A 57,671-nucleotide genomic window follows, 5' to 3' on the forward strand; every position below is an offset into this window, starting at 1 on the left:
GAAGCGAGGGATATGAAGCGTTGCTAAGAAAGGGAGATTTCCAGAACTGGGGATTAGGAGAGAATAAGCGCTAGTGATAATGCGCCGAAGATTTGGCAACCGGGGAACATTCTCGCTCCAGGGTATGTACCAAGTCGCGAAAAGTCTCGGCGTTTTGCTCGTTCATGCTCATCAATACCCGGTGAGCTTCCAGCACCTTTTCCCGCGCAGCACACTCGTCGGGGCTATTACATACCAAAGGCGTGGTGGGTACACTCATATCGTGGACCGTATCGCTGATTTCAACCAACGAATCAAAGCCCATAGCGTCCAATAGATGGCGGATACCTTTACCCGCAGAGAATACCAGCGGCTTATCACAGCCCCGCTCCAAAGCGCGAATGGCAATCTTCGCCATCAGGCCGAGGGTCGTACTATCAACACCTTCTGCACCACCGAGATCAAATGCCACTCCGGCAAAATCACCCCGTGCAAACATGTTGTCGATAAAGCTATCAAATGAGGTACAAAGGTTGAGACGAACATCACCTACTAACTTGATGACGTAGATGCCCTGGTGGGCCCCAACCATAATTTGCCCGGACTGCATAACAACCCCTGGCTCACCCGAATACACTTTTTGATAGAAGTGCAGGCGGATGGCAAAAGTTCACTGGTAGAGAACACAATAGCATTTGACGTTTTTGGCGCCTAGTGCAATTTTGTGCATAAAGTGGGCGGAGCTTACTCCTGACTATGCAGACTGACAAGTGCGATAAAGCACAAAATTCGACTTCATAGTCGAAGACTATCGATAGAAGTTTTAGGCATTACTGGCGGCCTAAAGTGAGAATCGTAATATCGTCCGGAAGGGCACCAAAAGTATCCATTTTTAGAGACTGACAGAGCCTGTCGAGTTCTCCCCCACTCTCTGAAATAGCCTGCAAAAGCTGGGCCTCTTTATCGAGCAGATCGCCCTGTAATAATTCAAGTACACCGTCTGAACAAGCGACCAGGCGCCAAGCGGGCGGCAGCTCAGCACGCATCACTTGCCAATCACCCCGTTCAAAAATACCCAGGGGACGCCCTTTTCCCGGCAACCAGTCTGCACCCGCCTCACTAACCAGGGCCGGCATAGGTATTTGCCCGGCGACGGCATAGTGCAATTGCCGGGCACTACTATCCACAACCCCGACAAACATACTGGCGTGCTTGCCCAATTTTGTGGATAACAACTCTCCATTGACCAGATTAAGGACATCCAGCAAGTCATCACTGAGGGAGTCCAGCTGGGCAAATAAGGGGCGCTCCCGCAAGCGATGCATAATGCTGTGCTTAATCAGGGCAGTAACCAGCGCAGAAGAGACACCATGGCCCGACACATCGACCAGGTAAAAGGCTACAAAGCGCTCACCGAACAAGCCGTAATCAACAAAATCACCGCTCAGGTACAGGGAGGGAACCAGCCGGTAGGATGCTTCCACACCGCTGGGGTAGTGATAGGGGGTACGGGGAAGTAAATGCTGTTGCAGTAAACGGCCAGCTTCCTGGTCCCTGCGCAGTAGCTCGACATGATCCCGCAGTTCACTGTTGCGACGCTCCAAGGTCACTTTATATTCGCGATTCTGCTTCGCCAGGTTTTCTTCACCGCTGATACGGCAGATCATGCGATCAATAGCCGCCGCTTCTTCCAGGGGTTTAACCAGGTAGTCTTTGGCTCCAAGGCGCATCGCTTGGAGTACATCATCGGCAGCACTGTCTGAGGCAATAATTACTGCGGCCACTTCTGGGGCTATACGCTTTATCCGCCGCAACACTTCCAGCCCACTCATATCCGGCAAATAGCGATCAATCAATACGATATGGAAAGCGCCGGGGCTGAACTGGCCGATGCCATCTTCCCCGTTGTTGGCAACACTTACCTGGAAGCCAAAACGCGAAAGCGCCCCTCGCAAAAAATTGCGGGAGCGCTCATCGTCGGTAAGCACCAGGCTACTGGGGCCGGCCATATAAAGGCTCTAAAAAGTTATCTGCCCTAGGTGACAAATCAGTAGTCGGAAGCCTCTTCCACTTCACCCTGATCAATTGCCTCTGCGGCCTCTTCTTCGGTTTGAACATCCATTTCACCATCGACAATCAAATAGTCGCGGCGCTGCAGGTAAGCATCCCGCAAGAGTACATAGCGATCACCATGCAACAGGGACTCCGCTTGCAGCAGGCTGGCACGGCTCTGAATGATATCTGTACCCTTCAATGCATATTTGGTCGCGTCGTCATTTACATAGGTCAAGGGGTTGGTGTAGTAATCCACGACCCTGGCAGGGGTGTCCCGTACAGTGGATGGACCCAGTAGCGGCAAAACCAGGTAGGGGCCAGAAGGCACACCCCAAACAGCCAAAGTCTGGCCAAAGTCCTCGCCATCACCCTGCTCGAGACCCATGTGCTGGGCAACATCCAGAATACCGACAATACCTACCGTGGAATTCACCAGGAAACGACCGGCGTCATTGCCCGCTTGGCCCCATTTACCCTGCAGAACATCATTAAAAGTATTGGTAACTTCGCGCAGATTGTCGAAAAAGTTGCTGACACCGTGCTGCACGAAAATCGGGGTAATTTGGCGATAGCTGACAGCGGCGGGCTTCAACACATAGCGATCCGCACCATCGTTGAAGGAGAATATGGCCCGATTAAAACCTTCCCATGGGTCGCGAAGTGATAAATCTTCGCCCTCGGCACCACCAAATTCATCGGCAGGATCAAAGCCGTACTCATCCTCGAGAGACAGGCCCCCGTCATCGGCACTGGCATCCTCTGCTCCGCTGGTATCTACCGCAGCCGGGTTTTGAGCTGCACCACCAAACGGATCTTGTTGCGCTAGCGCCCCTACTGGAGTAACAGCTATCAGAGTTGCCATTAACCAGGGCGATAAAGTTTTGCTTCCAAGCACAACCCTGCTCCTCTTATATCAAACTAGTGAGACCAAGGATTCTAACGCCCTAGTAATTCGTAAGCTACCCTCGGCAGCATAGCAGCTGGGATTTGCCAAAGATAAAGGAGTTTCAGGCAATCACAGGCTAAGCCTTTAAACCGGCAATAACCCCTTTATTCAGTAGTTTTTCTAATAAATCGGCACCAAAATCAAATAAGGAGTCACGACTAATATTGGGTAATTCCTGAGCCATCTGTTCCAATATTTGTAAGCCGGTGTAATCGCCCGCAGAGACCAACTGCAACAATCTGGCGGTGACGGCATTGATCTCCATAAAATTCACTTTGTCGGAACGATCCCGGTATACGAAAAGGAACGTCGGTACCTCCGGCGGCTCTTGGGGCTGAAAATCCGGCCCCAACCGATGCACTGGGTAGCGGTAACTGAGGCTCCAGACAAGAGGGGAAACTACAGGAACTTGCTGTAAAACATCCCCCTCTATCGCCAGCCCTTCCGGTAATTCCACATCACTGACATCTAAAGCCAACTCTACCCACTCGTAGTGGGCAAGCTCCAACAGGAACGGAGGATCTTGTGGTTGTTCTCCCCGTTCGTTCTGTAAATATGAGAGAAACTCTTCACTGATCTGCAAAAAATACGGGCTAACGGATGTGTGTTTGTGGACAAAATCACGCACCATTTGATGCCAGTTTTCGTCGCTATAAAGACTGCGCAATACCGGGAATCCACTGGCAACAAAGGATTCAATATTGTTGTAAATCAAATCTCGATAAATAGCGACACGCCGGTCCTCAATTTCTGCCGGCGGCGCAACTTGATCCGGTGCGCGCAAATGGGCAGCAAAGTCCCGCTGCACACTTTTGAATGTCTCGGGCTTATCGACGACTGAGGACATAATTCTCTTCCACCTGGTGACTGGCCTGAATGGTTTTAATATGTCCTACTTCTTCGAGTAATTTGGGAATCGGCGGAATATTAAAATCCCGCTCAAGTAGCGTCGGCATCACACCGTGAATATCGTAGGCGCGATCGAGTAGTTCCCACACAGGATCAATAACCGGTGCACCATGGGTGTCCACCTTTAAATCCTCTGCCTCATCATAGTGCCCGGCAATATGTACGTAGCGAATTCTTTCAGTAGGTAGTGCAGATAGAAAGTCCAGCGCATCGTAGCGGTGGTTAATCGAGTTTACATAAATATTGTTCACGTCCAGAAGCAAATCACAATCGGCCTCTTCCAGCACCGCATTTAAAAAAGCCAGTTCAGTCATCTCCTGGCCCGGCGCCGCATAGTAGGAGACATTCTCCATTGCAATCCGTTCTTCCAGTGCGTCCTGGACCATACGGATTCGCTCGGCAACATACATCACCGCTTCTTGCGTAAAGGGAATGGGCAATAAATCGTACAGATGGCCGTGATCTGAGCAATAACTCAAGTGCTCACTGTAACCGCGAATATTGTGTTGCTTGATAAATTTTTTAATGGCTGCAACCAATTCCATATCCAATGGTTCTGGTGCACCAATCGAGAGAGATAAACCGTGAAGTAAAAAGGGAAAACGCTCTGTATATTCCTTAAACCAGCGCCCATAGCGACCGCCAACACCAATCCAGTTCTCAGGTGCTACCTCCAGAAAATCTACGGCATCTGTATCAAGGTTTTCACCCATCATTGAGCGGCGCAATCCAAACCCAGCGCCTTCTACGGAAAACTCGCGCAACACTTTCAGGTCTCACTTTTTTCAGCGATCAATAAAAAACAGGGTGGATCGCTAAAGCGTATCCACCCTCTTTGAGTACAGCGAAAAATTACCCGCCACACTTACCTTCGCCGCACTTACCTTCTTTTTTCTTGCCTTCGCCGCACTTACCTTCGCCGCACTTACCTTCTTTTTTCTTACCTTCGCCGCACTTGCCTTCGCCGCACTTACCCTCTTTCTTTTTATCATCACCGTCGTGATCAGCCAGCGCCACGTTGTAGCCTGAGCTAAGGTCTGCTGCGGCAAAGGGGTTAGCATTGCTGTTGGCAGCAGATACATTCATAGCGGCAGTGGCGATAAACGCTGCGCCAACTGCGGCGGCTACAGGGGAAAGGTGCTTCTTGTTCATAGTGAATCTCCTAACTAGGTGTCCTTAGCAATAAAAAGTACAAGAGACTTTTTTCCACTCCGCAGAAGTATAATGCTGCGAAACAAAAATCAGTCATTGAATAGAACCCGCCACAAAATAACCGGTATCAAGGGGTCATTCTGGGCTCCAGGCCTGCTTTCAGTACTTCTGTCGGGCTCTCCATCAAATTCTTACACTTGATCAAAATTTTTTTTGTGATCTCTTTTCCATAGAGAAAATCAACCAAGCAAACCTTTCCCATCAATTTCTGCCCATGACTTGCTTAAGCGCTTGGATGACACCGGCATCAGGGTTTTTAGAGTCTGCGCGAATAAGGAAACACGAAATTCCTCCAACATCCAGCGAAACTCACGCAATTCTGCCTCTGCAGAGAGTTCTCTGGGTGAATATTTCTCCACTTGCGCCAAGTAAGGCTCCGCCGCCTTCTGGTATTCAACTTGCAGTTTTCGGTCACGGTTAGGGTCGAGAGCGGCCTTTTCCAAGCGCATTGCAATCGCCTTCAGATAGCGACCGTACTGGCGCAGCCATGACAGCGGAGTATCAAACAGGCATCCTCGGTAGAAGAGCCCAGCCAGTTGCTGCTGGATATCCCCCACCGCCATTGCGACCGCCAGGTTTTTCTGCTGCTTGATTTGTTTGCGCAGGGGCACTAGCTGGGCCAGGGCCTTGACCAACAGATCACCAATCTCCTGGGCCACCCCCACCAAGTCACTGTCATTTTCCAAAGCGGCCAGGAATTCAGCTTCGGTGCGCGGCAACTCCTCTTTGGGCCAGAAAACTTCGCGCACGGCTGCCATCAATATGTCGTCAGCTACCTCCTCACGACGCCCCAAATCTGCTGCAGAAAGCCCCAGCTCCTTGCCTCGCAACAGCTCTTTGCGCAGATACTTCACCTTCTCCGGCAAGTGCAGCAGAGCCAAACGGCAAATACCGGCGCGAGTAAGCCTGCGAGCCTCGCTGGGGTTATCCAGTAGCTTCAGGGAGACACTGTCTTTTCCTTCAACCAGCGCGGGGTAAGCCCGCACCTTGAGCCCGCCCTGGTTGAGGGTATGGGTCTCTGGAAGATCACCGAAGTCCCAGCGGGAAATACCCTCCCGCTCAAAACTGTCGCCAGCCGTTGCCAGCCCCTGCTGTACCCTATCCCGGTAGCGCGCCTGCAATAAGGCCAAATCCCGATCTTGATCCAGCAATTTACCGGCTTCATCCATCACCTGGATATTGAAACGGTAATAATCTTCCAGGGCCTGTTCCGCAGACTCCCACACCTCATCTGGTAGCTGCTGCGCTGTCTGGCGTTTCAGCTCCAGAGCCAACGACTGCCACAACGGGGTATTGTCTGCACGCAGTCGGGGCAAAGCCTTATCTATCGCAGCCGGCACTGGCACAAAATACTTGCGCCACTGCTTGGGCAGGGCTTTTACCAGAGCGATGCACTTGTCCCGCAAGATGCCCGGCACCAACCAGGAGAGGCGAGCTGCCGGCACCTGGTGCAGCGCTGCAACCGGCACCTGTATACTGACGCCATCATCCACACTGCCAGGCTCAAAGTGATAGCTGAGCGGATAGACAATACCGCCCGCCTGTAACTCATTGGGGAATTGGGCCTCTCCCACATGATCGGCACTCTGCTGCATCAATAAGTCGCGGGGAATAAACAGCAGCTGTGTATCGCTGGATTCCGCTTTCTTGCGCCAGTGCTCAAATCCGGCCAGGTTGACGATATCCGCTGGGATACGCTCATCGAAGAAGCGGTACACCACTTCATCATCCACCAAAATATCCCGACGACGGGATTTAGCTTCGAGCTCTTCCAGGGACTTCAACAGGTCGAGATAGTGCTTATAAAATCGCCCCTTACCGCGATAGCGTTGCTCCACCAGTGCCTGGCGAATAAACACTTCCCGCGAAGTTTGCGGGTCCAGTTTGCCGTAGGGAATTCGGCGTTTTTCCACCAGCACCAAACCGTAAAGGGAGACCTTCTCAAAGGCCATCACCTGCCCGGAGCGAGCGTCAAAATGGGGTTCAAAATAATTGCGCTTAACCAGGTGCTGCGCAGCGGCCAATATCCACTCGGGCTCGACCTTGGCTACGGTATGGGCGAACAGGCGGCTGGTCTCCAGTAACTGGGCAGACACCACCCAGCGGGGTGGTTTTTTAAATTGACCAGAGCCTGGGAAAATATGGAATCGACGATTGCGGCAGCCGTTAAACTCCTTGTTTTCATCCCGCGCGCCAATATTGCCCAGCAACCCCACCACGACGGCTCGGTGTATCGCTTCGTATTCCGCTGGCTCTTTGTTTTCTTTAACTTCGAGATCGCGACAAGCCACGCGCAACTGATGGTGGATATCTCTCCACTCGCGCATACGCAGCCAGGAAAGGAAGTTTTTCTGGCACCACTTGCGCAACTGATTTTGACTCAGTTCCTGACGCTGGACTTCAAAGGCATCCCATAGCTGAACGAAGGATAAAAAATCCGATTGTTCATGCTGCCACTGGCGATGTTTTTCATCCGCAGCCTGGCGTTTTTCTGCCGGGCGCTCGCGCGGGTCCTGCACGGCGAGAGCGGCGACAATAATCAAGAGCTCCCGCGCACTGCCATTCTCCGCCCCCGCCAATAACATGCGGCTCAGGCGCGGGTCCAAAGGCAACCTTGATAGGGATCGCCCCAATTTAGTGACTCGGCCCTGCTCATCTACCGCCTGTAATTCCTGCAGCAATTTATAGCCGTCATTAATCAGTCGTGGGTCCGGCGGATCGACAAATGGAAACTCGCGGATATCACCGATACGCAACTGCAACATTTGCAGAATGACTGCGGCCAGATTCGTACGCAAAATTTCCGCATCAGTAAATTCCGGGCGCTGCTCAAAATCCCGCTCTTCATACAAGCGCACACAAACACCGGCGCTGACACGGCCACAGCGACCGGCACGCTGGTTGGCGCTGGCCTGGGAAACCGGCTCTATAGGCAGCCGCTGAATTTTACTGCGATAGCTGTAGCGGCTCACTCGTGCAGTACCCGGGTCGATCACATAACGGATACCGGGCACCGTAATAGAGGTCTCCGCCACATTGGTAGCGAGTACAATGCGACGGCCTTTATGGCCGTGGAAAACTTTGGCTTGCTCCGCAAGGCTCAAGCGGGCATACAAGGGCAGCACTTCCAATTGCGCTATCTGTGCATCGCGCAAAGCCTTGGCGCACTCGCGAATTTCCCGCTCGCCGCTCATAAATACCAGGATATCCCCACCGCGCCGGCTGCTGGACTTTTCCTCGTGCAGCAATTCCTCCACAGCAGTGACCACCTGCTCGTTGAGATCTGCATCCGTATCCGCTGCGGGGCGATAGTGAACTTCTACCGGGTAAGTTCGACCGGAAACCTCGATAATCGGCGCATCTTCAAAGTGCCGGGAGAATTTTTCCAGGTCGATGGTGGCCGAGGTAATTATCAGTTTCAGGTCAGGGCGCTTGGGCAGAATGGTTTTCAAATAGCCCAATAGAAAATCAATATTAAGGCTGCGCTCATGGGCCTCATCAATAATCAGCGTATCGTATTTATTTAACAGGGGATCGCGCTGAATTTCAGCCAGCAGGATACCGTCTGTCATCAGTTTGACGTGGGTATGCTCGGTGCTGTGGTCGGTAAAGCGCACCTGGTAACCGACGGACTCTCCCAGGGGCTGCCCCAGTTCCTCAGCAATTCGATTGGCTACAGTGCGCGCAGCAATCCTGCGCGGCTGCGTGTGGCCGATCTGGCCGTAAATTCCCCGGCCCAGTGACAGGCAAATTTTTGGCAACTGAGTGGTTTTACCAGAACCGGTTTCACCGGCAATCACTACAACCTGATTTTTCTCGATCTGCTCGGCGATTTCCTCCCGCCGCGCTACCACTGGCAAAGACTCCGGCCACTGCACTTCCGGCAACTTGCGCCGACGCTCCTCCACCAGGGTCTCAGACGCTTGGAGCTGCTGCTCCAATTGGGCCAATATGCGATCTACCGGCTTGCCCTCTTTTTGGCGCCGACGTACATTTTTGACGGTCCTGCGCAACCCATAGCGGTCACGCCCCATGGTCGCGGAGATTCGGGCTTGCAGCGCCCCCAGTACTTTTTCTGCTTCGGTGTGACTCATAATTCGTACAGCAATGGCAAACGCGGGATTATACCCCCTGCGCACCGCAGGGCTATCAAACCTTATTGTGGCGCTCATCTATACTGGTACGAATAGCACTTCTTCTGAGGGGCACGGCCTTTACTGCTAGTGCAATTCCTCAGGGTCATACCTTGCGAGCAGTACTATGCAAGAGATCAAGCCCAAGCCCCCTACCAGCGCAGGCCAACTGTTTGGCCACCCCAAAGGACTCTTCCTGTTGTTTGGCACCGAGATGTGGGAACGTCTCAGCTACTACGGCATGCGCGGTATTTTTGTCTTCTACCTGACCTCTACAGCGACTGCGGCAGTCTTCGGCTGGGAACAATTGACCGATACCGAATTGCAATCCAAAGCCCTCAGCTACCTGGGCTGGTACGCAATGCTGGTCTACCTGACCCCCATTATCGGCGGCTGGATGGCGGATAATCGCTGGGGCCAGCGCCGCTGTATTATGTTCGGCGGCACCTTGATGATGCTGGGACAGTTCGCCCTGGGATTTCCCCACGGTTGGCTGCCAAATGGCAGCCAAATTTATATGTTGTGGATCGGGTTGGCCTTGCTGATTATCGGCAACGGTTTCTTCAAGCCAAATATCTCTACCATGGTCGGGGACCTCTATGAAGAGGGTGATCACCGCCGGGACACTGCCTTTACCATTTTTTATATGGGTATCAACCTGGGCTCTATCCTCGGTTACCTGGTGGTGGGCTGGATTGGAGAAAAGGTGGATTACCAGCTGGCCTTTATCGTCGCTGGCCTTGGCATGTTAGCCGGCCTAATCCTGCAGTTGACCCAAGCCAAGCGCTACCTGGGAGAAATCGGTGTAGAACCTTCTGCGCACCTGGAACTGAAAGACAAGAAAGATGAGGACGTCGATAAGCGCCGCCCACTGACTCAAGAGGAGCGCGACCGCATCAAAGTTATTTTGGTGCTGGGTGTGTTTATCGTGATTTTTTGGGCCGGCTTTGAGCAGGCTGCCGGCTCAATGAACTTATTCGCCAAATATCGAACCGACCTGAATGTACTGGGATGGGAGATTCCAGCCAGTTGGCTGCAGATGGTAAACCCTCTGTTTATTATTATCCTCGCGCCGATTATAGCCAGTATCTGGGTAGGCATGGGAGACCGGGAACCCAGCTCACCGGCCAAATTCAGTTTGGGACTGGTTTTTCTCGGCGTGGGTTTCTTATCCATGTGCGGTGCCGCCCTGCAAATTGGCGATTCAGAGACCATTAAGGCGAGTATTTGGTGGTTGGTATTTGCCTATATTTTCCACACCATTGGCGAACTTTGCCTATCGCCAATTGGGCTCTCTGTCGTAACTAAATTATCTCCGCTGCGCTATTTATCCCTGATGATGGGGCTTTGGTTTGCCTTTATTGGTATTGCCAACAAAGGAGCCGCAGAGATCGGTAAACTCGTTGGTGTATCCGGTCCACTCGCAACCTTTGGCGGAGTAGCCCTGGCCGCAATTATTGCCGGAATTATCCTGTATTTTATTCGCGAGAAACTGGTGGACTGGATGCACGGTGCAGAAGAGGTTCACGTAAAGGTGGGCGAAACCACCAAGGAGGAACTGAGCATCACCGCCGATCACGACGGTGTACCGCCGAAGCATTTTAGCGGCAATGACAAATAAGGGAGCCAACCCATAAAAGGCGTATTTTGCGAGCACGGACCTCGCTCTTTAACGTTATCAGATTCCGGGCCGCTAACAGGCGTGCGTTTAGCGGTCAAAGATCTCTTTCAATTGAAAGGGGAGAAAAATACGGCAGGCAGCCCCGAGTGGTTCAATACTCACCCCCCAGCCAATAAAACTGCACTCAGCTTACAGCAATTACTGGAGGCCGGCTCAACCTTTACTGGGTTTACCCACCTTGATGAACTCGCCTACAGCATGCAGGGGAGTAATTTACATTACGGTTCTGCCGACAACCCTAAACTGCCCGGCTATTTTTGTGGGGGTTCCTCTATGGGATCGGCCGCCGCCGTGGCCTCAGGAACAGCCGATATTGGCTTAGGCACCGACACCGGCGGATCGGTGAGGGTACCTGCAAGCTATTGTGGTTTATTCGGCATTCGAACCAGTCACTCACTTATTCCTACCGACGGTGTTATCGGTTTAGCACCCTGCTTTGATACTGTCGGTTGGTTTAGTCAAACTCCTTCATTACTTGTAGACGTCGGCAAAATTTTAATCCCGTCACAGCACTTATCCGCAAATAAAGTAACCCGCCTGGTTACTTGCCCCGAGATCAGTCAACTGGCAGATACGCCTATTCAATCAGCAATCCAGGAATTTATTCCTACATTAAATAATCAATTTTCTATCTGCGAGATTAAACACCTGTCTGACATTGAATTACTGGGCGAACTGGCGGATGTATTCAGAATTTTGCAGGGCCGCGCCATCGCCAATACTCACGGAGACTGGTTGCGAAAATACCGGCCGGTATTTTCAGAGGACATAGCCACAAGAATTACTATGGCCCTATCAATTACCGATGATGAGATATTCTGGGCCAACGAAAAACGACAACAGTGGTGCAAGTTGATGGAAACATTACTACCGGACAACAGTAGCGTTTTACTAGTACCAACCACCCCCACAACCGCAATTAAGAAAGGGACCGATAGTGAATCCAGAAAATTACAAACAAATCGCCAGCGACTATTGGGTTTAACCGCTATTGCAGGGCTTTGGGGCGCCCCCCAGTGTCATCTGCCGTTGTTTTCTATCGTAGAAAATGGGATTAATACTGGGGGAAAAGAGATAGAGAAACCCAGTGGCTTCTCATTGATAATGACTCCACGAAGCGATTTTTCGCTTCTCTCTCTAGTTGAGCAACTAACGAAACCCCTCGAAGGAATAGCAGGCAGCACCTACGGTGCTACCTGAAAAAGCGATCAGCCTTTTAACGCCCTTTAACCAAATAAGCGATGGCTCGATCCAACCCCTCCAGGGTCATCGGATACATATGCCCGTCCACCAGTCTCTGGGTCATACCAATACTGGGAGTATATTGCCAGTACTCCTCTCCTACAGGATTCAACCAGATCAGGTTACTGTAGGTATCGGTAACACGCTCCATCCAGGCCGCACCGGGCTCCTCATTCATATGTTCGACACTGCCGAAACGACTGGTAATTTCGTAGGGCGCCATAGACGCATCGCCGACAAAAATTACTTTGTAGTCCTTGCCATAGGTGCGCAGTATTTCCAGCAGCGAGGTATTCTCGCTATAGCGCCGCTGGTTGTCTTTCCACACATGTTCGTAAACAAAATTGTGGAAATAAAAATATTCGAGATGCTTGAACTCGGAACGACAGGCGGAGAACAGTTCTTCACAGACGCGCACATAGGGGTCCATAGAGCCCCCTACATCGAAAAAGATCAGCACCTTAATCGCATTATGTCGCTCCGGCACCATTTGAATATCCAGTAACCCGGCGTTGCGTGCAGTAGAGGAAATGGTGTTATCCAGATCCAGTTCCTCTGCGGCCCCGGTGCGGGCAAATTTGCGCAACTTGCGCAGAGCCACCTGGATATTGCGGGTACCCAGACTGATACTGTCATCCAGATTTTTAAACTGGCGCTTCTCCCACACTTTTGACGCCGAGCGATTGCGTCCCTTACCGCCCACACGGATACCACCGGGATGATAACCGCTATTGCCAAACGGGCTGGTGCCGCCAGTGCCAATCCAGCGATTACCACCACTGTGACGCTTCTTCTGCTCCTCTAGACGCTTCTTAAATTCCTCCAGCAGTTTTTCCAAGCCACCGAGGCTTTGTACCTGGGCCTTTTCCTCTTCGCTCAGCTGCTTCATAAATTCTGCACGCAGCCAGTCCTCGGGAATCATTTGTTCGACAATGTCGTCGAGGGTCTCAAGGTCCTTAAAATAGGCGTTGAAAGCGCGATCAAATTTATCGAAGTGCTTCTCGTCCTTGACGAGGCAAACGCGGGCAAGGAAGTAAAACTCCTCAAGGTCGGCAAACACCAGGCGCTGCTGTAATGCCTCAAGCAGGGCCAGCAGTTCGGTGATGGTTACCGGTAATTTATAGCGGCGTAAATTCTGGAAAAAGCCAATCAGCATAATAATTCGCAGTCAGCACAGGGAAAAAATAACACCCGGTTAAACCGGGCCGAAATCACCGAGGACAACCTAAGCCCTCGGTGACATTAACCAACACAGTTTAGCGATTATCGCGACGGGCCATAAACGCCAGGCGCTCCAGCATATGGACATCCTGCTCGTTTTTCAGCAGGGCACCATAGAGCGGCGGAATGGCATTGCTGCTATCGCTGTTTTTCAGGATCTCCCCGGGAATATCATCAGCCATCAACAGCTTGAGCCAATCGATCAGCTCAGAGGTAGAAGGCTTTTTCTTCAGGCCTGGAACCTCGCGCAGCTGGAAGAAAATATCCATTGCCTCAGCCACCAGCTGCCCTTTGATCCCTGGATAGTGCACATCGACAATTTTGCGCATGGTGTCACGATCGGGGAAGCTGATGTAATGGAAAAAGCAGCGGCGCAAAAAGGCGTCCGGCAGTTCTTTTTCGTTGTTGGAAGTGATAATTACGATGGGGCGCTGCTTGGCCTTGATGGTTTCGCCAGTCTCATAGACAAAGAACTCCATGCGATCCAGTTCAACCAGCAAGTCGTTGGGGAATTCGATATCCGCTTTATCGATTTCATCGATCAGCAGCACTACGCGCTCATCCGCCGCAAAGGCCTCCCAAAGCTTACCGCGCTTAATGTAGTTGCCAATATCGTGAACCTTATCCACCCCCAGTTGGGAGTCCCGCAGGCGGGATACCGCGTCGTACTCGTACAGGCCCTGCTGGGCTTTGGTGGTGGATTTAATATGCCACTGGATCAGCTTTAGTCCGAGGCTCTCTGCTACCTGCTCGGCGAGCAGTGTTTTGCCGGTGCCGGGCTCACCCTTGATCAATAGTGGGCGCTGCAGGGTAACGGCCGCATTCACCGCCATCTGCAAGTCTTCGGTCGCTACATAGCTTTCGGTACCGGTAAACTTCATAACTGCTCCAATCCTGTCGTCGAGGCTAACTATCTCTTTTAGCGAATGATAATTGAACAACAGGTTGGGGGCGAGGCGGTAACGCTCAATTTGGATGACCAGCTTGCGCTGGGGAAACTTGCCAGTCCCGCAGGGCGAGCCTTGAAAGTACGCGTGGGCTTACCGAAGCAGCCTAGGCCATCTGGGTACTGCGGCGGTGTACAACCTGGCGACCTTTGCCGGTGATATACCAGCGGATGCCCAGGTGACTATGAATTTTCCCGACCATCTCCAGCACCAGCAAGCTATTCAAGGCGCGGGCTATAGAATTGGTTTCCATACCGCTGTCCTGCACCATGCCGGAAAGAGACCGAAATACACACTCCCCGGTATTTAACAAATGCAGCACCTGTAGGGCATTGTCATCCAATTTACGGATCTGATTGAAATCGATGGTCGGCCCCTGCTCGGGATCGCCCTCAATTTCATGCTCCAATAGGGGCATCATTTCCAACTGCATGGTGCGCAGTTCCTGCTCCATATTCTCTACTCGGGCGCGGGCAATACTGGCGTCGCGCAACTGGCGCCGCGCGGCGTTAAACACGAACATACGGGACGCAATTGCAGCGAGCAGGCAGTAACCGGTAAAAATCAATAAACGCGAGGGGTCACCCTGGATTTCTATCAACAAGTCACTCTGGGTGAATTTAAGGAATATCGGCACCATCAAGGCGCCACACAGCCCCATAATCAGGCAACGTGCGAGCCCCGCTGGATCTTCTTCGGTAAACAGCATTTGATAGTAATTGACCAACCCACCCAAAATGCCCGAAACCAGCATTACTGCAGTCAATATAAGCAGGTGATCGAGCATCAGTATTCCTCAGCCATTCGGCTCTCACTGCCAATCCGGGCAAGTGGGTATTGAACTGAATATTTCACTCTATTCACGACTGCCCTTGCCCTCTTCCCCTATTAGGTGCGAGGTACTTCCCACATGCTGGATACAGCCGCCTCTTGTTGTTACTGGATACCTGGCAGAAAAGTGACACTGCTTTTACATTGTTTTGCATTGCGCCACAGCGGGAACCAGCTTAATAGATATAGCAGCTGTCATTGACTGGGGTTGTCGGTCTAAAGGGTTTTAGCGCCTTTGATACGAGCAACCGAGTGAAGGCCTGGATATAGGCGTCGAGGAGGGACGATGGCTGCGCAAGTGAATTAAAGTGCAACAAAAAATACTGGGTGAATGGCTACCCTGCCCTCAGGCATGACAGCCATATCTTGGGTTATTGTTCGTTAAAGTAGGGATCTTCATCAAAGCGACGACGCCTGTCCCGGCGAAATCTCATCAGCAAGCTGACAATCCCCCAAACAACCATGATCGCCAGGGCTCCACCCGAAGCGAATATCAAATTGGTAGTGACCTCTGGCGCCGCTCCATTTTCTTCAAACAGCGTTTGATAAACAAATAGCGGCAACACCGGCACAGCAACTGACTCCGCTACAGAGGTCTTTGCCGGCGCCAGCAACACCGCCGCAGCCACTAACAGTAGAGTCTGGCGTACCCAACTCCAGCGCCAATTGCGCATAAACCACCAGCCCGCCAACAGCATAACCAGTGTTGAAGCGGCGTATACCATCCAGGCAAATTGGAAATCTTCTGTCATTCTCTCACTCTACTTTCTGGCACACCGATCCAATATCGGGCAAATATGCCAGGGTCCTTTACATCGTCACTCGCTCGGAACCGGCATATTTACGCCGCTTCGCAGACAAGCACTGCCAGCGATAATTAATTCGAAGAATCGAATCAAGGAGTTACTCAGAGGCTCCTTAATTATGCGCAATATCCAAAGGCGTTCACAGGTCGCAGTTCCCGTTTGCGATCAACCCTGTTCAACCCAAGAGACAATATGATCCTCCATATCGTCTGGATGAACCGACTCTTCACTGACAACGCGCCCACGCACCGATATCCCCGCCCGATGTACGGATTCCGGGTCCCCCGACACCAGTGGGTGCCAGTCCGCAAGAGGGCGCCCTTCCGCAAGACTGCGGTATGCGCAGGTGAGCGGCAACCAATCGAATTCGGCAATATCCTCTATACGCAACTGAATACATCCGGGAACATGGGCTTTGCGCTGGCTGTACTCACTGCACTGGCAGGAATGGGTATCCAACAGGCGGCAGGCCACATTAGTGAGGTAGACCTCACCCGTATCCTCATCCTCCAAGCTGTGCAGACAGCAGCGACCACAACCGTCACAAAGCTGCTCCCACTCGGATCGACTCATTTGCTCCAGCGTTTTCCGCCGCCAAAAAGGCTCCTGTGCCATTTAGCTCGACTCAGCGTTGCAACTTGCTGTTCTTCAGCGCGATTTCACTCATTTCGGAATCGGCTATTGGCGGCATCTGTAAGTAATAGCCGCGAGTGAGCACCTCTTTGAGCAACTTGTCCGCCTCTGCACGGGCCAGCTTTTTGTCCGGCGTCACCAACATCGTAGTGACGTGCTGCGGCTTGCCGAAAAGCTCCAGTAGATTTTTGGGAACCCTCGCAGTGCCTTCGCGCTTATCCACGTACAGATACATTTCGTCTTTATTTGGACTGCGATAAATATCGCATAAAACTTTCACTTCAATTCCTCTTTACGCAATTGTTTCAGAGCTTCGAGCAAAGGGTGGCCAATCACATCGGCCCGCCATCCTCTGAGCCGGCCCTCTAACTCGGGTCGACGGGCCTGGACCAAGGCTTCCAGCTCTTTTTTGCGAATTAATATTTCGGCAGGCAACCCGGCCCGCTCGGCAATAGACACCATCTCAAGTCGCAGTTGCTTGAGGATCTCTCCCTGCTGCCGGTTGAGGGGCTGCTGCATTCGCGCAGGTGGATCGCTTCTCTCGCAGGCTTGGGCAACGATCTTTAACAGAGCTTCGCCGTGCTCACGCAGAGCTCGCCCTTCCATACCCAGTTGGCTCAAGGCACCTCTATGCCGCGGCAACTGTTGGGCCAGGCCGAGACAGATATTCTCTTTCAACAAGTGATTGCGCGGCATATTCAGCGCCCTGGCCTGCTTTTCGCGCCAGGCACACACATCCTGTAGCACTGCCAGTTGTTTACTGCGCAGGCGCCAGGCACCTTTCACTTTTTGGTAGTAAATCTCAGGTGGGCTCGGGTTTCGAGCCGTGACCACCAATGATGCACAGTCTTCCTGCAACCACTCCAGGCGCCCCTTCGCATTGAGGTCCTTTACCAGTACGCCGTAGAGTACCGGCAACCAAGCGACATCGAGGGCGGCATAGGTTTTCTGTGCATCGCTGAGAGGTCTCTGCAGCCAGTCCGAGCGGGTTTCACTCTTGGGCAACTCTATATGCAGTAGCTGGTTAACTGTCGCCGCATAACCCAAGCCTGCTCCCATACCACAGATTGCAGCGGCAATTTGGGTATCAAAAATGGGCTCGGGAATCACGCCTAGCAAGCGCTCCAGGGTTTCCAGGTCCTCACTACAACTGTGCATGATTTTAGTGACAGCGGTATCGAGCAAGAGGTCGCGAAGCGGCTGTAACTCCTCAATCGCCAAATTGTCGATCAGGTAGCAGTGTTTTCCATCACCTACCTGGACCAGGGCCGGTTGGGGATAAAAAGTTCGGCTGCGCATGAACTCGGTATCCAGGGCTACCGCACTCTGCTTGCGCCACTCTGCACACAACTCTACCAGCTGCTCGTAACTGTCGACCCAGCGTGGAGTGGTATCTATTTCTGTCATCGATATCACTCAACTGCCGGAGAAAAATGCGGTTCGACTATTAAAGGCGTGGGCGAGAGTGCCGCCATCGATATACTCTAACTCTCCGCCGATGGGTACACCGTGGGCAATCCGGCTCACCGTCACCCCCTGGGCACGAGCTCTCTCCGCAATGTACTGCGCGGTAGCTTCACCTTCTACCGTAGGGTTAGTGGCGACAATAAGTTCACGCAACTGCTCAGTAGCGAGCCTCTGCTCCAGCAAGTCGATCCCCAGGTCCCCCGGGCCAATACCATCGATGGGCGAGAGATGCCCATGCAGGACAAAGTAGCGACCGTGGTAATTACCGGCCTGCTCAATAGCCAGAACATCAGCGGGCGTCTCAACCACGCACAGTGAGTCCTGCTCGCGCCGGCTATTGCTACACAATGAGCAAACGGACTCTTCTGTGAGGGTGCGACACTGCCCACAGCGCCCCACTTGTTCCACCGCTCGCGCCAAACTCTGGGCCAGCAGGGAGGCAGCTTCCCGGTCTTTCTCCAACAGGTACATCGCCATGCGCTGCGCGGACTTGGGGCCCACACTGGGCAGACAGCGGAGCGCGCGGATCAGCTCTTCAATCAGGGGACTAAACATACAAACTCAAAACCAGTGGATGGCCACTTCTTAAAAGGGGAACTTAAAGCCTTCAGGCAAATTGATACCTGAAGTCAGGTCTCCCATCCCCTGCTTTTGCAGTTCCTGTGTTTTTTCCTCTACACGGCGCACAGCGTCGTTGACCGCAGCGGCCAGCAGGTCTTCCAGCATTTCCTTCTCTTCGGTCATCAGGGAGGGATCAATTTCCACAGATGTCACATCGTGGCGACCATTCATCGTCACCTTGACCATACCCGCCCCAGACTCACCGCAGATGCGAAGCTCAGTCAGGTCCTGCTGCATCTTCTGCATTTTTTCCTGCATATCGGCCTGCATTTTCTGGGCCTGCTGCATCAAATCGCCCAAACCTTTCATAGGTAACCTCTATCTTGTGCATGTGGCCCCGGAATAAACCGGGCCCTAATTGTCATTAATCTTCTACTACTAGTGATTCTACGGAGCCCGGCACCAGTTCCGCACTCAATTCTGTCTGTAATTCTTGAACCAGTGGGTCAGCGACCAGTGCATCCTGGGCAGCTTCTAGCCGCGCTTGGCGGGTAGAAGCGACTAATCGGGCGGGGGTACTCCCATGTACCTGCCCTACTTGGATCTGCGCCACCACAGGCTGCTGGAAGAAATCAGCCAGAGAGTCCCCAAGGCGCCGCTGGTGAACTTCGTCGTAGAGGCTACTGTAGGATTCATCCAGGGTGAACGAGAGTATATTGTCCTGCCTGCCCACCATCTCCAAGTGCTGGGCAATAGAGTGCAAAATACCGGTAATACCCAGCTGTCCATACATTACCGGCCAACTGCCAGGCGTTAATGCTTCCAAACGCCCTTTTGGCACTTCCTGACTGCGGCTTTCTACCGGAGCCTCCCGCGAGGTATTCACCGTATTTTGTGGTACTGGTTGCTGTGGTGCCGGCGCCGACTCCACTTCCGCAACTCGCTGGCGAAGCTCGGCCAGGACATCTTTACGCTGGGGACGCTCTTCTTCCACTCCCTGGACAGGAGGCGGGCTTGTAATTTGCTCAGGCTGAGCCTCCGTCTCTGGCTCACTGATCATTTCAGTTGGGGCTGCAGGCTCTGCCTCCCTTTGCTCTGCCTGATTCTGCAACGGCTGCAGGCCCTGCACTGCCTGCGGGGGAGCCACATCAACCTTTGTAACAGCCTGCGGCTGTGCCGCTTCAGGCTTTTTTGCCGGACTGACCTCCGGTACTTCTGGCGCTACAGGGGCCTGTGGCTGTAGCGCTTCTAGAGCTGGTGCTGGTGAAACGGATTCGGAAGCCGATGGCAGAGGAGAACGGGGAATATCCGCAACTCCCTGAGGGCGGAAGGCCAGCATCCGCAGTAGAGCCATTTCAAAGCCACTGCGCTGATCCGGGGCCAAGGGCAAGTCACGCCGGGCCAGCAGGGCCATCTGGTAATACAGCTGCACATTTTCCGGTGCGATACGCCCAGCTAAATTTCTCAGTCGCTCACCATCACCCAGGGAATTATCGATAGATTGCGGCAACACCTGAGCCACTGCGATACGGTGCAGGTTATCGGCGAGTTCTGCCAGCGCAGCACTGTAATCAGGGGCCTGCTGAGACAACTCAGCAACTGTGGCAAATAAAGCCTGTGCGTCCTCTTCAGACAAGGCTTGCAGCAGCTTCCACACCAAACCGGTATCGATACTGCCCAGCATACCGCGCACTTCTGCCTCGGTAATTTGCCCCCCACCAAATGCGATGGCCTGGTCAGTAAGACTCATCCCATCTCGCATACTGCCATCTGCGGCGCGACCGAGATGCCACAGGGCTCCTTCTTCAAACGGAACCTGTTCCTGCTCCAACACAAACTTCAAGTGCCCCACAACCCGCTCGGGGCTCATATTCTTCAGTTTGAACTGGAGACAGCGGGACAGCACGGTAACCGGCAACTTCTGCGGATCAGTCGTTGCCAATAGAAACTTCACATGGGGAGGCGGTTCTTCGAGGGTTTTTAACAGCGCGTTAAACGAGCTGTTCGACAACATATGGACTTCGTCGATCAGGTAAACCTTGAAGCGGCCCCGGGTCGGTGCGTACTGCACGTTCTCAAGCAGTTCACGAGTATCTTCGACCTTGGTACGCGAGGCTGCATCCACTTCGATCAAGTCAACAAAACGGCCATCGGCAATCTCATTGCAAGTGTGGCACTGGCCACAGGGTTCAGAACTAACTCCCTCTTCACAATTCAGGCACTTGGCCAGGATTCGTGCGATCGTGGTTTTACCCACACCACGGGTACCGGCAAAGAGGTAGGCGTGGTGCAAGCGGCCATTATCCAGGGCGTTGATCAACGCCTGGAGAACATGCTCCTGTCCCACCATCTCGCGAAACAGCTTCGGCCGCCACTTCCGTGCCAGTACTTGATAACTCATTCAATCTCCGGTGCTCGACACACCTCTGCAGGGTCTTATTGTCTGCGCCTGTGGCGCGGCCGCCATTATACCGGCATCCACCGTCAGGCATAGAGAATCGGAGAGTGTGACCATTCAAGTTCGATCGTACCTCTCGTAGCGAAACCAATGCTTGTGATATAACTGTGCGCCAGCTCGCACTAAGAACAATCAGTCCATAACTACAGCGAGCAGGGTACGGGGATCACGATCAGTAATGAATAAGGCCAGGAAGACGCTTCTTGAAAGGCTGTTTACCGAGCACGGACAGGCCCTGGTGCGCTTTGTCTCTCGCATTGTAAAAAGCCCTGACGATGCCGAGGATATCGCCCAACACGCCTATCTACGCCTGCAAAAACTCAGCGATGAAAAGGAACTCGAGAACCCACGGGCCTACCTCTACCAGATTGCCAACAACCTGGCCGTAGACCAGCTGCGTCGGGGCAAGCTGCATGTAGAGTACGTGAGCCAGCAGATCCCCATGGAGGGTGAACCCTATAACGACGACCATGCGGACCATCAGTCACCAGAAAGGTTGCTGGCAGCCCGTCAGCAGCTGCAATCCATCTACGAAACCATGGACAAGCTACCCCTAAAGTGCCGCCAGGCCTTTCTATTGCATAGGACCCGGGGCCTTTCCTATAGCGAGATAGCTAAGGAGATGAATATCTCCGTAAGTAGCGTGGAAAAGTATATTTTGCAGGCTTTGAAAGCGTGTCGTAAGAAGGTAACTCCTGAAAGGTGACCTTCAGTCAGTTGCGCCACTTGTGACATATATCCTTAAAATAACGATAAAAGAAGATGAACCACCGGTATTCACACCTTAGCAACAACTCCACAAAATTATTTGAGGGGGGAAGCTGTTCAGTCGTCTCAGCTTCGAAGGGCCGAATTGAGTAAACCTAAATACTCTACATACAACAGAACATTTTACTGCAATTCAGTAAAAACTCGTTGGAATGACATTTTTATTCGACGGTATGCGCGGTAGAGGTCGCACAAATCTAGAAACTTTGAGTAATATGCCGCCCTGAATATCTAAGTACTAAAGTAACACTTCGTAAACCCAAGATGCTAGAGCAACCATGATGACTAACCCTAAGCAAGCAATAAGTGAAGAAAGCCTTGACCAGGCTTGCGCTTGGGTTGCTCGTTTGCGCTCTGACTCGATTACATCTAGCGACCGCCACCAGTTCAAGAAGTGGATTTCCCAAGAAGAGAATCAGCTGGCTTTTGCCGAAATCACTGAACTCTGGGGAGACCTGGGTGCTTTATCTCACCTACCGGTAGATACATTGTTCCCTGAAAGCATCCCCTCTCCGCAAAATAAAGCAGCCTCATGCTCCGCATCTAGCGAAACACAGAAGCAGCTGAGTTCGAAGCAATGGACATTGCCTCAGTGGCTTATGGGCGGCGGGCTGGCAACCTGCGGAGCAATAGTTGCCCTGTGGGTTGGATATCAGGGTATGGGCGGCGAACTCAAGGCTCAAATATATGCGACTGAACGTGGACAAATACAGACAATAAACCTGTCCGATGGCTCAGAAGTAAAGCTGAACTCCAATAGTGAACTGCGGGTAATCTATAACCGCAATGAGCGCCGCACGGAGTTAGTTCGAGGTGAAGCCTTCTTCGAAGTGGCAAAGCAAACTTCTCGCCCCTTTACTGTTACTGCCGGCAGCGCCAATATCCGCGTATTGGGAACCGAATTTAACGTTGAACTCAACCCACAGAGCACAAGAGTATCTGTAACTGAGGGCACAGTCTCAGTCAGCGAAACCGATAGCGCTCCCGGCTTGGAGCCTGAATCAGTACAATTGGTCAAGAACGAGAAAGTCAGCGTTTCTGAAAGGGGCCTCAGCCCAATTGGCCAAACATCACCGGAAGAAGCTACTGACTGGACAAAAGGACTGCTAGTCTTTGAAAAAACTCCACTTAAGGATGCTTTAACTGAATTAAATCGCTATTTAGCGGTTCCAGTTGCCGCCTCCCCCCAAGTAGAGGACAAATTGGTTTCAGGAACCTTCGAGATCTCTGATCCAGATAGCACCTTGAAAGCTATTGCTACTGCGCTCGATTTGCACGAAGACCACAGTAACTCCAACCTGACTATCTTGTCTCCCGCACATAACTAGGTTATAACCGTCATCGCGGCGGTTATATATTAGGCAAGCAAAATAAGCCCGCCCAGAATCTAAGAAAAACTATCAATTTGCTGCATTTTGACATGCTGCATGTATTTGAATGGGCACCTCATTGACACTTAGGCACTGGATAACAATATCCCTTGTGTTAGCGCTTTGCTCCCCTAGCGCTACCTATGCCCTGTGCCCAGAGTCAGGAATCGAAATCTCCAAAGGAAACCTTTCTCAAGCCCTGATATCGTTGGGCCAGCAATGTAAAATATCACTACTGGTTAGAGCCTCATCAGCTGCAAAATTTCAAGTTAACAGGCAGACACTACTTAGCCCCGATGGCCATTTTGAGCCCGCTCTAGAGCAACTATTAGAAGGAGTACCGCTATCCTTCAAAAAAGTAGGCCCATCATCAGTAGCTGTTATTGAATCACCCCAGACTGATTCTTCCCGGCAAATAGCAACGGATGCTTTGCGAACCGAAGAAGTAACGGTTACCGGCCAAAGCCTAACCGGAAGCCACTTGCGCCACTTCCAATCAGAAGGATACCTGCCGGTAGACCGCCTTTCGCGAGACCAGCTGGAGATGACCGGCGCTCAGACTATTGCCGATTTACTAAAGTTTTTACCTGCCATTTCAGGCAACTCCACAAGCACTTCAGTTAGCCAGGAGAGCGATGGTACTGCAGCAGTCTCGCTACGCGGCCTACCAGCCAATAGCACTCTTGTTCTCCTCAATGGGAGGCGAATCATCAGCGATGGATTTAATGGTGAAGCGACCGACTTAAACACTATCCCTCTAGCACTAGTTGAAAGAGTCGAGATTCTAAAAGACGGAGCTTCAGCTGTTTATGGCTCCGATGCTATCGCGGGAGTTGTGAATATTATCTTGCAAACAAACTTTGAAGGGCTCTCGATGAAGAGCTATTACGGACAAGCTTCGCAAGGTGATCGACAGAGTGAATCTCACCACCTAACCTGGGGGTGGAGAGGGGACCGGTCTCACGTAATGTTTAACCTGGCCCAAAATCGCCAGGGAAAAGTAATGAGCCGAGACAGGGACCTATCCAGCTCAGCGGATAGCCGCGCAATTGGTGGCACCGATCAACGGTCATCTGCCATCCCAGATGGCTTTATTGCCCTCGAGAGAAATGAGGTATTAACCAACCTCTCCCCTGGGACCTATCAAAACTGGTCGCCGGAAGAGAAATTTAACTACAGCGACTACACCTCAGCAATTACCCCCACCCAAAGCGACTCAATATACATAGCTGGCAACCTGGATATTGGAGAAAGCACGCAAGCTTTTTCTGAAATTATGGGCATCCGATCCAGCGGAGTATCAACCTCTGCTCCCACCCCTGTATTTACACGCTTTGACAACGGGGACCTAACGATAGCGGCTGATAATATTTACAATACTTTTAACGAAGAAATTTATGATGTCCGCAGACGCGTTATCGAGCTTGGCCCAAGAACACAAAATAACCGAACAAACAGCTGGAGATTCAATACCGGAATTAAAGGCTTCTGGAATGAATGGCAATGGGAACTGGGTGCCTCAATCCACAGAACTTCTAAGAAAGAAACACTAAACAATGTAATAGATCCCTTTGCGCTCTCCCTAGGGCTAAAAGGACCAGATGTCTGCAATACCACAACTTCCTGTGTGGCCGTAAACCTTCTTGGCCCCAGCGGCAGTATTGATGCGGAACAACTAGAGTTCATTCGTGGCAAGAGTATAACCACTAGCAACTCGCGAATGACATCTTTCACATTCATAACTGACGGCATTATCAAAAAGATATCGGCAGGAAATATTCTTGCAGCAGCAGGAATTGAGTTCAGACGGGAAAGCGTAAGTCTTCACTCCAATGATAATTTCGGAATGTCCTTTATTGGTGGGCATGCCCCTGGATCTACAGAAGGAACCCGGCTTGTCAAAGAAGCTTTTGCTGAGGTGTCCATCCCGCTAATTTCAGAAAAGCTATGGCTAGATGGTGCCATTAGAAGCTCTCACTATGACGACTTCGGGGATACTAGTAACCCCAAACTGGCTCTGAGATGGAAACCAACCCCCTCACTTCTTGTACGAAGCAGCTATACCACAGGATTTAGAGCCCCAACTCTCACAGACATGAATCAACAGGGCTACCAAACTCAAGAATTTCTATTCGACCCCTGTACAAGCACAAATACAAGTGACCTTCCTGGCTGCCAATATCGGTCTGACAGCTCGCGGATACAATATTTAACTGAATTTAGCGGTAATCCAGATCTAGCACCTGAAACATCCCGCACAATTTCTCTCGGAGTGACATGGGAGCCCCTCAAGCTTCCCGACTTTACCGCTAAATTTGATCTTTATGACATCGACGAAGACCAAGTGATCGGCACCAACCCCCAGTTTTTGTTGGACCAAAATGCCTACTACAACCTTTATACTGACTTGGTCATACGCGACCAGAGCGGTGATATAACCAAAATATACGCTTCTCGTATAAATCAAGGAAGCCGTGAGATCCGCGGATATGACGCAGCCTTTCGTTATAACTTCCAATTAGAGGGTGAAAACGAGCTGCATTTGGCTTTAAACATCAGCAGAATGCTTCACTACTTCAATCAAAGCTCACCTAACTCAACCAAAGAAGATCTATCTGGCACCTTCACAGATATTTCAGCCGGCGGCCCAGGATCATTGCCAAAATGGAAAGCCAATGCTGGAGCCTACTTAAAAAAAGGCCCTTGGAATGCCGGCTATACTGTCCATTATGTAGACAGCCTTAAAGAAACGTTTACCAGCCTGGATGGCACAAGCGAAAACCGCAACATCAGCGACTGGTCTTCACACGATATTCAGGTTGCTTACACTTCGGGCTCTAGACTGAGGTTTGCCTTCGGTATCAATAACTTGCTTGATCGCTCACCTCCTTTTGCTTCAACCGCAGAGAGCAACAACCACGACTACTTAACATATGATCTTACCGGTCGATTTTTTTACGGAAGCTTTTCTCTGAGCCTCTAGGTTACACCTTTCTATCCAAACCCCTGTTACTCCCCCTTACCGCTCTCAGACAAACCAAAAATAAAAAAAGACTGATAAGCAAACGCAAGCTGACCTACCAAACCTGACAATACGCAGTATCAGAAAAAAACACGATTCTTTTGAGGGGTTCCGTCCGCCAAACGTTAATAGGTGTGTTGGGAGGGAAGTAGCCACTTGGGGGTAGCTACTTCCGGCAATCGTCATTCATGACAAAAGACTAGAAATCCAACGATCAAGAGAGGATTGACAATGAAAAAGAACCTCCTGTCTGTAGCTGTCAAAGGAGCCCTTGGCTTCACCGCAGCTGCAATCATGGTTCCGGCTATGCCCGCCTTCGCTCAACAAGATGCAGAGATCGTAGAAGAGGTTGTCGTTACCGGTTCTAGAATTCAGCGTGACGCAAACGAGACAAGCGTCAGCCCGGTAACTTCTGTAAACTCAGAAGACTTCAAAGCAACAGGTGTTGTTCGGGTTGAAGACCTACTCAACGACTTGCCACAAGTAGCTGCCACTCAAACAGCAGGCCAAGCTAATGGCGCAACCGGTACTGCCACTGTCGACCTGCGTGGCCTTGAAGCAAAACGAACTTTGGTTCTAATTGATGGCCGTCGTATGCCGGCCGGTTCTCCTATTGCTGGTGGTGGTTCTGCAGACCTGAACCAAATTCCTGGCGCCTTGGTAGAACGAGTAGAAGTACTCACTGGTGGCGCATCAGCCGCTTATGGCTCTGATGCAATCGCTGGTGTCGTTAACTTTGTTATGATGGATGATTTCGAAGGCGTACGCTTCGAAACACAAACCAGCGTTTACCAACATAATAATGACAACAGCCACATGCAAGATCTGGTCACATCCAGTGGCTTTGATGTTGCTGACGGCAACACTACCGATGGCGAAATCAACGATTTCTCCTTGATCATGGGTGCCAACCTAGATAATGGCCGAGGCAACGTCACAGCCTACGCCAACTACCGCAAAATCGAAGCGGTTCTTCAATCCGATCGCGATTACAGTGGCTGTGCCCTGGGCATTCGTACGCCATCCAGCTCAACCGTCACTAGCACTCCAACCTCTGCTGATCTAAGTGATCGCTGTGGGGGCTCTGGCACCTTGCCTAACGGCCTGATCACCCCATTTGATGGTTCGACTTATTACAACGTTTCCGGCAATGAGTTTGTGGACTGGGATGGCCAGCTGTATAACTACGGCCCACTAAACTACTTCCAGCGTCCTGACGAGCGCTGGACCATGGGTGTATTTGGCCACTACGATATTAGCGACAATGTCAACTTATACACTCAACTGTCATATTCAGATGACCGTACCGTTGCACAAATTGCACCGTCTGGTAACTTCTTCGAAACCAGCAGCATCAATTGTGACAACCCGCTACTGTCCGACCAGCAACGTGATTTGATTTGTACGAGCGCTGGCCTGGGTGCAGACGATGATGCACCTTTCTATATCGGCCGACGCAATGTAGAGGGTGGTCCACGCCAGGATGACCTTCGCCACACTAGCTTCCGCGGTGTATTTGGCTTACGCGGCGACATCAATGAAACATGGTCTTATGATGCTTACGCTCAATACGCAGAAGTAAGTATGGAAGAGACATATCTCAATGATATGTCTAATACCAACATTCGTCGCGCGCTGAATGTTGTTACTGACCCTGAAACCGGTGAAGCCGTGTGTCAGTCTGTTTTAGACGGCACCGACCCGAACTGCGTACCCTGGAATATTTTTGAGGAAGGTGGTGTAACTCAGGAAGCACTTGACTACTTAATCCTACCTCTTTTTGCCCGCGGCACTACCGAGCAAGAGATCTACTCTGCCTACGTTACTGGTAATTTAGGTGACTATGGCGTCCAGCTGCCTACTGCCGACAGCGGCGTAGCAGTGGTGATAGGTGCGGAGACTCGTCGTGAAGCTCTGGACTTTAGCCCAGACAGCGGCTTCCAGTCTGGAGATGGCGCTGGTCAAGGTGGCTCCACTCAGCCTGTAAGTGGCTCACTGAGCGTTAAAGAGTTCTTCACCGAAGCCAACATCCCTCTTCTGAGTGGCCTACCTGGCGCCGAATACGCAGGCCTGGAGCTTGCTTACCGCTATTCAGATTACGACACCGACATTTCCACTGACACATACAAAGTTGGTTTTGACTGGCAGCCAATTTCCGATGTGAGAGTACGTGCGAGCTTCCAGTCCGCTGTTCGTCATGCCAATATCCGTGAGCTTTTCACCGGCCAGGGTATTGCTCTGTTTGATATGAACGTTGACCCTTGTGGCGGCTCTTCACCTCAAGCCTCTTTAGCTGAATGTGCTCTAACAGGCGTAACTGAGGCACAGTACGGCAATATCCCTAACTCTCCTGCTAACCAGTACAATTACTTGCAGGGCGGTAACCCAGACTTGGATCCTGAAGAGTCAGAAACTGTTTCTGTCGGCTTCGTCTTCACACCAAGCTTTGTAGAAGATCTGACTGTTAGTGTGGATTACTTCAATATTGAAGTGACTGACGCCATTACTTTTGTAGATCCACAAACCATCATTAATCAGTGTATCGACACCGGCGATTCCGCATTGTGTGACAAGATTAACCGTGGTTCTAACGGAAACCTTTGGATTGGTGACGCCCACGTAGAGTCCACCAATACCAATATTGGCTTCTTTGAAACCGCTGGTTTTGATATTAACGCCAACTATGGCTTTGATCTCAACACTATGGGGTCTGCTAACCTCAACTTCATCGCCACCTATCTGACCAAATGGGATCAGCAGGAAATTCCTGGCAATCCGGTAGAAGACTGTGTCGGCAAGTGGGGCTCATCCTGTGGCACTCCTACTCCAGAGTTCGTAAGCACTCTTCGCGCAACCTGGGCTACCCCTGTAGGTGTTGATGTGACTGCTGCTTGGCGCCACATCAGTGCAGTAGATGACCTGAACACTATCGGAGTTACCGATGCAAATGACGTAGTTCACACTGTCGACGTGAACCAAAACTTCGACGCTATGGACTACCTGGATCTCTCTGCATCTTGGGCTGCCACAGACAACCTTGTTATTCGTGGTGGCATCAACAATGTTACCGGAGAGGAGCCACCTTTGACCGCAAATGCTGGAGCAGGCATTTACGGAAATGGTAATACCTTCCCCGGTGTATACGATGCTCTAGGCCGCTATGCGTTTTTGGGCATGACTGTAGAATTCTAATTGGTTAACATTTAGAGAATCTACTAAAAAGCGCGGCGAGGACACCCTCGTCGCGCTTTTTTAAGCTCTATAAAAAATGCAACATGAACTTGAGAATAGAATGCAACGAGATCAGCAAGCCACTATAAAAAAACTATTTCATAGTGCGCAGGCAGCCATATCGCAAAGCCAACCTCAATTAGCCCAACAGCTGTTGCAGAAGGCACTTACCATTGATTCAGGACATGCCAACATATGGCATCTTCTAGCAGATTCCCATTGTAGATCACAGGGTTTACCAATGGGAATTAGCACATTGAAGTCCGCAATAACCCAACATAAGTTTCCCCCCACCGAAATAATTTCTCTCCAGATTCACCTCACCAGCCTTTACATCAAGTCTGGCGACTTAGGCGAGGCCGCAAGCTGTATCGATCTAGATACCTTGATAAGAATCCAAGACCCTATATTGGCCGGGCGTGCAGGTTATTTGCTAGCGATATGTGAAGAACATAAATCCGCTCTTACTGCCCTAGAAGCCGCACTACTTTTAAACCCAAGCAACCCAGAACTTCTATTCAATGCAGCCTCAACACATCGAGCGCTGGGCAACCTCAAGACTGCTGAAAAAATATACGATCAGGCCATAAAACTAGCTCCCAGCAATTTTCCAGCTTACTGGTTAAGATCAACACTAAGAAAACAGACAAAAGATAACAACCACACCCAGGAACTAGAACAATTAATATCTAAGGACTCCACACCAAATACAGGCAAAATCCAACTACAATTCGCCCTGGCAAAAGAACTTGAAGATTTAAACCAATTCAAGAATAGTTTTTTAGCTTTAAAACTTGGATCCCAATTGAAAAAAGAAAACCTTGGATACAAGGTTGAATCAGATCTTTCTGCAATTGATGAAATTCGCAAAACCTATAATTTTGACTCCATCAACAGTAAACCAAATAAAAAAAACGGAAAAGGAGAAAATATAATCTTTATTCTCGGCATGCCGAGAACCGGCTCTACCCTTGTCGACAGAATCCTCTGCTCTAATAATCAAGTAAACTCCGCTGGCGAACCTGACACATTCGGTGAAATATTCTACCGGGCCGCGATGCAAGCTTCAGGAATTCAATCTCTCAATAGCGATTCCCAAGTACAAGCTATCCGTAAAAGCATAAATATCAATTTTGAAGAACTGGGAAGAGTGTACGAAAACAAATTAGAAGGGATCGCAAAGCAAAAGAACAGCCTTTTTATTATTGATAAAAACCCCAGCAATTTTTTATATATTGGAGCAATTAAACTCGCGCTCCCAAAAGCAAAAATAATCCACATCAATCGAGATCCGATGGACACATGCTACGCTATATTTAAAACCCTATTTAAATATGGCCACCCATACTCCTACTGTATGGAAGACCTGGCAAGATATTACATCGCTTATAGAAAGCTAATGTCTCATTGGAACAACTTATTCGAAGGTGAATACTTGGAGCTAAGATATGAGGAGCTTGTGCAATCCCCCCGAACAACCTCCAAAATATTGATGAGCTATTGCAACCTTGATTGGACGGAAGAATGTCTAGATTTTCACAATAAGAAAGATAAAGGGACAGCAACAGCAAGTGCAGCACAGGTCAGAAAACCTATTTACACTAGCTCCCTTGGCCTATGGAAAAACTACAAACAAGAACTGGAACCACTGAGAAAAATTCTCGCACACAACAACTTACTCTAGCCAACTCAAATAAAAAACAATCTCTACGGCAGCTTACAGCAATAAACAAAACATACTAATGAAGCCCCAGCATATGCTGCCTATAATTCACATAACGCCCAGAGGACTTCTTATATAAAGGCCTTCTAACCTGCCAAATGCTCGCAGTCTTCACCACTCCTTCCTTCTCCGAAAAGTTCAAACAAGAATCCTCCCATTCAAGCTCAAGAAAATTCAACAATTTTTCAAGCTCACCCTTTGGGGAATGAACAAACTTATCATAATCCACACAGCACACCGAATCAGGAAATAAGCGCCTCCAATGCTCCATCAACAGCTCCTGCTGCCGGTAATAATGTCCTATCCACTCAAGATCAACAGAATAATTCATCCCTGCCCCTAATTGCTGAAAGTAGACGGACAGGCAATTATCCATAAAATCCCGTCTCGTCCATATAACTTTAGCTTCAGGAAAAAGACTCTTAATAAACCCTACATGTAAAAAATTATCAGGCCTTTTATCGGTAAAGAGACTCTTCAGATCAAACTTCCTGCTAACATGGTCCTCATAAGCTAATGCAGTACTTTCAAAGAAATCATTCTCCCTATCTTTAAGCTGTAAAAAATATGCACCACCCAATCTTGCAACTTGCCTGGGAATAAAATCGAGCTCCCCGCCCGCAGTCACCTGGGAGTGTCCACTCAAAACCCTTTCTAACAAGGTAGAACCAGAGCGCAACATTCCACAAATAAAAGTAGGGGCAAAGCCTTCTCTTTGTGGCAAATTTTCAGCCCACTTTTGGTCAAAAGTTGATATAAGATCCTTCACATATTTTTCCTGCAAGTCCCCTTGATACGGGCGGAACCTCTGACGTCCGATTTCATTAGCTTTATGATAGGCCTCAAAAGCGTCGTCATATTCAGCACAATCATCAAGAGCCTTGCCTAGAGAAAACAGCAGTTCTTCATGTTCCAGCGGAGATGCCACACCGGACGATAGGGCAGCTTTTATCTCACAAACAACTGGATCATCCTTACTCTCAATTTCACTTTGATACGCCAGCCTACAGAGAGCGGGATAATAATTTGCATCTAATAAAAGTATCTTTCTATATAACTTCCCCGAGTAAACCCTATCCCCTCGCTCCTCAACCAGCCCAGCTAAGTTAAACAAAGCTGGGATATAATTTGGATCCACTAACAGAGCTTTTTCATAAAACCTTACCGCCAGCTCCAGCTGATTCATATCTGCGTACACTAGCGCTAGGTTGTTGTAAACTTCCTCTAGACCATCAATTCCAAGCTTCACCGCCTTTTGATAAGCTTCCGCAGATTCCTCAAGCTTACCTAGCCTCTTTAACTGCAAAGCCAAATTGAACAAACAATTCGGCTGATTCGCATTGAGGAGTAAAGCATACTTGTACATTTCCACTGCGCTTTCGCTTATTCCTGAAGCGGCAAATGTAGAGGCTAGTTTAAGAACAAGCTCTATACTTAAAGGCTTAATTGATACAAACTCTCTCTGATAATAAATCGCCCTTTCAACCTTTTTACTTGCAATATAAAACTGGCAAATTTCCGCAAGGACCAACTCATCCTTAACACCTAAATTAAGCAATGCCAGTAAGATATTTTCTGCTTCAGATAAATTTGAAGAAGCACACGCTTCACGCGCACGCCCCAACTCCTTTAAAAGACCGCGTCGATTTATCATTTCTACAACTATTTATGTTTGAGTAAAATGCTAAGTATCAGTTTGGAAGGAAGTAGACCCCTCCGTCACAAGAAGGGTCGACCCAAAACTCCTTAAATCCCGTCAGGGTTTCCCTGCGCGCCCCTACGACTAGCAGAGTTCACCATGCTTTTTGAGGCTTCAGCAACACTCTTCCACTCTTCAGCCGTCATGCATGTTTTTTCTTTAAACCGGGACCCAGTAATAGAGCGTACTTTACAAATTAAGCGGCTTTCAGATGTTTCAGCCTGAGAGCCAGCATCACTACTTGAAGCGGTGGCCAGATCATTATTTGCCCCCCCTTCATCAACTACTGGTTTACTTGCGCACGCACCAACAAGTACAACAGTGCAAAGACCAGCTAAAGCTACTTTCAAGCCCATTATTTTCTCTCCTTGTTTAAAAACCATTACGGTATCGACTCGAAACTCGATTCTATACCGATATAGGCTCCAGCGCATACAAACACCCCAGATAGAGTGACTACCAAATAGCCACTTCAAGCGCAGGTTATGCCAAACTTCACAGCACAAGATCTATTTTTAGGGCCACGCCACCATGAAGACTACCGCACCAAGCACCTACATTAGAATCCGGGCTCTTTGAACATTAAGGAAATACTCATCTATAGTATTTATGAAAACAAAATACTAACAAGGAGCAGAAAGGCTAGAATTATAGATTCAGCTATTGTTAACGACTACTAATCATCCCCAAGTCATCTTCTACCAACTCAAAAAAGAAGCTTTAATCTATAGATCCATACCACTGCCAGAGATCATCTTGCCACCTAGTCCAGTAGAGATAATTCATTAGTTTTAACAACGCCAACTATCCAGAAAAGGAATATGAGTACGCGTGTGGATCACATTAAACAGTTAAACCCACATCACCCCTATCAACCTTGCAAATAAGTTAAAGAAAATAATAGATTCAAAACAAAGTGCATAGAATCAAGCAGAAATCGGCAAAGTGAATGCACTGGAAGTAACTTAAATAGTCTCAGGCTATGCACTATCACAAATCAGTGGCAAATCTAACTGCAGGATAAATATAGAAATTCATCGCTAAGATTAAAGCGGGATTTCCCAAAAGCTTTATCACTCTATCCCACAAAAAAAGCACTGGAATGAACGCACAGTAGGATACACCTTTCGTATTCAGTAACTTCCTAAGGTTAAATCTGAACCTTACTGCCCCCTCACGGAAAGACTTGCAGCTAAATTTACCAAAGTTTAGCTTTTCACCGCCCTCTGACGAAAGGGTCAGCCAAAAAACATTATCAACTAAATTTCAGTCCAAAATTGAAAAATATAGCTTGTTTTATCAGATTATTGAGCTGTTCAACCTAAAAAAATCAAAAATTAAACCAAAAACTTCATTTAAAGGCTCTTGATATCTACAACCGAGTAGATCATTAAATCACCAGAATAGTTCCATATTTCCATCCAATGCATTAAAGTCAGCATCGACAGCTTTTAACCCTTATCATAAAAAGCATTATAAGTACCTTAACTATAAGAAGGTTCCACTATGATCAAGACCAAATTGAGCATCGCCATAGCTGCTCTGGGCACCATCGCCAGCACTGGCGCTTTTGCTCAGGAGTCTGCTGATGTTGGCGCAGAGGTAGAAGAAGTAATTGTTACTGGCTCGCGCATTGCTCGTGACCCGTTATCCACTACTGGCCCAATTACTTTGGTTGATTCCGAAGCTATCCAGCGCTCTGGTGTAGGCACCATTGATGAGCTGCTGAACCAGCTCCCATCCATGGGTACCACTGGTATCAATGCAAACGACAACAACGGCGGTGCCGGTCTTTCATTTGTAGACCTTCGCAACTTGGGTTCAGCTAGGACTCTTGTTCTCGTTAATGGCCGTCGCTTCGTATCTTCCAGCTCCGGCGTAGCCTCTGCGGTAGATATGAACAATATCCCTGTAGATATGATCGATCGTATCGAAGTACTGACCGATGGCGCGTCCGCTGTATACGGCTCCGACGCGGTTGCAGGTGTAATTAACGTAGTCCTTAAAGATTCTTTCGACGGCGTTCGCATAAATGCTCGTGCAGGTGCAACCGAAGCCGGCGGCGGTGAGAATGGCGAACTTTCTATCACTTTTGGTAAAGAGTTCGATCGTGGCCAGTTTATCGCTAATGTAACTCACAGTAAGCGCGACGAAATCGCTTATAGCGACCGCGACTGGGCAGGCCTGCAAAGCTCAATGTCTCCCACCGGTAATATCTTTACCAACTACGGCTCCTTCAGCGTTGCCGATGACGGTGTCACTTTGGGTGATTATTCCAGCTATGATATCGGCCAATACATGTGGCTTTCCGGTTCCATGGAGCGCACCAGCTTCACCGGAAGTGGCTCATACTCCATTACCGACGACATTGAGTTTTACGGGGAAGGTTCTTACACCCTGAAAACTACCAATCAGCAGCTTGCTGCTCAGCCCATGTACGCTGGCAATGGCCTCAACCTGACCGCTGACCACCTCTCTGATGAAGTTCAAGAGCAATTGGCAGAAGCATGGCAGGTAGCAGAAGATGCTTACCAGATTGAACTTGCAGCTTACAACGCTGCCGTTGCTGAGTGGGAAGCACAAGGTAGCCCAGAGGATCTTGAGCCTACAGCACCAACTGCAACCCATGGGGATAGCTGGGCAGACGGCCTGTCTGATGTTCGCCTGCGCCCTGTTGCCGGTGGAACCCGTGACTCCGAACAGAAAACTGAAACCTACCGTATCCTCGGCGGCTTGCGCGGAGATCTCGCAAATGGTTGGGGCTGGGACGCTTTCGTAAGCTACGGTAAAAACGAAGGTGAAAACACTGTCGGAAACTCCATCAGTAAAACAATGCTGCAGGAAATTCTGGATGGGGAAAGTGGAATTGCTGATGAGGATATTCAGTTTCTCGGCGGCATGAGCGATGAAGTTATCGACTACATCAGCTATACCGATCGCGAAGACAACGAGTACGACATGCTCAATGTCGGTGCGAGCTTGACGGGAGATATCGAGCCGGTTCAATTCCAAGGCGGTGCCTTAGGATTTGCTGCTGGTCTTGAATATCGAAAAGAATCTGGCGAATTTAACCCCAGTGAAGAGACTCAATCCGGTTCTACGTTCAGCAACCAGCAAGATGCAACATCTGGTGATTTCGCTGTAACTGAGGTTTTTGCCGAGTTTAACCTGCCTATCCTGGCTGGCTTAAAATATGCGGATGAGCTGTCTGTTGACGCAGCTGTTCGTTATTCCGACTACGACACATTTGGCGGCCAAGCGACTTACAAGCTCGGTGCAGTCTATGCGCCAACTGAAAACCTGCGCTTCCGCACCAGCTTGTCTACTGCATTCCGTGCTCCAGGTATTTATGAGCTCTACAGCGGTTCGTCACAGAGCTACGAGTATCTCATCGACCCATGTGACACTAGCAGCAACAACTCTGCTGGCCAGGGCGCCAACTGCGACATGGTAAGCGCGGGCTTCACCCAAGCAGGCTCCCAGGTACCCACCAACATCGGTGGTAACGAAGATCTTCAGCCTGAGGAATCAACAAGCTTCACCGCTGGTATTGTTTGGACTCCTAGCTTTGTAGAAGACCTGTCCATTACCCTGGACTACTTCGATATCCAAATCAAAGACGCCATCACCGATGCCGACACCCAGCAGATTTTGGATGATTGCTACAGGGACGGTATCAGCTCTGCCTGTGAGCTTGTTAGCCGTGGTACCAGTGGGCAAATTAACTACCTGGAAGGCTCTCTGCTGAATATTGGCGAAATTAATACCAGCGGTATTGATATCGACGTGGTTCAAAACCTTTACTACGACGCGGGTAAGCTGGCTCTGCGCGCTCAAGCAACTCACCTGCTTGAGTATGAAGAGTACAACACCCAGACAGACCAGACTACTGACTACGTAGACTACATAGGCACTACTGGCGACGCATACACCAAGTGGCGCGGCCTGGCCAGTGCGACCTGGTATGCTGACAGCTGGGACTTTGGAGCAGACATTCAGTATATCGGTGATGGCCACAGCCCCTATATGGATATGCCTTCACATACCTACCTGAACCTGAAAGCAGGTTGGGATGTTAACGACTCCATGCGCCTTACTGCAGGTATCGACAACGTCACAGACCGTGAACCGTCTACCACCTCTGGTAGCGACTGGAATGGTACTTATGACTTCCAGGGTCGCTACGCTTGGGCTGGTGTTAGTTACCAGTTCTAAGTGCTGACTTTATAAGTCAAATCGATAAGGGCGCCATTTGGCGCCCTTATTTTTGCTGGTAAAGTACTCGCAAAGAAAGTTACCAGCTCCCCTCCAGCAACTACTTCCCTGAGCCCATTAAAAACTCTAACTTATTCATATATCTATTTTTAACAGTTAAATTATTTACCAGTGAAAATGCCTCTGAAAAGCTCTCCTTGGAAGACGCCACATCCCCAAGCTGGTATCGGGTTAACCCCAACAAAAAATGAAATCGGTGATCGCTACTATCGGCTCTTAGAGCCCTTCGAAGACGCTTTTCGGCGAGCTTAAACTTGCCGTTTTCATAGGCTTCACGCGCCTGATAGTAAATATAATAGGGGTTTCTCTCACGATGGTAACGAACCCGGTCAGCGTAGCCATCAGCCAAGGTTTCCCTACCTGTACTACGGTACAACCGCTCTAAATTACTAATGGCAACAAGGTTTCCCTTTTGCAAGTTCAGCGCTTGTAAATAGCTCTGTTCAGCTTCATCAAGATGATTAAAGTGGCTGTAGAAAGCTCCTAGGTTTGACCAGAGGTCCGCCCTATCCGGATGTAACTGAATAGCTTTGCGCAGGTACAAAAATGCTTGCCTCTCTTCTCCCGCGCGCATCAACTCAACCCCTCGATTGCTGTAATAGAGCGCAAAAGCAACTCTATCCTCGAGCTTTTGCTGTTTGTAGATAGGGTCATAAGCAGCCAGGTTTAAGTCGATCACCCGCCGGCCCCGCGCATGCTCGGACACCATATTCACATGGCGGTAGACAACGAAGATTTCGGCCTCATCTTGAGTCCAAACTGCCGGTACATCTACCTCATTAAAATAGGCATGGGCACCCAATTGCCTAGCCATAGCTACCATCAATAAGGTAAATGTCAGGCAATTGCCACGCTTTCGGTGATAAGCCTCTACTGCGGTAAGGGTACTATCAGCATCGTATTCAAATTGCATATCTCCCTGGCGAAAGGCACTAAGTAGCCCCTTTAACCGCGCATCGGGAGCTGAGCCAGGAGAAATCGTACTGAGGTATGATTCTATATCGTTATCAAGGCCTAATAACTCCTCACTTGGTAGCTCAAATATCTCAACTGGCCGGCCGAAAACCACTTTGCCACTTAAGACATGATCGTTATCTGCAATTTCCACATGGCGGCTTGAAGACTGGGAGCAACCAGTGACCAGTAGCACCAGAGTAAGTCCGAATAGAAGCTTCACAGTTATTTCCCCTCAAGATCAGGACCACAACAGGATTTAACTCTAATTTACAGACTCACAAAGTACCCTGTTGCCATTTTTATGAATAACCTCACAACAGTTCGCCTGTTAAATAGACAGCTGGTAAACTTTCCAAGTTACGCAGGAGGTAGGCGCTACAAACATTTGGGCCTTTGAGCTGACTGGAAACATCCAGTCCGAACCCGAATCGGCCCCGACCTCTTTAAACAAGAGCAATACAGGAAAAAAATAGTACTCTGACACACGGATGAATTACCTGGCTAGCCAAAGGGCACCGAAATTTCAGTTCCCTGGCCAGGCTGCCTTCCTAATATGCAACAGCATATTGCATTAGAGCTATAACAACTGGAATTTCAGCTTATGTCGTCAAATACAGACCAGAATGACGCCGGCTTTTTTGGCCACCCCAAGGGGCTCTCGACACTTTTCTTCACTGAGATGTGGGAGCGGATGAGTTACTACGGTATGCGAGCCTTGCTTGTGCTGTTCATGACAGCCAGTCTTCAGGAAGAGGGCTTGGCCTTTACCGTTGCAGCAGCAGGAGCCATTTATGGGCTCTACACTGGCGCCGTGTATTTCCTCGGCCTGCCCGGTGGCTGGATTGCAGACCGCCTACTAGGAGGACAACGCACCATATGGTACGGCGGCATCATCATTATGTGTGGCCATATTGTGCTCGCTATCCCAACCAGTTGGAGCTTCTTTATAGGCTTGATCCTTGTTGCTACCGGCACCGGCCTGCTCAAGCCCAATATCAGTGCAGCAGTTGGACATCTGTACCAACCAGATGATGTTCGCCGTGACAGTGGATACGCACTGTACTATATGGGCATCAACATGGGCTCAATCATCGGTTATGCCGTCTGCGGGTACTTCGGAGAAAATGTCGGTTGGCATTGGGGCTTTGGTGCCGCTGCTGTGGGGATGGCTATTGGCCTGATCCAGTATCGCCGCACTATCCACAATCTGGGGGACGCAAGCCTCAATCCCGAGAACCCACTTTCGCCAGAAAAGGCAAAACTGGCTTGGCGCATAATTGGTGCTGTCGTAGTCGGTGTTGCAGTGATTACTGGCTTGGTGATGAATGGCACTATTACCATCAATCCGGTAGAAATAGCCAAGTACGTAGCTGTAGCCTTCACCCTGACTTTCCTTGCCTACTTTGGCTTTATCTACTTTGGCGGCCAGCTGAGCGGGTCAGAGAAAAAGAAAATGTGGGCGCTATTCCTAGTCTGTGTAGCCTCTACCTTTTTCTGGTCGGGCTTCGAGCAAGCGGGCTCCTCACTGAACCTATTCGGTCGCGACTACACGGATCGCCTGATTGGCAGCTTTGAAATGCCAACCTCCTGGCTACAAAGCTTTAACTCCATCTTTATCATTACCCTGTCCCCCTTCTTTGCCGCGCTGTGGATTAACTTGGGCAAACGCATGATCACCCCATCCTATGGGCTGAAATGTGCACTTGGCCTGATCATCATGGCCAGTGGCTTCCTGGTAATGTTCTTTGCCGCTCAATACGCAGCAGCGGGCCTGAAAGTTGCTCCTTACTGGCTGGTAGCCACTTACTTCCTGCACACTGTCGGTGAACTCTGCCTGAGCCCGGTGGCCCTGAGTGCAGTAAGTAAACTTTCTCCTCGCCGCTTTGCTGGCCAGATGATGGGTGTCTTTGTTCTGACTTACTCTATCGGTAACCTCTTTGCCGGCCTTCTATCAGGTAACTTTGATCCGAACAATGTTGCTGAGATGCCAAACCTATTCCTGCAAATCAGCTTGTTCACAATCGGAGTGGGTATCATCCTGGCCCTGATCAGTCTCAAGTCCAAGTACTGGGAAACTGACTCAGAAGCACCCCAGAATACTGCGACAGCTGAAGGCTCTACTAAAACGGCCTAATACTTAGCTGTATTCCAAAAAAAAGGCCACTGCTATGCAGTGGCCTTTTTTATTTTCCCTCGCCTAAAGCTAGCCTTGTAACAGACCAACGTTCAGCCAGATAAAGCGCGCCCCAATAATAAACAGCAAAATGGCAAAGCAATGCTTAAGCATTTTGGGAGAAAGGCGATGGGCGAGATTGGCACCAAAGCGGGCAAAAAACGTGCTGGTGACAACGATTCCAAAAAACGCAGGCCAGTACACATAGCCACTACTCCATTCTGGTAGAAGCTGATTGCCCCAGCCCTGGAAACCAAAGCTCAGCGCACCCGCGACCGCAATGGGAAGACCACAAGCTGCCGACGTAGCGACCGCACGCTGCATCTTCACCCGGCAGCGGGATAAAAATGGAACGGTTAGTGAGCCCCCACCGATACCAAAAATCGCGGATACCCAGCCAATAACTCCCCCAGCAGATAGCAATAAGGATGACCTTGGCAAGTTCCCAGCCCCCTCCGTCAATTGATCGTGCCGGGCACCACTAAGCCACATCCTCACCGCAATCACGATCGCAAAGACGCCGATCAACAGCTGCAGCCAGGCACCGGGCAGTAACTTAGCAGTGGCACCTCCGGCCCAGGAGCCGATTAAAATGCCTGGAGCCATAATCCCAAAGATCTTCCAGTCCACTGCCCTTTTCTTGTTGTGGGCGCGCACTGAACTGATTGAAGTGACAATGATTGTTGCTAGGGAGGTGCCCACAGCCATGTGGGTGAGGATTTCAGGGGATATCCCCATGGCAGTGAAAACAAAAACCAAGGCAGGAACAATGATCAGGCCACCACCTACGCCAAATAGTCCGGCAATAGTTCCAGCAGCGGCACCGACCAACAAATAAACCAGTAGTATTTCCATAGCCCACCCCGTTTAAATACGACAAACAATTTTGTCGCATTTAAACAGATATAAGCTGGGGATAGATAGCGACCTTAACTTCGGCTTTCCACTGTAAGCCAGTCAAAGCCTTCCTGCTGACAGGCAAAAATACAGCTCTCCACTGTTTCGGCAACCTCTGCCAGGGCCTCCTTTGCCAGGGCAAGGCTGTTATTTTTTTCACTGATATGGGCTACAACCAGATGCTGTAGCTGTTCATAGCCAACGCGCTGTAGAAAGCCAGCAGCCTGCTGATTACTCAGGTGGCCATAGGCACCTCCAACGCGTCGCTTCAACGAAGGTGGATAGGGTCCTTGAGCGAGCATCAGAGGGTCGTGATTTGCCTCTAGAACCAAGGCATCACAATCACCAAAGTGCGCTTCAACATGAGGGGTGATAGTCCCCAGATCCGTCAACAAGCCCAGACTGCTACCGCGACAGCGAAACACAAACTGCGCCGCCTCACGGGCATCGTGGGGAACCGCGACCGGGGTTACTTCAATATCAGCGACGACAAAGGGCTGGTGCCCCTCAATTAAGTGCAGCTCCGGTAACTTGCCAATATCACGCGCCTTAAAAGTACCGGGCGTCAGGTAGACAGGCAGGCCATATCTGCGCGCAAGTGGACCTACACCAGAGAGGTGATCGCTGTGTTCGTGGGTAACCACAATCGCAGAGATATCAGCGGGAGACATATCGAGCCGCGCCATACGGCGTTCGGTTTCCTTGATGGTAAAACCGCAGTCAACCAAAAGAAAGTGGTCGCCACTGGCGACCACTGTTCCATTGCCTTTACTGCCGCTTCCCAAAGAGGCGAAGCGCAGGCCCATTAAATAAGGTTCTGCTGGATAGATTGAAGCAGCTGGGAAGCTTCATTCTTTGAAAGCGGCTGTCCGCGAGTATCGCGCACGCGCACTTCAATCTCATCGTCATTGCCACGAATAACAATCAGATAGCCGGGATAAGCCTCGCTTGTAGCGGTTTCTACTCCCAGGCCTTTGATTTCCTTGAAGAGAGCAGGTTCAGCACCCTCAGTCATATCAATTCCAGCCAAGATCTGCTGTAGGCTTACCTGATCAGCGCTCTCTGCCAGCTCATCTTCATCGCTCTTGCTACCCCAGGAGAACCAACCTCCGTCGCCATCTTCCTCATCAGAAGCAAGTGCACGGTCTTCATCGTAGGTGACGTAAAAAAGTCCAATATCGGAATCTTCACGGTGTAGACGATAAGCACCAGAATTCACAGCATGAGCGACAGTAGCCCAGGCCCGATCCATTTCGAGCCCCATTGCAATATAGGGCTCATGACCAGCAGGCTCCCTCAACTGGACCTTAAGTGAGCTGCTACCAATTGCCTGGGCAACCAAAGACGCTGTAGCAGCAGCTGTTTCTGACGCCAGAGCCGTGGACATTTCATCAATCATCCACCCTTCTCGCTCAGGGCTCGAAGAGCGGTCTGGCCAATTAACGCTACCGCCAACCGGGGCAGCAGAAGGCACAGACAAGTGGCGTACATGAATCTCTGTCGTATCGGGTTGCACACCGGTTTCTACCTGCAAGCGATACTTATCTTTAGTGTCAGGGCTCTCTTTAAAGGCCATCCAAGCAGTTTCCATCACACCCGCATTGGCATCTGACATTTCTATATTCAAGCCTGAGCTGCGAAGGAATTGGTGCAACTGGGGCCACACCTCTTCAGGAGGCTGGGATACCAGCACCCAGCGATTTCCGCCGAGCTTTTGAATCTTTACTCTCTCCAGACCCGCATTCACTGAAAGCGCTTGAGGACGCGGAACTTCAAATTCCCCTTGGGCCAGCTGCTCTCCTGCAATCTGGGGGATCTCATAGAGTTCCTCCTGGTGCTTGGTATTAACACCTTCAGGTATCCGCAGAGGCGTCAGGCTATCGGCATGCTGGTAATCATTACTGCGATCGCGGAAATAGCCATCGTTGCCGAACACACCGCACCCCGCCAGTGTAATACTGGAGATAAAGAGCCCGGCTCCAACGGTCAATTTTTTCATTAAAGCTATCCTGGTTAATTCTCAGTTCGCGGGTTTAGAGTACACCGGCACTGCGCAGAGCTTCGCGCACTGTTCCGTGGTGCTCAGGGGATAAACTTGTCAGAGGCAGGCGTATTCCACCGTCGACACGACCCATCTCCCGGAGAGCCCATTTCACCGGTATCGGGTTGGACTCCAAAAACAGCACTTTGTGCAATATTTGTATTCGCTGGTCAATTGTCCGTGCAGTCACCGCATCACCGGCCAGCGCAGCTTCACACATTTGGGCCACTGCTGCGGGGGCCACATTAGCGGTTACACTAATATTTCCATGACCACCCAGTAACATTAGTTCAACCGCGGTACTATCGTCGCCAGAGTAAACGGCAAACCCTTCGGGCAGAGTATCTATTAAAACCTTAGCCCGCTCCAGATCACCGGTGGCTTCCTTGATGCCTACGATATTGCCGACCAACGCCAGGCGCTGTACCGTCTCCGGCAACATGTCAACTGCTGTGCGGCCGGGAACATTGTAGAGAATTTGGGGAATGGAGACAGCCTTGGCCACCGCACGATAGTGCTGGTAGAGGCCTTCTTGGGTGGGCTTATTGTAATAAGGTGTAACCAGCAGGCAGGCATCTGCACCACATCGGGCGGCATTCTCTGTAAGGTCAATCGCTTCAGAAGTAGAGTTTGCGCCAGTTCCAGCAATCACTGGCACTCGACCTGCCACTTGGTCCACAACACGTCGAATAACCTCAATATGCTCATTGAAGTCCAAGGTTGCAGATTCACCGGTAGTCCCCACCGCAACCAGTGCTCGGGTCCCCTGCTCGATATGCCACTCAACGAGGTTGTGCAGGCTGTCCCAATCCGGGCTTCCGTCTGCGTACATTGGGGTGGCCAGGGCCACCATACTACCGGTTAACATCCTCACTCCTTATTTTTTGCACTCCACCCGGAATACCACCGCCAGAGTCAGTTCAGTATGTTACTTAGGCCAGGGTATCTGCGCCAGTGCGACTAGCTCGCCACTCTTTTGCGTTTCTTTTTCTTTTTGCGTACCCCGTGATACACGTTTTCTGCCCCTTCAGGACGGGTCTTAAAACGGCGATGCACCCACATGTATTGTTCTGGGGCTTCGCGAATACGTGCTTCGATAAACTGGTTCACCAAAATGGCATCTTGCAACTCATCTCCCGAAGGGATCTGATCAATAGGATCGTAAATCTTCAAATGGTAACCTGAGCCATCATCCAGTCGTGTCACCACATAGGGCACCACTTTGGCCTTGCCGACCCTGGCGAACCGTGAGGTTCCCGTAACAGTCGCCGCCGGAACATCAAAAAAAGGAGCAAATATCCCCTGCTTAATCCCGTAATCCTGATCTGGAGCATACCAGACCGCACGCCCGCGCTGCAGAGCTCTCAATACCCCGCGCACATCTTTACGCTGATAAACACTGCCATTCTCTGTATGGCGCTCTCGCCCCTTGCGCTGCATGTAGTCGTAAACCGGGTTTTTGTGCGGCCGATACATGCCATCGAGAGTAATACTCATCCCCATCATGGCGGCGCCGATTTCCAGGGTAGTGAAATGCATAGCCATCAGGAGAACGCCCTGGCCTTGAGCCTGGATGGCCTGCAGGGCTTCCAGGCCTTCAAAGGTAAAGCGTTTCCGTAACCACGCTGCAGAGCGAAACCAAGCCATACCGGTTTCCATCAAGGCGATACCACTGGACTCAAAATTACGCCTGAGAAGTTCAGCTCGCTCATCTTCCCCCAGCTCGGGGAAGCACAGCGCGAGATTGCGTTCAGCAATCGTGCGCCGGCTGGTAGCTACTCTTAGCATTAGGCGGCCAAACGCACGACCCATGGCCAACTGCCAGCGATAGGGCAGTTGCGCGATCAAAAACCATAGTGCAAAAAGCAGCCAGGTCAGCCAGTAGCGAGGATGCAGCAGCGCCGCGCGAAATCGGGGTTTTTCCATCAGATCTATATCAGGGTGTGGCGCCGAGGCGCAACCTAAGTCGGTTGAAAACGACGTAGTATACCCTATGCGAGGAGAGCGGGAACTGCGTAACAACCACAGGAGGTCAGTGCCTTAATAGGGTGTCCAACTCATCCACTGCGACACACCAATCCGAATCATCCAAGATGGCATTCTCCAGGAACTCTCGTTGCCCATCGCTCCAAAAGGAGGCGGAGGAAAGCTTCTCGTGACGGTGCAAATAGTGCGTGACCAGAAATTCATGGATCTGTGCATCTTCAGACGCCAGCCCCAACTGGGAAAACAGGTCCTTCAGTGTGTGATGTCCAGTAGTTTCCATAACGATTACCGCTATCTATTCTGGCAGCCAGATTTTCATGGCGACTACCCCAATTATAGTTGGGCAGCCCCTGATTCATTCCGCATTATTCCTGCGGGGCTTTCAGAGGCATCACAGGCTTTCATCAATAGAAATCAGGCTCTGCCCTTTTAGGGCGCCGGGTTGGGATTCCCCTGGTGTATAGCCTCGATAGCCGCTAATTGCTCACCATCTAAGGTAATTTCAACGCTGGAAATATTGGAACGCAATTGCTCGATAGTTGTGGCGCCAATGATATTTGAAGTGACAAATGGCTGCTGATTCACGAATGCCAGTGCCATCTGCGCAGGGTCCAGACCAAACTCCCGGGCCAAATCCACATAGGCCTGGGTCGCAGCCAGGGTTCGCTCTCCAGCGTAGCGCTGAAAGCGATCATATCGGGTAAGTCGTGCACCCTCAGGCTTCCTTCCCCCCAGATACTTGCCCGAAAGAACCCCAAATGCGAGGGGGGAGTACGCCAATAGGCCACACCTCTCGCGAATAGCAATTTCAGCGCAGCCAACTTCAAAAGCCCTGTTTAAAAGACTGTAGGGGTTTTGAATCGATACAATCCTTGGCTTTCCGTAGGCAATCGACTGCTGCAGGTACTCAAACATACCCCAGGGGGTCTCATTCGAAACACCGATATGACGAACCTTACCTTGCTCAACCAACTCCTCAAGCGCGCCCAATGTTTCAGCTATAGACACACCATCGTCGCTGCCGTGGACATAGTCCAGGCGCCCGAAGAAATTAGTTTGCCTTTCAGGCCAGTGGACCTGGTAGAGGTCGATATAGTCAGTGCGCAAGCGTTTTAAGGAATCGTCACAGGCCTGCAAAATCTGCTCTCGACTCAGGCGGGGACCCGAGCGAATATGGCCAACACCTGAATTGGCGGCACTGCGGCCCGCCACTTTAGTTGCGACAACAACCTGGTGCCTGCCTCCTCGCGCAGCCAACCAGTTGCCGATATATTCCTCGGTTCTACCCTGGGTTTCTGGCCGTGGCGGTACGGGATACATTTCCGCACAATCAATAAAATTAACCCCCTGAGATATTGCATAGTCGAGCTGCTCAGCGGATTCAGCTTCATTATTTTGTTCACCATAAGTCATGGTGCCCAGGCAAATCTGGCTGACCTTAAGGTTGGTGGTGCCGAGTTGGCGATACTCCATTGAAGAGCCCCCATAAACCGAAAAACCGGATTATGCAGCTTTGCTAGGAAGAGTTGTAGAAGTGCGTTACGGAAGGGGAAACGGGACTCCCAAATGGAGTCCCGAATAAAATCAGTCGAATTTGGTATCTACCATGGGTGAGGTGTCTGCATCGTAATCAATGCCATCAACACCAAATCCAAACAGCTTGAGGAAGTCCGCCTGATAGCCCTTGAAGTCAGTCAAGTCAAACAGGTTCTCAGCAGTTACCTCTGGCCAGAGCTTTTCGATCTTCGCCTGAGTCTCAGGGCGCAGCTCTTTCTCGTCCATACGTAAGCGGTTCACATCATCGAGACGTGGAGTATCGGTATAGAGCCCCTCAGTGTAGAGGCGGTATAACTGTTCGATACAGCCCTCATGAGTCCCCTCTTCTTTCATGATTTTGTACGCAAGAGAGATATAGAGTGGCATCACCGGAATAGCAGAGCTGGATTGGGTAACCAGCGCCTTCAAAACGGCAACGTTAGCCGCAGCCTTACCGTTATCGGTGATCGCTTTTGCCGCGCGATCAAGATCTTCTTTAGCTTTACCGATAGTCGCGTGACCATAAATCGGCCAGGTCAACTTTTCACCGATATAGGTATAAGCCACAGTTTTGCAGTTATCAGCCAATACCCCGGCATCACCGAGGGCCTGCATCCACAGTTCCCAGTCTTCACCACCCATAACTTTGACGGTATTTGCGATCTCTTCGTCGCTCGCCGGCTCCAAAGTAATATCGGAAATCTCCAGCTTGTCAGTGTTCAGATTCTTGGCAGTGTAAGATTTGTTAATGGGCTTGAGTACAGAGCTATACAGCTCACCGCTTTTCGGATCTGTGCGACGCGGGGATGCCAAGCTGTAAACCACGAGATCAACCTGACCTAGGTCTTCTTTGATCATCTCTACAGTCTGGGCTTTCACCTCATCTGAAAAGGCATCGCCATTGATACTCTTTGCGTAAAGCCCCGCTTTGTGTGCCTCCTGCTCAAAAGCTGCGGAATTGTAATAACCCGCAGAAGCCGTGCGCTTTTCAGTAGGCGGCTTCTCGAAGAACACACCAAGGGTGCTTGCGCCGCAACCAAAAGCAGCTGTAATTCGCGATGCCAGGCCGTAGCCTGTGGAGGCACCTATCACCAGCACCTTTTTGGGCCCATTTTCGACCGCTGGCTGGGACTGAATATACTCAATCTGCTCGCGTACGTTAGCAGCGCAGCCCTGCGGGTGGGCATTGGTACAAATAAAACCGCGTACTTTCGGCTGGATGATCATCCTTACAGTCTCTCCCTTCGTCTTTTGGGAATCGTTGTTACCTGATTACAGATACGCTGGTGGCGCTCCGGAGAACTATCAACCTAAGGTCGTGAGTGCGACGCCTGGGTCAGGTTCGTGGGCCATTCTAATCTCTGTCGCCGAGGAGTCCCATAGCGGTATTTCCCACAATCGATAGATGACGTCCAAAATATCTACTATCCCGGCCAAAGCGCCATATCCTGTTCAAAACCCAAACAGGAAATCGATATTTCCTGACTTTCCTGCACATAAAAGGGGCTACAGTGATTAATGTCGCGCCAAGCCGGTGCCACAAAAGGGCTAATTGACATATTTCCACAGGAAAATTCATCAACCGCGCTTTTTCTGGCTTGGCACGCTGTATGCAGTCTCACCAGTGAAGGAAGCTTTTCGCTGTCATACAGCAAGCCAGGGATGGCTCGAGCGTTGTTAAACCTGTAGTAAGTTAGGAAGGTCAGAGTGAAATACTATTCGCGACACTGTGTGAAACCCGGAGACCTCAATCCCGCCCAGCGCCTGTTTGGCGGACAGCTACTGTCCTGGATTGATGAGGAAGCAGCAATCTTTGCCGGCTGCCAGATGGGTACTCCAATGCTGGTCACCAAACTGATGTCGGAAATTGACTTCGTCAGCTCCGCTTGCTGCGGTGATGTGGTGGAGTTTGGATTCGAAGTGGTTGGTATCGGCCAAACCTCTCTCACAGTCCATTGTGAGGTTCGCAACAAACAGTCACAGCAGCTGATTGTGCAAGTAGACCAAATTGTTTTTGTCGCGCTGGACGCACATGGCAAGCCCACCCCTCACGCAAAGGCCGGCATGTCCCTGGAACAGGCCCGAATTGTTACTCAACAAGAGCGGGAGGTTCGCGAACGCAGAATTGCCAGCTGACTCTACCCCGGAGCAATAACGCTCTAGAGCAGTGAACCGGTGGCGGTATACTGACGCTTTGCACTAACCGCCATCGACTATGTTTGAACTGCGATTTCACACCCCCAAACCCTGGGCTCAAGTGGTGCTCGCCGACTTTGATCGATTCCTGCAAGACCATGCTGCCGCAGAGAAAAAGGCCTCCGGCATGGCGGTATCCATGTTCTCCCACTATCCCGACAAGCCCGTTTTAGTGGAAGCCATGATCAACCTGGCACTGGAAGAAATGAACCACTTCCGCCAGGTTATCAAGATTATGCATGATCGAGGGATCTACCAGGCACCGGATGTGAAAGACCCGTATATCAACACCCTGCGCCAACTGATTCGCCGGGGGCCCGATGAATACTTGATGGACCGCCTGCTCACCGCAGCGATTATCGAAGCGCGGGGGTGCGAGCGCTTTGGACTGGTGGCTGAAGCTCTGCCAGCTGGCCCCCTGAAGACCTTCTACCAGGTCATCACCGATAGCGAAGCTCGCCACCACGAACTATTTGTCGAACTCGCCCTGGAGTACTTTCCCCGCGAAAAAGTGGAAGCGAGGCTATCTGAATTACTCGACGAGGAAGCCGAGATTACTACCGCACTTCCACACCGCGCAGCATTGCATTAGCGGACCGTAATTCAACGCAATTCCTATTCCCCTCCAATGGTGTATCCTGGCGCCAATCTCTAGCCCGACGTAGAGGCGCCAAACATATGCAGATTTTCCTTCGCCAACACTGGTTCCGCCTGTTCTTATTGACCACATTTGCCATTACCTGGGCCTGGTCTGCCTGGAACCCCCTGCACCCCGATGACTGGTTGCTGGAGAACTATCTGGTATTTGCCGCTCTACCGATCATTTTGATCAGTGCACGGAGTTTTCCCTTATCGAATATCTCCTATACATTGATCACCATCTTCATGTGCCTTCATGTGATCGGCTCTCACTACACCTATGCCGAAACGCCTTTTGGCTACACCTTGCAGGAATGGCTGGGCTCCGATCGCAATATGTACGACCGCCTGGTGCATTTCAGCTTTGGCCTTCTCCTGGCCTATCCGGTGCGAGAGGTTCTTGTGCGCCTGGCGCAGCTACGTGGATTCTGGGCCTATTTCTTCCCGGTAGACGTGACTTTTGCGCTCTCATCAATCTACGAAATCATCGAGTGGCAAGCGGCAAAAGCTGTCTCTCCAGAATTGGGCGCAGCTTTCCTCGGCTCTCAGGGAGACATCTGGGATGCGCAGAAAGACATGCTGCTGGCGGGGCTCGGCTCTATCACCACCATGCTGGTGGTACTCGCCCTGAACCTGTGGTTGAACTCCAACGCCTGGAGTGAGATTCGCAACAGCCTTAAGGCCTCCCCGGGTGACAGTGCCCTGGGAGAAACCCGCTTGCGCCACTGGTGGAGTAATCGACGCGGCTAGAGTCCACCCCTATTTGGACAATGCATGATTAAGTGGTAAACGGGTTGTCTGCTTCATCGTCTCCATAACAAAACTGGAGCTGACATCAAACAGGTCGGCCTTGATCAGTTCCTTATAGAGACGATCGTAGCCAGGCATATCGGTGACTACCGCTTTGATCAGATAGTCCAAATCTCCACTCATACGATGGACCTCAAGGATTTCAGCCACCCCCTGTATCAATTCGCCAAAACGGGCGGCCCACTGATCATTGTGCTGGTTGGTACGAATTGAAATATAGACCGTCAGCGGCAAGTTCAGTTTTTGCTGATCGAGGAGGGTAACCCTGTCGCAAATCACCCCCTCATCCTCAAGACGGTGAATGCGGCGCCAACATGCCGACTTGGACATCCCAACCCGCTCGGCAATATCCCCCACTGACAGGGTCGCATCAGCCTGCAACAGTTCGAGTATTGCCCTATCCAGTTTGCTTAATCCTTCAGTCATCACTCAGTCCCCGCCTCGCCCAATCATACAAAATAACGCTTTATGGCACAGTTTTACGATTTAAATCTTATTATCGGCACATTCATTCATAAATTACATAATAAAAGATACAAGTAGAGACATTGTTTCAAGCATTCGGGACTAAAGTGAGCCCCACAAAACAGGGGAAAGGAAATCATGACAGACCTGATAATGCACATCCGCGACTCGGTAATCGGCGAATTGCAAGCAATCGTAACGCCGTTTGGAAAACGTCCTCTGGTGTACGCCGATTACACAGCTTCCGGTCGTGCACTGACATTTATCGAAGAGACTATCCGCCAGCAGGTACTGCCCTTCTATGCCAATACCCACAGCGAGAGTTCCTATACCGGTGCCCATACCACCGCGCTACGAGAGCAAGCCCGTGAAGAAATTCGTCAGGCAGTCAACGCCAGCGATAACCATAAAGTGATTTTTTGTGGTTCTGGTGCAACAGCGGCGATCAACAAATTGATCGATATTCTCAACTTGCGCCTGCCCGCAGACCTGGATAGGCAACACCAGCTCTTAAGTAGAATTCCCGAACATGATCGCCCAGTTATTTTTATCGGCCCATACGAGCACCACTCCAATGAACTCCCCTGGCGAGAGAGCATTGCCGATTTGATCGCTATTCCACTGGATCAAAGAGGCAAACTTGACCTTGAAGTACTGGAATCAGAACTGCGTGCCCATGCCCATAGACCATTTAAAATCGGCAGTTTTTCTGCGGCCTCTAACGTAACCGGAATCAAAACAGATGTAGAGGCAGTGACTGCACTCCTTAAAAAACACGGAGCTTTATCATTTTGGGACTACGCCGCCGCAGCACCCTATGTGCAAATTAATATGCAAGGGCCAGCAACGCCGGATAGCCACTACCAAAAGGATGCCGTGTTTATCTCCCCGCACAAATTCATCGGAGGACCTGGCACCCCAGGTATTCTGGTTGTACACGAAGATCTGCTGAAAAATTCGGTACCTGCCACACCGGGAGGCGGTACCGTCCTTTATGTCACGCCGGAAGATCACCGCTATCTGGAAGACGCCGAGCGCAGTGAAGAGGGCGGCACCCCAGCCATTATCGAGTCGATCAGGGCCGGAATGGTTTTCAGACTTCAACAGACGGTGGGCACAAAAGAGATTGGTCGACGCGAAACCCAATTTTTACAGCGGGCACTGCAACGCTGGTCGGAGGAAGAGGCCATTGAGATACTCGGCAATACTGACTCTGCGCGACTATCCATCATCTCCCTGCGAATTAAATGGAACAATAAGGACCTTCACTACGGTTTTGTAGTGGCATTGCTCAATGACCTATTTGGTATTCAGGTTCGCGGAGGCTGCTCCTGTGCCGGTCCCTATGGGCACGCTTTATTGGGTATCGATATGGCCCACAGTAAATCCCTGGAAGAACAAATCCTGCAAGGTCACAAGGTACTGAGACCCGGTTGGATAAGACTCAATTTTAACTATTTTATCAGCGAGGAGGTCTTCGAATACTTATTGGAGGCAATGGCCCTGGTCGCCAACTACGGCTGGAGATTGTTGCCGTTTTACCGTTTTGACCCACTCACCGGCGTATGGCGATATCAGGATAAAAAAATGAAGACATCGCTTGATATTTCTCAGCTGACATTTACCGAGAAAGACACGCAACAAGAGCAGGAGAACCGTTGCAACTTAGATCTTAAGAGCTATTTAATGATGGGAGAAAAAGAGCTTCGCAAAGTTGGTCGCGAAGCCCATTTCTACGATTTAAGACTACCTGATGAAGCAGAACCCCTACGCTGGTTTGCCAGCCCCCGGGAAGCGGCACTGGCACTTTAGGTAGAGTGTCGACTATCACCGCTAGCAAAGGTGCACATTAGCGAGTGCAGTCTAGACTGGACCTGGGTATTTATACCCTCACTCGTTAAACGCTAAACCTTGCAATGATAGATTTACATTCAGATAAAGATACTTCTTTTGCCCACTTAACATACTTTTGTATTTCTGGCTCATGTCTATCCAGCGCTTCCTCTGACCAGTACTGCCTCACTGAGCCAATTGGCAAATGATCAGTTTCCGACAAAATACCTGTGAAAACTACGAAATCACTGTCGTTCTCTGCTAGACCAACTTCAAATCTCAGCGAGGACAGCTCGATTGCCCCCTCTAAATAGTGGATGGAGCCGTCAAGCATGCCCACTGCAACCTCAACTGCACGCTGACGCTGTCTAGCAATATATTCATGTCGACTCATTTTCACAGGATATTTAACGCAACAGCAACAGAGGCTGGCGGGCTTTCAACAACATTTTTACGGTGATGCTTCCCATCAGAAGGTCGTGCAGGCGGTTGTGACTGAAAGCTCCCATCACGGTTAGGTCAATCTGGTGCTCGGTTTGGTAGGCCACCAAAGCTTCAACGGTATTGCCGGTGAGATTACTGGCAGTGCAAGTGAGTCCTGCAGAATCCAGTTTGGCCGAGGCTTCAGCCAACAAACTCTCCGCAGTTTCAGCGGGCCCTACATAGACAAGGTGACAGGAGAGTTCGCGAAATAATGGGCTCTCTGCAACCATCGCCAATGCCTTGCATGAGGCCTCACTGCCATCGTAGGCAAGCATCACCCTACTGGGCTCTGTGAAGTCCCGATTGACCACCAGAATCGGCTTGTGCAGTGAGCGCACTACTGTCTCCAGATGAGCGCCAAGTCCACGCTCAGAATCCCCGTGCTCTTCACCGCGAATTCCCAACACCAGCGCGCGAATGGAATCTTCCATTTCCACCACTGATTCTGTCAGGCTGTCGTGACGCTGGCAGGCTTTAATATTTTGCACACCGGCATCTTCGGCGCGGCTACGGGCGGCCTGTAGCATCAGTTTGCCCTGCTGCACCATTAACTGCGCCCGCTGCTGCTCCAGCGCAGTTAACTCTTCCAGCAACTCCTCCTGACTTCCCAGGCCAATACTGCCGGTAAAATCGGTTACCGCAGGGACACTGCTCCTTTCGATGTTGTGCAACAGCTTCAGCGGTGCTTGCAGGCTCCTGGCCAGCCAGGCCGAGTAATCACACACCGCTCCAGTGTAATGAGAGCCATCGATACAAGAGAGTATCAATGGCGCCTTGCCGCCATTACCTGTGTTCTCATTGTTATTTTCGCTGTTGCTTACGGCCATCAATGTCCTCCAAGAACCCGCTCAATTTCCTCGGGCTTATCGTGTACGCCAAAACGGTCGACGATCGTTTCACTGGCCTCATTCAGTCCTACCAGCTCAACTTGTGCTCCCTCGCGGCGGAACTTAAGCACCACCTTATCCAGCGCATTAACCCCGGAAACATCCCAGAAATGCGCGCGGTTGAGGTCGATCACCACCGTATCCACCACCTCTTTGAAATCAAATAAAGCGGTAAACTTATCGGCTGAATTGAAAAATACCTGCCCAATGACCTTGTAAGTGCGGCGACTCTGCTTTTCATCCAGGGAGCTGCTCACATACATAAAGTGACTGACTTTGTTGGCAAAGAACAGCGATGCCAACAGCACACCGACAAATACACCATAGGCCAGGTTGTGAGTCCACACTACCACAACCACAGTGGCCAGCATGACCAAATTTGTAGAGAGTGGGTAGTGCTTCAGGTTGCGGATGGAGCCCCAGTCAAAGGTGCCGATAGAGACCATAATCATGACTGCCACCAGCGCCGCCATGGGGATCACAGCAACCCAGTCACTGATAAACACTACCAATGTCAGCAGACCGATACCGGCCACCAGAGTGGAAAGACGGCCGCGGCCACCGGATTTCACATTAATAACAGACTGGCCGATCATCGCACAGCCAGCCATACCACCCAGGGTACCCGCAGCAATATTGGCAATACCCTGACCTTTACACTCGCGGTTCTTGTCACTGGTAGTATCCGTCAGGTCGTCGACAATCGTCGCCGTCATCAGGGATTCCAGCAAGCCCACAACGGCCAGACCTGCGGAGTAGGGAAAGATAATCTGTAAGGTTTCAAAGTTAAGCGGAACTTCTGGCCAGAGGAACACAGGCAGAGTATCCGGCAGCTCACCCATATCGCCGACAGTGCGAATATCCAATCCCATCGTCACTGCCACTGCGGTGAGGAGCAGAATACACACCAGCGGTGATGGCACAGCCTTGCCAATCACGGGGATATAAGGGAACAGGTAAATAATCCCCAGACCCGCCGCCGTCATTGCATAGACTTCCCAGGTACCGCCGATCAATTCCGGCATTTGCGCCAGGAATATCAATATTGCCAGGGCATTGACGAACCCCGTCACCACAGCCCGGGAGACAAAACTCATTAAGCTCCCCAGCTTCAGGTAACCCGCAATAATCTGCAGTACCCCCGTCAATAAGGTTGCCGCAAGCAGATATTGCAACCCGTGTTCTTTCACCAGGGTCACCATCAGCAGAGCCATGGCCCCGGTGGCAGCGGAGATCATTCCCGGGCGACCGCCGACAAATGCAATCACAACGGCGATACAGAAAGAGGCGTAGAGCCCGACCCTGGGGTCAACGCCCGCAATGATCGAGAAAGCGATGGCTTCGGGTATCAAAGCCAGGGCCACTACCAGGCCGGCGAGAACATCCCGACGTATGTTGCCGAACCAGTCGGCTTTGGTCGATGAAAGCAGCGAAGGAAACATAGGAGACAGCTAATTAAATTGAGATTGATCAAAAAAAGGCCGCGCACTCTACCATAAACAGCAGCAACCCCGCATGGCGCAGCCTCCCTCTCCCCACTTTTCCTCTGACAAATATCAGAACTGTCCACTGCCGTCCGACCGCAGACAAGACGGACACCGGACACTTTTTGCGGACACCATTAAGAAAACAAAAAAACACAAAAACCTAAAAAAGTTCTTTTATATCAACATGTTAAATGAAATTTAACTGTTGGCATGCTTATTGCGATACCCCTCCTAACAAGCAGATTCTTAACTCTGAATCCAAATTTCCAAAAGCCTGCATCCAAATAGCAATGACAGGCAAAACAGTAAGAGAAACGGAAAGCCGCAATGATTAGAGATACTTCCAGGCAAGATACCAAGATAGAAGCCGTGCCGGTTTGGAAGAACAAAAAGGTCGTCAAAGCCTCGGTATTTGCCAGTTTGACAGTGGCATTCCTGATCTGGGGTATCAACTCCTGGCACAGCAATAGCTCCGTCGACAGCACCCTCTCCCTGTCTCAAATCAATATCGCCCAGGTCCAGCGAGGAGACCTGGTACGGGATCTGGTGGTTCAGGGCCAAGTGGTCGCCGCAAACAGCCCCACGCTTTTCAGCCCTGCCCAGGGCATTGTGAAGTTTGCAGTGAAAGCTGGGGATACCGTTGACGAAGGGCAATTGCTGGCCACCGTCGACAGCCCGGAACTATCCAATCAGCTGGCCCAGGAAAACGCCCAATTCAACCAGCTGACGGTGAACCTGCAGCGCCAGAAAATCCAGGCCAAACGCCAGCATATGGAAAACCAGCAAAAGGCCGACCTCGCCAAAGTCAACCTCACCGCTGCCAAGCGAGAGTTGAGACGTGCAGAGCTGTCGATGGAAAAGCAAATTATCTCGCGGCTGGACTTTGAAAAAACCAAGGACGATATGGCCCGCGCTCAGCTGGAGTACGAACAAGCCGTACAAAATGCGGGACTGGAAAAAGAATCACTGACCTTTGAAACCCAGAACCTGGAACTCCAGGTCTCACAACAACGCCTTCAGGTAGAAGAAACTGAGCGCCGTGTACGCGAGCTGAACATTATCTCACCGGTCAACGGCACCGTCGGTAGCTTAGCTGTGGCACAGCGCAGCGCCGTGGGCGCCAATGCGCCACTTATTACAGTTGTCGATCTCACCAGTTTTGAACTCGAGGCCAAAGTGCCGGAGAACTATGCCGACGACCTGGGTATCAGCATGGCCGTGGCAATCAAGCTCGGTAGAAAAGAAATATCCGGGGAAATCACCGCAATCTCCCCCGAGGTCATAAACGGCCAGGTGGTTGCACGGGTTCGTTTCACTGAGAGCCAGCCGAAAAAGCTGCGACAAAATCTCCGCCTCACCGCCCGCATACTACTGGAAAACCGCAATAACGTACTGCTGGTCAAACGCGGCGGCTTTCTCGATCAAAGCGGTGGCAACCATGCCTTTCGCTTGAACAGCGAACAACAGGCGGAGCGAGTTTCCATCCAGATAGGCGCCTTTGGCTTAAAACAGGTGGAGATTGTCTCCGGCCTACAGGAGGGAGACCAAATCATTATCTCCTCCTCCGAGGAGCTCGAAAATGCGCAGCTGGTTGCGCTGACAGATTAACCCCGAATTCAAGATGGGGCTCTACATAGCCTCTTAGTAAATCAATCAATAATTTAAAGTTTAAGAAAAAGGGAATATCGCAATGTTGAAAATGAACAATATCCGTAAAAGTTTCCGTACCGATACTATCGAAACTCATGCGCTGCGCGATTTCAGTCTCGAAGTTAAAGAGGGTGAGTTTGTTTCTGTAACCGGTCCCAGTGGCTCCGGTAAAACCACCTTTCTCAACATCGCCGGCCTGCTGGAAACGCCCACCAGTGGTGAGTACCTGCTCGACGGTGAGAATGTCAGTAATCTCAATGACCGCCAGCGCTCACACCTGCGCAACGAAAAGATAGGCTTTATTTTCCAGGGGTTTAACCTGATTCCCGACCTGTCTCTGTTCGACAATATCGACGTTCCCCTGCGCTACCGTGGCTTCAATGCAAAAGAACGCCGCAAGCGTATTGAAAAAGTGCTCGAACAGGTAGGTCTTTCTGCACGCGCCAAACATCTGCCGGCACA

The 57,671-nt window shown here is 50.6% G+C and carries 48 protein-coding genes (2 of these 48 cut by a window edge); 16 read left to right on the plus strand and 32 right to left on the minus strand.

Annotated features, from left to right (window positions below):
- Positions 1-27 carry the final stretch of a tellurite resistance TerB family protein gene (locus ACJJI3_RS12770; protein WP_444939967.1) on the plus strand. 432 nt of this gene lie to the left of the window's left edge, so the window shows 27 of its 459 coding nt (coding positions 433-459); the start codon falls outside the window, past its left edge; its stop codon occupies positions 25-27.
- A 43-nt stretch (positions 28-70) separates the two neighbouring features.
- Here the strand turns inward: ACJJI3_RS12770 and ACJJI3_RS12775 are convergent, their stop codons facing one another.
- The 7 genes from ACJJI3_RS12775 to hrpA all read right to left on the minus strand — a co-directional run bounded on the left by ACJJI3_RS12775 (position 71) and on the right by hrpA (position 9,195).
- On the minus strand, positions 71-589 hold the full coding sequence (locus tag ACJJI3_RS12775; RefSeq protein ID WP_282934161.1) for an STAS domain-containing protein: 519 nt from the start codon (positions 587-589) through the stop codon (positions 71-73).
- A gap of 220 nt (positions 590-809) precedes the next feature.
- The gene (locus ACJJI3_RS12780) at positions 810-1,988 is read right to left on the minus strand and encodes a PP2C family protein-serine/threonine phosphatase (protein ID WP_413664484.1); all 1,179 of its coding nucleotides are present in this window, start codon (positions 1,986-1,988) and stop codon (positions 810-812) included.
- Positions 1,989-2,026: 38 nt separating this feature from the next.
- On the minus strand, positions 2,027-2,929 hold the full coding sequence (locus ACJJI3_RS12785) for an MlaA family lipoprotein (RefSeq protein WP_413664483.1): 903 nt from the start codon (positions 2,927-2,929) through the stop codon (positions 2,027-2,029).
- 127 nt (positions 2,930-3,056) lie between these two features.
- Complete coding sequence (locus tag ACJJI3_RS12790) at positions 3,057-3,827, minus strand: HvfC family RiPP maturation protein (protein WP_444914687.1); 771 nt, start codon at positions 3,825-3,827, stop codon at positions 3,057-3,059.
- Positions 3,808-4,653: an HvfB family MNIO-type RiPP peptide maturase gene (locus tag ACJJI3_RS12795; protein WP_444916226.1), complete on the minus strand. Its 846-nt coding sequence runs from the start codon at positions 4,651-4,653 to the stop codon at positions 3,808-3,810. The genes ACJJI3_RS12790 and ACJJI3_RS12795 overlap by 20 nt, the downstream gene beginning before the upstream one ends.
- 88 nt (positions 4,654-4,741) lie before the next feature.
- Positions 4,742-5,041: an HvfA family oxazolone/thioamide-modified RiPP metallophore gene (locus tag ACJJI3_RS12800; RefSeq protein ID WP_108731896.1), complete on the minus strand. Its 300-nt coding sequence runs from the start codon at positions 5,039-5,041 to the stop codon at positions 4,742-4,744.
- A gap of 239 nt (positions 5,042-5,280) precedes the next feature.
- On the minus strand, positions 5,281-9,195 hold the full coding sequence (gene hrpA, locus ACJJI3_RS12805; protein ID WP_444939968.1) for an ATP-dependent RNA helicase HrpA: 3,915 nt from the start codon (positions 9,193-9,195) through the stop codon (positions 5,281-5,283).
- Between the two features lie 166 nt (positions 9,196-9,361).
- Between hrpA and ACJJI3_RS12810 the strand changes: the two genes are divergently transcribed.
- Positions 9,362-10,855 carry a peptide MFS transporter gene (locus ACJJI3_RS12810; protein WP_444939969.1) on the plus strand — a complete coding sequence of 498 codons (1,494 nt, stop codon included), beginning with the start codon at positions 9,362-9,364 and terminating at the stop codon, positions 10,853-10,855.
- A 12-nt stretch (positions 10,856-10,867) separates the two neighbouring features.
- Complete coding sequence (locus ACJJI3_RS12815) at positions 10,868-12,115, plus strand: amidase family protein (protein WP_444942557.1); 1,248 nt, start codon at positions 10,868-10,870, stop codon at positions 12,113-12,115.
- Between the two features lie 16 nt (positions 12,116-12,131).
- Here the strand turns inward: ACJJI3_RS12815 and ACJJI3_RS12820 are convergent, their stop codons facing one another.
- The 10 genes from ACJJI3_RS12820 to dnaX form a co-directional block, all read right to left on the minus strand.
- Positions 12,132-13,313: a vWA domain-containing protein gene (locus ACJJI3_RS12820; RefSeq protein WP_444939970.1), complete on the minus strand. Its 1,182-nt coding sequence runs from the start codon at positions 13,311-13,313 to the stop codon at positions 12,132-12,134.
- 100 nt (positions 13,314-13,413) lie between these two features.
- Positions 13,414-14,259: an AAA family ATPase gene (locus ACJJI3_RS12825; protein ID WP_108731892.1), complete on the minus strand. Its 846-nt coding sequence runs from the start codon at positions 14,257-14,259 to the stop codon at positions 13,414-13,416.
- Positions 14,260-14,431: 172 nt separating this feature from the next.
- Positions 14,432-15,112 (minus strand): YEATS-associated helix-containing protein, encoded by a 681-nt coding sequence (locus ACJJI3_RS12830; protein WP_108731891.1) that lies wholly within the window; start codon positions 15,110-15,112, stop codon positions 14,432-14,434.
- 415 nt (positions 15,113-15,527) lie between these two features.
- Positions 15,528-15,908, minus strand: coding sequence for a hypothetical protein (locus ACJJI3_RS12835; RefSeq protein WP_282934168.1), 381 nt, complete (start codon positions 15,906-15,908; stop codon positions 15,528-15,530).
- A gap of 219 nt (positions 15,909-16,127) precedes the next feature.
- Entirely contained in the window at positions 16,128-16,577 is a 450-nt protein-coding gene (locus tag ACJJI3_RS12840) for a YcgN family cysteine cluster protein (protein ID WP_444934934.1), read from the minus strand.
- A 10-nt stretch (positions 16,578-16,587) separates the two neighbouring features.
- Positions 16,588-16,875: a YcgL domain-containing protein gene (locus ACJJI3_RS12845; protein WP_444939971.1), complete on the minus strand. Its 288-nt coding sequence runs from the start codon at positions 16,873-16,875 to the stop codon at positions 16,588-16,590.
- Positions 16,872-18,002: a ribonuclease D gene (gene rnd / locus ACJJI3_RS12850; protein WP_444906347.1), complete on the minus strand. Its 1,131-nt coding sequence runs from the start codon at positions 18,000-18,002 to the stop codon at positions 16,872-16,874. Before rnd ends, ACJJI3_RS12845 begins: the two co-directional genes overlap by 4 nt.
- Before the next feature lie 9 nt (positions 18,003-18,011).
- Complete coding sequence (recR, locus tag ACJJI3_RS12855; protein ID WP_444939972.1) at positions 18,012-18,617, minus strand: recombination mediator RecR; 606 nt, start codon at positions 18,615-18,617, stop codon at positions 18,012-18,014.
- A gap of 30 nt (positions 18,618-18,647) precedes the next feature.
- Positions 18,648-18,992 (minus strand): YbaB/EbfC family nucleoid-associated protein, encoded by a 345-nt coding sequence (locus ACJJI3_RS12860; RefSeq protein ID WP_413664473.1) that lies wholly within the window; start codon positions 18,990-18,992, stop codon positions 18,648-18,650.
- Between the two features lie 55 nt (positions 18,993-19,047).
- A complete protein-coding gene (dnaX, locus tag ACJJI3_RS12865) occupies positions 19,048-21,024 on the minus strand; it encodes a DNA polymerase III subunit gamma/tau (protein WP_444939973.1) in 1,977 nt (658 codons plus the stop codon).
- A 235-nt stretch (positions 21,025-21,259) separates the two neighbouring features.
- Here dnaX and ACJJI3_RS12870 point away from each other — a divergent pair, with 235 nt between their 5' ends.
- From ACJJI3_RS12870 to ACJJI3_RS12890, 5 genes are all read left to right on the plus strand, one after another.
- Entirely contained in the window at positions 21,260-21,787 is a 528-nt protein-coding gene (locus ACJJI3_RS12870; protein WP_444914696.1) for an RNA polymerase sigma factor, read from the plus strand.
- Between the two features lie 340 nt (positions 21,788-22,127).
- A complete protein-coding gene (locus ACJJI3_RS12875; protein ID WP_444939974.1) occupies positions 22,128-23,177 on the plus strand; it encodes a FecR family protein in 1,050 nt (349 codons plus the stop codon).
- A gap of 472 nt (positions 23,178-23,649) precedes the next feature.
- A complete protein-coding gene (locus ACJJI3_RS12880; protein WP_444939975.1) occupies positions 23,650-26,202 on the plus strand; it encodes a TonB-dependent receptor in 2,553 nt (850 codons plus the stop codon).
- A 270-nt stretch (positions 26,203-26,472) separates the two neighbouring features.
- A complete protein-coding gene (locus tag ACJJI3_RS12885; protein ID WP_444934929.1) occupies positions 26,473-29,433 on the plus strand; it encodes a TonB-dependent receptor plug domain-containing protein in 2,961 nt (986 codons plus the stop codon).
- A gap of 100 nt (positions 29,434-29,533) precedes the next feature.
- On the plus strand, positions 29,534-31,156 hold the full coding sequence (locus ACJJI3_RS12890) for a sulfotransferase (protein ID WP_444939976.1): 1,623 nt from the start codon (positions 29,534-29,536) through the stop codon (positions 31,154-31,156).
- Between the two features lie 55 nt (positions 31,157-31,211).
- On the opposite strand, the gene ACJJI3_RS12895 is transcribed toward ACJJI3_RS12890, so the two are convergent.
- Both ACJJI3_RS12895 and ACJJI3_RS12900 read right to left on the minus strand, forming a co-directional pair.
- Positions 31,212-32,849 carry a sulfotransferase family protein gene (locus ACJJI3_RS12895; RefSeq protein WP_444934927.1) on the minus strand — a complete coding sequence of 546 codons (1,638 nt, stop codon included), beginning with the start codon at positions 32,847-32,849 and terminating at the stop codon, positions 31,212-31,214.
- A 92-nt stretch (positions 32,850-32,941) separates the two neighbouring features.
- Positions 32,942-33,250, minus strand: a complete 309-nt coding sequence (locus ACJJI3_RS12900) for a hypothetical protein (protein ID WP_444934926.1) — start codon at positions 33,248-33,250, stop codon at positions 32,942-32,944.
- A gap of 1,150 nt (positions 33,251-34,400) precedes the next feature.
- Between ACJJI3_RS12900 and ACJJI3_RS12905 the strand changes: the two genes are divergently transcribed.
- A complete protein-coding gene (locus tag ACJJI3_RS12905; RefSeq protein ID WP_444939977.1) occupies positions 34,401-37,109 on the plus strand; it encodes a TonB-dependent receptor plug domain-containing protein in 2,709 nt (902 codons plus the stop codon).
- A gap of 100 nt (positions 37,110-37,209) precedes the next feature.
- Here the strand turns inward: ACJJI3_RS12905 and ACJJI3_RS12910 are convergent, their stop codons facing one another.
- Positions 37,210-38,346 carry a tetratricopeptide repeat protein gene (locus ACJJI3_RS12910; RefSeq protein ID WP_444939978.1) on the minus strand — a complete coding sequence of 379 codons (1,137 nt, stop codon included), beginning with the start codon at positions 38,344-38,346 and terminating at the stop codon, positions 37,210-37,212.
- A gap of 381 nt (positions 38,347-38,727) precedes the next feature.
- On the opposite strand from ACJJI3_RS12910, the gene ACJJI3_RS12915 reads away from it, so the two are divergent.
- On the plus strand, positions 38,728-40,260 hold the full coding sequence (locus ACJJI3_RS12915) for a peptide MFS transporter (protein WP_444895125.1): 1,533 nt from the start codon (positions 38,728-38,730) through the stop codon (positions 40,258-40,260).
- 69 nt (positions 40,261-40,329) lie between these two features.
- On the opposite strand, the gene ACJJI3_RS12920 is transcribed toward ACJJI3_RS12915, so the two are convergent.
- The 8 genes from ACJJI3_RS12920 to fabV all read right to left on the minus strand — a co-directional run bounded on the left by ACJJI3_RS12920 (position 40,330) and on the right by fabV (position 47,986).
- Positions 40,330-41,154 (minus strand): sulfite exporter TauE/SafE family protein, encoded by an 825-nt coding sequence (locus ACJJI3_RS12920; protein WP_444939979.1) that lies wholly within the window; start codon positions 41,152-41,154, stop codon positions 40,330-40,332.
- Between the two features lie 74 nt (positions 41,155-41,228).
- Positions 41,229-42,002 carry an MBL fold metallo-hydrolase gene (locus tag ACJJI3_RS12925; RefSeq protein WP_444939980.1) on the minus strand — a complete coding sequence of 258 codons (774 nt, stop codon included), beginning with the start codon at positions 42,000-42,002 and terminating at the stop codon, positions 41,229-41,231.
- Entirely contained in the window at positions 42,002-43,195 is a 1,194-nt protein-coding gene (locus ACJJI3_RS12930; protein ID WP_444939981.1) for an NlpB/DapX family lipoprotein, read from the minus strand. Before ACJJI3_RS12930 ends, ACJJI3_RS12925 begins: the two co-directional genes overlap by 1 nt.
- 34 nt (positions 43,196-43,229) lie before the next feature.
- Complete coding sequence (gene dapA, locus ACJJI3_RS12935; protein ID WP_282934185.1) at positions 43,230-44,105, minus strand: 4-hydroxy-tetrahydrodipicolinate synthase; 876 nt, start codon at positions 44,103-44,105, stop codon at positions 43,230-43,232.
- A 92-nt stretch (positions 44,106-44,197) separates the two neighbouring features.
- A complete protein-coding gene (lpxL, locus tag ACJJI3_RS12940) occupies positions 44,198-45,163 on the minus strand; it encodes an LpxL/LpxP family Kdo(2)-lipid IV(A) lauroyl/palmitoleoyl acyltransferase (protein WP_444939982.1) in 966 nt (321 codons plus the stop codon).
- A 106-nt stretch (positions 45,164-45,269) separates the two neighbouring features.
- Positions 45,270-45,503: a DUF2789 family protein gene (locus ACJJI3_RS12945; RefSeq protein WP_413664456.1), complete on the minus strand. Its 234-nt coding sequence runs from the start codon at positions 45,501-45,503 to the stop codon at positions 45,270-45,272.
- A gap of 149 nt (positions 45,504-45,652) precedes the next feature.
- Positions 45,653-46,696, minus strand: a complete 1,044-nt coding sequence (locus ACJJI3_RS12950; RefSeq protein ID WP_444939983.1) for an NADP(H)-dependent aldo-keto reductase — start codon at positions 46,694-46,696, stop codon at positions 45,653-45,655.
- A 111-nt stretch (positions 46,697-46,807) separates the two neighbouring features.
- Entirely contained in the window at positions 46,808-47,986 is a 1,179-nt protein-coding gene (fabV, locus tag ACJJI3_RS12955; RefSeq protein ID WP_444939984.1) for an enoyl-ACP reductase FabV, read from the minus strand.
- A gap of 480 nt (positions 47,987-48,466) precedes the next feature.
- Here fabV and ACJJI3_RS12960 point away from each other — a divergent pair, with 480 nt between their 5' ends.
- The 3 genes from ACJJI3_RS12960 (at position 48,467) to ACJJI3_RS12970 (ending at position 50,344) form a co-directional block, all read left to right on the plus strand.
- The gene (locus ACJJI3_RS12960; RefSeq protein WP_444906363.1) at positions 48,467-48,895 is read left to right on the plus strand and encodes an acyl-CoA thioesterase; all 429 of its coding nucleotides are present in this window, start codon (positions 48,467-48,469) and stop codon (positions 48,893-48,895) included.
- A 79-nt stretch (positions 48,896-48,974) separates the two neighbouring features.
- Positions 48,975-49,547, plus strand: a complete 573-nt coding sequence (locus tag ACJJI3_RS12965; RefSeq protein ID WP_444939985.1) for a tRNA-(ms[2]io[6]A)-hydroxylase — start codon at positions 48,975-48,977, stop codon at positions 49,545-49,547.
- An 86-nt stretch (positions 49,548-49,633) separates the two neighbouring features.
- Complete coding sequence (locus ACJJI3_RS12970; protein WP_444939986.1) at positions 49,634-50,344, plus strand: DUF2238 domain-containing protein; 711 nt, start codon at positions 49,634-49,636, stop codon at positions 50,342-50,344.
- Positions 50,345-50,353: 9 nt separating this feature from the next.
- Here the strand turns inward: ACJJI3_RS12970 and ACJJI3_RS12975 are convergent, their stop codons facing one another.
- Positions 50,354-50,830, minus strand: a complete 477-nt coding sequence (locus ACJJI3_RS12975) for an Lrp/AsnC family transcriptional regulator (protein ID WP_444939987.1) — start codon at positions 50,828-50,830, stop codon at positions 50,354-50,356.
- A 177-nt stretch (positions 50,831-51,007) separates the two neighbouring features.
- On the opposite strand from ACJJI3_RS12975, the gene ACJJI3_RS12980 reads away from it, so the two are divergent.
- Positions 51,008-52,681 carry an aminotransferase class V-fold PLP-dependent enzyme gene (locus tag ACJJI3_RS12980; RefSeq protein WP_444939988.1) on the plus strand — a complete coding sequence of 558 codons (1,674 nt, stop codon included), beginning with the start codon at positions 51,008-51,010 and terminating at the stop codon, positions 52,679-52,681.
- A gap of 85 nt (positions 52,682-52,766) precedes the next feature.
- On the opposite strand, the gene ACJJI3_RS12985 is transcribed toward ACJJI3_RS12980, so the two are convergent.
- From ACJJI3_RS12985 to ACJJI3_RS12995, 3 genes are read right to left on the minus strand one after another with little or no spacing between them, the layout of a single operon-like run.
- Positions 52,767-53,096 carry a DUF2489 domain-containing protein gene (locus ACJJI3_RS12985; protein WP_444939989.1) on the minus strand — a complete coding sequence of 110 codons (330 nt, stop codon included), beginning with the start codon at positions 53,094-53,096 and terminating at the stop codon, positions 52,767-52,769.
- Between the two features lie 13 nt (positions 53,097-53,109).
- On the minus strand, positions 53,110-54,012 hold the full coding sequence (locus tag ACJJI3_RS12990) for a universal stress protein (protein ID WP_444934919.1): 903 nt from the start codon (positions 54,010-54,012) through the stop codon (positions 53,110-53,112).
- Positions 54,012-55,514, minus strand: coding sequence for a SulP family inorganic anion transporter (locus ACJJI3_RS12995; protein WP_444939990.1), 1,503 nt, complete (start codon positions 55,512-55,514; stop codon positions 54,012-54,014). Before ACJJI3_RS12995 ends, ACJJI3_RS12990 begins: the two co-directional genes overlap by 1 nt.
- A gap of 372 nt (positions 55,515-55,886) precedes the next feature.
- Between ACJJI3_RS12995 and ACJJI3_RS13000 the strand changes: the two genes are divergently transcribed.
- A complete protein-coding gene (locus ACJJI3_RS13000; protein ID WP_444939991.1) occupies positions 55,887-57,167 on the plus strand; it encodes an efflux RND transporter periplasmic adaptor subunit in 1,281 nt (426 codons plus the stop codon).
- Between the two features lie 82 nt (positions 57,168-57,249).
- Positions 57,250-57,671, plus strand: partial view of an ABC transporter ATP-binding protein gene (locus ACJJI3_RS13005; protein WP_444919051.1) — the 5' portion only. It continues 280 nt past the right edge of the window; 422 of the gene's 702 nt are visible here — the first part of the coding sequence; it begins with the start codon at positions 57,250-57,252; the stop codon falls past the right edge of the window.

The sequence above is a fragment of the Microbulbifer maximicatervae (SeqCode) genome, assembly GCF_052466985.1.

Coding starts and splice junctions, on each gene's coding strand:
- ACJJI3_RS12775 (WP_282934161.1), bottom strand. CDS start 589: ATGCAGTCCGGGCAAATTATGGTTGGGGCCCACCAGGGCATCTACGTC.
- ACJJI3_RS12780 (WP_413664484.1), bottom strand. CDS start 1,988: ATGGCCGGCCCCAGTAGCCTGGTGCTTACCGACGATGAGCGCTCCCGC.
- ACJJI3_RS12790 (WP_444914687.1), bottom strand. CDS start 3,827: ATGTCCTCAGTCGTCGATAAGCCCGAGACATTCAAAAGTGTGCAGCGG.
- ACJJI3_RS12800 (WP_108731896.1), bottom strand. CDS start 5,041: ATGAACAAGAAGCACCTTTCCCCTGTAGCCGCCGCAGTTGGCGCAGCG.
- hrpA (WP_444939968.1), bottom strand. CDS start 9,195: ATGAGTCACACCGAAGCAGAAAAAGTACTGGGGGCGCTGCAAGCCCGA.
- ACJJI3_RS12810 (WP_444939969.1), top strand. CDS start 9,362: ATGCAAGAGATCAAGCCCAAGCCCCCTACCAGCGCAGGCCAACTGTTT.
- ACJJI3_RS12820 (WP_444939970.1), bottom strand. CDS start 13,313: ATGCTGATTGGCTTTTTCCAGAATTTACGCCGCTATAAATTACCGGTA.
- ACJJI3_RS12825 (WP_108731892.1), bottom strand. CDS start 14,259: ATGAAGTTTACCGGTACCGAAAGCTATGTAGCGACCGAAGACTTGCAG.
- ACJJI3_RS12830 (WP_108731891.1), bottom strand. CDS start 15,112: ATGCTCGATCACCTGCTTATATTGACTGCAGTAATGCTGGTTTCGGGC.
- ACJJI3_RS12835 (WP_282934168.1), bottom strand. CDS start 15,908: ATGACAGAAGATTTCCAATTTGCCTGGATGGTATACGCCGCTTCAACA.
- ACJJI3_RS12840 (WP_444934934.1), bottom strand. CDS start 16,577: ATGGCACAGGAGCCTTTTTGGCGGCGGAAAACGCTGGAGCAAATGAGT.
- rnd (WP_444906347.1), bottom strand. CDS start 18,002: ATGACAGAAATAGATACCACTCCACGCTGGGTCGACAGTTACGAGCAG.
- recR (WP_444939972.1), bottom strand. CDS start 18,617: ATGTTTAGTCCCCTGATTGAAGAGCTGATCCGCGCGCTCCGCTGTCTG.
- ACJJI3_RS12860 (WP_413664473.1), bottom strand. CDS start 18,992: ATGAAAGGTTTGGGCGATTTGATGCAGCAGGCCCAGAAAATGCAGGCC.
- dnaX (WP_444939973.1), bottom strand. CDS start 21,024: ATGAGTTATCAAGTACTGGCACGGAAGTGGCGGCCGAAGCTGTTTCGC.
- ACJJI3_RS12870 (WP_444914696.1), top strand. CDS start 21,260: ATGAATAAGGCCAGGAAGACGCTTCTTGAAAGGCTGTTTACCGAGCAC.
- ACJJI3_RS12875 (WP_444939974.1), top strand. CDS start 22,128: ATGATGACTAACCCTAAGCAAGCAATAAGTGAAGAAAGCCTTGACCAG.
- ACJJI3_RS12885 (WP_444934929.1), top strand. CDS start 26,473: ATGAAAAAGAACCTCCTGTCTGTAGCTGTCAAAGGAGCCCTTGGCTTC.
- ACJJI3_RS12890 (WP_444939976.1), top strand. CDS start 29,534: ATGCAACGAGATCAGCAAGCCACTATAAAAAAACTATTTCATAGTGCG.
- ACJJI3_RS12895 (WP_444934927.1), bottom strand. CDS start 32,849: ATGATAAATCGACGCGGTCTTTTAAAGGAGTTGGGGCGTGCGCGTGAA.
- ACJJI3_RS12900 (WP_444934926.1), bottom strand. CDS start 33,250: ATGGGCTTGAAAGTAGCTTTAGCTGGTCTTTGCACTGTTGTACTTGTT.
- ACJJI3_RS12905 (WP_444939977.1), top strand. CDS start 34,401: ATGATCAAGACCAAATTGAGCATCGCCATAGCTGCTCTGGGCACCATC.
- ACJJI3_RS12915 (WP_444895125.1), top strand. CDS start 38,728: ATGTCGTCAAATACAGACCAGAATGACGCCGGCTTTTTTGGCCACCCC.
- ACJJI3_RS12920 (WP_444939979.1), bottom strand. CDS start 41,154: ATGGAAATACTACTGGTTTATTTGTTGGTCGGTGCCGCTGCTGGAACT.
- ACJJI3_RS12925 (WP_444939980.1), bottom strand. CDS start 42,002: ATGGGCCTGCGCTTCGCCTCTTTGGGAAGCGGCAGTAAAGGCAATGGA.
- ACJJI3_RS12930 (WP_444939981.1), bottom strand. CDS start 43,195: ATGAAAAAATTGACCGTTGGAGCCGGGCTCTTTATCTCCAGTATTACA.
- dapA (WP_282934185.1), bottom strand. CDS start 44,105: ATGTTAACCGGTAGTATGGTGGCCCTGGCCACCCCAATGTACGCAGAC.
- lpxL (WP_444939982.1), bottom strand. CDS start 45,163: ATGGAAAAACCCCGATTTCGCGCGGCGCTGCTGCATCCTCGCTACTGG.
- ACJJI3_RS12945 (WP_413664456.1), bottom strand. CDS start 45,503: ATGGAAACTACTGGACATCACACACTGAAGGACCTGTTTTCCCAGTTG.
- ACJJI3_RS12950 (WP_444939983.1), bottom strand. CDS start 46,696: ATGGAGTATCGCCAACTCGGCACCACCAACCTTAAGGTCAGCCAGATT.
- fabV (WP_444939984.1), bottom strand. CDS start 47,986: ATGATCATCCAGCCGAAAGTACGCGGTTTTATTTGTACCAATGCCCAC.
- ACJJI3_RS12965 (WP_444939985.1), top strand. CDS start 48,975: ATGTTTGAACTGCGATTTCACACCCCCAAACCCTGGGCTCAAGTGGTG.
- ACJJI3_RS12970 (WP_444939986.1), top strand. CDS start 49,634: ATGCAGATTTTCCTTCGCCAACACTGGTTCCGCCTGTTCTTATTGACC.
- ACJJI3_RS12975 (WP_444939987.1), bottom strand. CDS start 50,830: ATGACTGAAGGATTAAGCAAACTGGATAGGGCAATACTCGAACTGTTG.
- ACJJI3_RS12980 (WP_444939988.1), top strand. CDS start 51,008: ATGACAGACCTGATAATGCACATCCGCGACTCGGTAATCGGCGAATTG.
- ACJJI3_RS12985 (WP_444939989.1), bottom strand. CDS start 53,096: ATGAGTCGACATGAATATATTGCTAGACAGCGTCAGCGTGCAGTTGAG.
- ACJJI3_RS12990 (WP_444934919.1), bottom strand. CDS start 54,012: ATGGCCGTAAGCAACAGCGAAAATAACAATGAGAACACAGGTAATGGC.
- ACJJI3_RS12995 (WP_444939990.1), bottom strand. CDS start 55,514: ATGTTTCCTTCGCTGCTTTCATCGACCAAAGCCGACTGGTTCGGCAAC.
- ACJJI3_RS13000 (WP_444939991.1), top strand. CDS start 55,887: ATGATTAGAGATACTTCCAGGCAAGATACCAAGATAGAAGCCGTGCCG.